Origin of the sequence: Victivallis lenta, from assembly GCF_009695545.1 — a bacterium.
Taxonomy (GTDB): Bacteria; Verrucomicrobiota; Lentisphaeria; order Victivallales; family Victivallaceae; genus Victivallis; species Victivallis lenta.
The window spans coordinates 115,344-173,014 of the sequence record NZ_VUNS01000008.1 but is presented as its reverse complement, the minus strand read 5'-3'; the positions used below and the strand labels follow the sequence as shown (position 1 = coordinate 173,014).

Annotated in this window: 48 protein-coding genes and 3 tRNA genes (2 of these 51 cut by a window edge); 46 read left to right on the top strand and 5 right to left on the bottom strand. The window is 61.2% G+C overall.

Features of this window, described 5'->3' with window-relative positions; all coding sequences use genetic code 11:
* Both FYJ85_RS09635 and FYJ85_RS09630 read right to left on the bottom strand, forming a co-directional pair.
* A protein-coding gene (locus tag FYJ85_RS09635; RefSeq protein WP_154418159.1) for an MFS transporter crosses the window boundary here: on the bottom strand, positions 1 to 1,060 show its 5' portion. 32 nt of this gene lie to the left of the window's left edge; the window shows 1,060 of its 1,092 coding nt (coding positions 1-1,060); its start codon is at positions 1,058 to 1,060; its stop codon lies beyond the left edge, outside the window.
* Positions 1,061 to 1,325: 265 nt separating this feature from the next.
* Positions 1,326 to 2,135: a hypothetical protein gene (locus FYJ85_RS09630; RefSeq protein WP_154418157.1), complete on the bottom strand. Its 810-nt coding sequence runs from the start codon at positions 2,133 to 2,135 to the stop codon at positions 1,326 to 1,328.
* Between the two features lie 315 nt (positions 2,136 to 2,450).
* Between FYJ85_RS09630 and FYJ85_RS09625 the strand changes: the two genes are divergently transcribed.
* Together FYJ85_RS09625 and FYJ85_RS09620 are read left to right on the top strand one after the other, a co-directional pair.
* Positions 2,451 to 2,987, top strand: coding sequence for a hypothetical protein (locus FYJ85_RS09625; RefSeq protein WP_154418155.1), 537 nt, complete (start codon positions 2,451 to 2,453; stop codon positions 2,985 to 2,987).
* Positions 2,984 to 4,336: a GH1 family beta-glucosidase gene (locus FYJ85_RS09620; protein ID WP_154418153.1), complete on the top strand. Its 1,353-nt coding sequence runs from the start codon at positions 2,984 to 2,986 to the stop codon at positions 4,334 to 4,336. The genes FYJ85_RS09625 and FYJ85_RS09620 overlap by 4 nt, the downstream gene beginning before the upstream one ends.
* A gap of 68 nt (positions 4,337 to 4,404) precedes the next feature.
* Here the strand turns inward: FYJ85_RS09620 and FYJ85_RS09615 are convergent, their stop codons facing one another.
* Positions 4,405 to 8,889 carry a hypothetical protein gene (locus FYJ85_RS09615; RefSeq protein ID WP_154418151.1) on the bottom strand — a complete coding sequence of 1,495 codons (4,485 nt, stop codon included), beginning with the start codon at positions 8,887 to 8,889 and terminating at the stop codon, positions 4,405 to 4,407.
* 21 nt (positions 8,890 to 8,910) lie between these two features.
* Complete coding sequence (locus FYJ85_RS24190; protein ID WP_106054128.1) at positions 8,911 to 9,603, bottom strand: type II secretion system protein; 693 nt, start codon at positions 9,601 to 9,603, stop codon at positions 8,911 to 8,913.
* 602 nt (positions 9,604 to 10,205) lie between these two features.
* On the opposite strand from FYJ85_RS24190, the gene FYJ85_RS09605 reads away from it, so the two are divergent.
* The 17 genes from FYJ85_RS09605 (at position 10,206) to FYJ85_RS09525 (ending at position 29,981) form a co-directional block, all read left to right on the top strand.
* Entirely contained in the window at positions 10,206 to 11,306 is a 1,101-nt protein-coding gene (locus FYJ85_RS09605; protein ID WP_206213076.1) for a glycosyltransferase, read from the top strand.
* Between the two features lie 2,012 nt (positions 11,307 to 13,318).
* Positions 13,319 to 13,921, top strand: coding sequence for a V-type ATP synthase subunit E family protein (locus FYJ85_RS09600; protein WP_106054130.1), 603 nt, complete (start codon positions 13,319 to 13,321; stop codon positions 13,919 to 13,921).
* Between the two features lie 28 nt (positions 13,922 to 13,949).
* A complete protein-coding gene (locus FYJ85_RS09595; protein ID WP_106054131.1) occupies positions 13,950 to 14,504 on the top strand; it encodes a DUF2764 family protein in 555 nt (184 codons plus the stop codon).
* A gap of 31 nt (positions 14,505 to 14,535) precedes the next feature.
* Positions 14,536 to 16,290 (top strand): V-type ATP synthase subunit A, encoded by a 1,755-nt coding sequence (locus FYJ85_RS09590; RefSeq protein WP_154418149.1) that lies wholly within the window; start codon positions 14,536 to 14,538, stop codon positions 16,288 to 16,290.
* Positions 16,283 to 17,584: a V-type ATP synthase subunit B gene (locus tag FYJ85_RS09585; protein ID WP_106054133.1), complete on the top strand. Its 1,302-nt coding sequence runs from the start codon at positions 16,283 to 16,285 to the stop codon at positions 17,582 to 17,584. The genes FYJ85_RS09590 and FYJ85_RS09585 overlap by 8 nt, the downstream gene beginning before the upstream one ends.
* 16 nt (positions 17,585 to 17,600) lie before the next feature.
* Positions 17,601 to 18,221, top strand: coding sequence for a V-type ATP synthase subunit D (locus tag FYJ85_RS09580; protein ID WP_154418147.1), 621 nt, complete (start codon positions 17,601 to 17,603; stop codon positions 18,219 to 18,221).
* 210 nt (positions 18,222 to 18,431) lie between these two features.
* Entirely contained in the window at positions 18,432 to 19,511 is a 1,080-nt protein-coding gene (locus tag FYJ85_RS09575) for a 3-deoxy-7-phosphoheptulonate synthase (RefSeq protein ID WP_106054135.1), read from the top strand.
* A gap of 12 nt (positions 19,512 to 19,523) precedes the next feature.
* Complete coding sequence (locus tag FYJ85_RS09570) at positions 19,524 to 21,002, top strand: rhamnulokinase (protein ID WP_154418145.1); 1,479 nt, start codon at positions 19,524 to 19,526, stop codon at positions 21,000 to 21,002.
* Positions 21,003 to 22,799, top strand: coding sequence for an ABC transporter substrate-binding protein (locus tag FYJ85_RS09565; RefSeq protein WP_154418143.1), 1,797 nt, complete (start codon positions 21,003 to 21,005; stop codon positions 22,797 to 22,799).
* A gap of 195 nt (positions 22,800 to 22,994) precedes the next feature.
* A complete protein-coding gene (locus FYJ85_RS09560) occupies positions 22,995 to 23,510 on the top strand; it encodes a hypothetical protein (RefSeq protein ID WP_154418141.1) in 516 nt (171 codons plus the stop codon).
* A gap of 21 nt (positions 23,511 to 23,531) precedes the next feature.
* Positions 23,532 to 24,242, top strand: a complete 711-nt coding sequence (locus FYJ85_RS09555; protein ID WP_154418139.1) for a 16S rRNA (uracil(1498)-N(3))-methyltransferase — start codon at positions 23,532 to 23,534, stop codon at positions 24,240 to 24,242.
* A 277-nt stretch (positions 24,243 to 24,519) separates the two neighbouring features.
* Complete coding sequence (locus FYJ85_RS09550; protein ID WP_154418137.1) at positions 24,520 to 25,626, top strand: glycoside hydrolase family 5 protein; 1,107 nt, start codon at positions 24,520 to 24,522, stop codon at positions 25,624 to 25,626.
* Positions 25,627 to 25,704: 78 nt separating this feature from the next.
* On the top strand, positions 25,705 to 26,028 hold the full coding sequence (locus FYJ85_RS09545) for a hypothetical protein (RefSeq protein WP_154418135.1): 324 nt from the start codon (positions 25,705 to 25,707) through the stop codon (positions 26,026 to 26,028).
* A 193-nt stretch (positions 26,029 to 26,221) separates the two neighbouring features.
* Entirely contained in the window at positions 26,222 to 27,139 is a 918-nt protein-coding gene (locus FYJ85_RS09540) for a PTS sugar transporter subunit IIA (RefSeq protein WP_106054143.1), read from the top strand.
* Positions 27,140 to 27,152: 13 nt separating this feature from the next.
* Positions 27,153 to 28,535, top strand: coding sequence for an ArsB/NhaD family transporter (locus FYJ85_RS09535; RefSeq protein WP_154418134.1), 1,383 nt, complete (start codon positions 27,153 to 27,155; stop codon positions 28,533 to 28,535).
* A 76-nt stretch (positions 28,536 to 28,611) separates the two neighbouring features.
* Positions 28,612 to 29,292: an RsmE family RNA methyltransferase gene (locus FYJ85_RS09530; protein ID WP_106054145.1), complete on the top strand. Its 681-nt coding sequence runs from the start codon at positions 28,612 to 28,614 to the stop codon at positions 29,290 to 29,292.
* A gap of 2 nt (positions 29,293 to 29,294) precedes the next feature.
* Positions 29,295 to 29,981, top strand: a complete 687-nt coding sequence (locus tag FYJ85_RS09525) for a LysM peptidoglycan-binding domain-containing protein (protein ID WP_206213075.1) — start codon at positions 29,295 to 29,297, stop codon at positions 29,979 to 29,981.
* An 83-nt stretch (positions 29,982 to 30,064) separates the two neighbouring features.
* Here the strand turns inward: FYJ85_RS09525 and FYJ85_RS09520 are convergent, their stop codons facing one another.
* Complete coding sequence (locus FYJ85_RS09520; protein ID WP_154418130.1) at positions 30,065 to 30,418, bottom strand: VOC family protein; 354 nt, start codon at positions 30,416 to 30,418, stop codon at positions 30,065 to 30,067.
* A 143-nt stretch (positions 30,419 to 30,561) separates the two neighbouring features.
* On the opposite strand from FYJ85_RS09520, the gene purB reads away from it, so the two are divergent.
* The 27 genes from purB to rplL all read left to right on the top strand — a co-directional run.
* Positions 30,562 to 32,001, top strand: a complete 1,440-nt coding sequence (gene purB / locus FYJ85_RS09515; protein WP_206213074.1) for an adenylosuccinate lyase — start codon at positions 30,562 to 30,564, stop codon at positions 31,999 to 32,001.
* A gap of 47 nt (positions 32,002 to 32,048) precedes the next feature.
* Positions 32,049 to 33,419, top strand: a complete 1,371-nt coding sequence (uxaC, locus tag FYJ85_RS09510; protein ID WP_106054149.1) for a glucuronate isomerase — start codon at positions 32,049 to 32,051, stop codon at positions 33,417 to 33,419.
* 85 nt (positions 33,420 to 33,504) lie between these two features.
* Positions 33,505 to 34,548, top strand: a complete 1,044-nt coding sequence (gene purM, locus FYJ85_RS09505; protein ID WP_158704108.1) for a phosphoribosylformylglycinamidine cyclo-ligase — start codon at positions 33,505 to 33,507, stop codon at positions 34,546 to 34,548.
* Between the two features lie 51 nt (positions 34,549 to 34,599).
* Positions 34,600 to 36,546, top strand: coding sequence for an AI-2E family transporter (locus FYJ85_RS09500; protein ID WP_106054151.1), 1,947 nt, complete (start codon positions 34,600 to 34,602; stop codon positions 36,544 to 36,546).
* Positions 36,543 to 38,471, top strand: a complete 1,929-nt coding sequence (locus FYJ85_RS09495; protein ID WP_106054152.1) for an esterase/lipase family protein — start codon at positions 36,543 to 36,545, stop codon at positions 38,469 to 38,471. Before FYJ85_RS09500 ends, FYJ85_RS09495 begins: the two co-directional genes overlap by 4 nt.
* Positions 38,443 to 39,519 carry an Lnb N-terminal periplasmic domain-containing protein gene (locus FYJ85_RS09490; protein ID WP_154418128.1) on the top strand — a complete coding sequence of 359 codons (1,077 nt, stop codon included), beginning with the start codon at positions 38,443 to 38,445 and terminating at the stop codon, positions 39,517 to 39,519. Before FYJ85_RS09495 ends, FYJ85_RS09490 begins: the two co-directional genes overlap by 29 nt.
* A gap of 276 nt (positions 39,520 to 39,795) precedes the next feature.
* Complete coding sequence (locus FYJ85_RS23660) at positions 39,796 to 40,407, top strand: DUF1559 family PulG-like putative transporter (protein ID WP_154418126.1); 612 nt, start codon at positions 39,796 to 39,798, stop codon at positions 40,405 to 40,407.
* Between the two features lie 88 nt (positions 40,408 to 40,495).
* Complete coding sequence (locus FYJ85_RS09480) at positions 40,496 to 42,295, top strand: O-antigen ligase family protein (protein WP_154418124.1); 1,800 nt, start codon at positions 40,496 to 40,498, stop codon at positions 42,293 to 42,295.
* Positions 42,292 to 44,190, top strand: a complete 1,899-nt coding sequence (locus FYJ85_RS09475; RefSeq protein ID WP_154418122.1) for a hypothetical protein — start codon at positions 42,292 to 42,294, stop codon at positions 44,188 to 44,190. Before FYJ85_RS09480 ends, FYJ85_RS09475 begins: the two co-directional genes overlap by 4 nt.
* 48 nt (positions 44,191 to 44,238) lie before the next feature.
* On the top strand, positions 44,239 to 45,369 hold the full coding sequence (proB, locus tag FYJ85_RS09470; RefSeq protein WP_154418120.1) for a glutamate 5-kinase: 1,131 nt from the start codon (positions 44,239 to 44,241) through the stop codon (positions 45,367 to 45,369).
* The gene (gene miaB / locus FYJ85_RS09465) at positions 45,366 to 46,712 is read left to right on the top strand and encodes a tRNA (N6-isopentenyl adenosine(37)-C2)-methylthiotransferase MiaB (protein WP_106054159.1); all 1,347 of its coding nucleotides are present in this window, start codon (positions 45,366 to 45,368) and stop codon (positions 46,710 to 46,712) included. The genes proB and miaB overlap by 4 nt, the downstream gene beginning before the upstream one ends.
* 376 nt (positions 46,713 to 47,088) lie before the next feature.
* Positions 47,089 to 47,499, top strand: a complete 411-nt coding sequence (locus FYJ85_RS09460; RefSeq protein WP_154418118.1) for a hypothetical protein — start codon at positions 47,089 to 47,091, stop codon at positions 47,497 to 47,499.
* Complete coding sequence (locus FYJ85_RS09455; RefSeq protein ID WP_154418117.1) at positions 47,496 to 48,632, top strand: glycosyltransferase family 2 protein; 1,137 nt, start codon at positions 47,496 to 47,498, stop codon at positions 48,630 to 48,632. The genes FYJ85_RS09460 and FYJ85_RS09455 overlap by 4 nt, the downstream gene beginning before the upstream one ends.
* A 114-nt stretch (positions 48,633 to 48,746) precedes the next feature.
* A complete protein-coding gene (gene ftsA / locus FYJ85_RS09450; protein WP_154418116.1) occupies positions 48,747 to 50,024 on the top strand; it encodes a cell division protein FtsA in 1,278 nt (425 codons plus the stop codon).
* Positions 50,025 to 50,028: 4 nt separating this feature from the next.
* Complete coding sequence (locus FYJ85_RS09445) at positions 50,029 to 51,225, top strand: cell division protein FtsZ (protein WP_154418115.1); 1,197 nt, start codon at positions 50,029 to 50,031, stop codon at positions 51,223 to 51,225.
* Positions 51,222 to 52,985 carry a hypothetical protein gene (locus FYJ85_RS09440; protein WP_154418114.1) on the top strand — a complete coding sequence of 588 codons (1,764 nt, stop codon included), beginning with the start codon at positions 51,222 to 51,224 and terminating at the stop codon, positions 52,983 to 52,985. Before FYJ85_RS09445 ends, FYJ85_RS09440 begins: the two co-directional genes overlap by 4 nt.
* A 146-nt stretch (positions 52,986 to 53,131) precedes the next feature.
* Positions 53,132 to 53,216 (top strand) — tRNA-Leu (locus tag FYJ85_RS09435).
* 106 nt (positions 53,217 to 53,322) lie between these two features.
* Positions 53,323 to 53,398 (top strand) — tRNA-Thr (locus FYJ85_RS09430).
* Positions 53,399 to 53,467: 69 nt separating this feature from the next.
* Entirely contained in the window at positions 53,468 to 54,664 is a 1,197-nt protein-coding gene (gene tuf, locus FYJ85_RS09425; RefSeq protein ID WP_106054165.1) for an elongation factor Tu, read from the top strand.
* 75 nt (positions 54,665 to 54,739) lie between these two features.
* Positions 54,740 to 54,889 carry a 50S ribosomal protein L33 gene (rpmG, locus tag FYJ85_RS09420; RefSeq protein ID WP_106054166.1) on the top strand — a complete coding sequence of 50 codons (150 nt, stop codon included), beginning with the start codon at positions 54,740 to 54,742 and terminating at the stop codon, positions 54,887 to 54,889.
* 21 nt (positions 54,890 to 54,910) lie between these two features.
* Positions 54,911 to 54,987 (top strand) — tRNA-Trp (locus FYJ85_RS09415).
* A gap of 36 nt (positions 54,988 to 55,023) precedes the next feature.
* Positions 55,024 to 55,266 (top strand): preprotein translocase subunit SecE, encoded by a 243-nt coding sequence (secE, locus tag FYJ85_RS09410; RefSeq protein WP_206213073.1) that lies wholly within the window; start codon positions 55,024 to 55,026, stop codon positions 55,264 to 55,266.
* Between the two features lie 12 nt (positions 55,267 to 55,278).
* Complete coding sequence (gene nusG / locus FYJ85_RS09405; protein ID WP_106054167.1) at positions 55,279 to 55,863, top strand: transcription termination/antitermination protein NusG; 585 nt, start codon at positions 55,279 to 55,281, stop codon at positions 55,861 to 55,863.
* Between the two features lie 97 nt (positions 55,864 to 55,960).
* Positions 55,961 to 56,389 carry a 50S ribosomal protein L11 gene (rplK, locus tag FYJ85_RS09400; protein ID WP_106054168.1) on the top strand — a complete coding sequence of 143 codons (429 nt, stop codon included), beginning with the start codon at positions 55,961 to 55,963 and terminating at the stop codon, positions 56,387 to 56,389.
* Positions 56,382 to 57,089: a 50S ribosomal protein L1 gene (gene rplA, locus FYJ85_RS09395; RefSeq protein ID WP_154418113.1), complete on the top strand. Its 708-nt coding sequence runs from the start codon at positions 56,382 to 56,384 to the stop codon at positions 57,087 to 57,089. Before rplK ends, rplA begins: the two co-directional genes overlap by 8 nt.
* The gene (rplJ, locus tag FYJ85_RS09390) at positions 57,086 to 57,607 is read left to right on the top strand and encodes a 50S ribosomal protein L10 (protein WP_106054170.1); all 522 of its coding nucleotides are present in this window, start codon (positions 57,086 to 57,088) and stop codon (positions 57,605 to 57,607) included. The genes rplA and rplJ overlap by 4 nt, the downstream gene beginning before the upstream one ends.
* Positions 57,608 to 57,636: 29 nt before the next feature.
* Positions 57,637 to 57,671, top strand: the start of a protein-coding gene (gene rplL, locus FYJ85_RS09385; protein WP_106054171.1) for a 50S ribosomal protein L7/L12. Its footprint extends 355 nt past the window's final position; 35 of the gene's 390 nt are visible here — the first part of the coding sequence; its start codon is at positions 57,637 to 57,639; its stop codon lies off the right edge, out of view.

Sequence of the window (57,671 nt, the reverse complement as noted above, 5' to 3'; positions counted from 1 at the left end):
GATAGGCGGAGTCGCCGCCGAGTTCCAGATATTTCCGGTAGACCACCCACAGGAAAGCGATTCCGAGGAACGAGAAGAGGGCTCCCGCGTACCAGACGTAATGATACCGGTGCCCGGTCAGGTCCAGCATCCCGCCGACGACCGTTGAGACGAACACCCAGCTCAGGGAGACGGCGATCGCCATCGCGGAGTTGAACTGCGCGAACAGTTCCCGCGGAAACAGCCTCTGCGCGTAGGAGGCGATCAGCGTGAAGTAGCTGCCGGTCACGACGCCGTGAAGGATCATGATGATCGCAAAGGAGACGGTTCCCCGGATGAAGAAAATGCCGCAGATCGCCACGATGCCGTACAGGACCATCGAAACGAGTCCCATCCGGATCGGATGGAACCGGTCGGCCAGCATTCCGAGAAAATAGCTCAGGCACAATGAGATCAGGTAAGTGATCGCCAGGTATTTGCCGACCGCGTCCATATCGACGCCGATGCTTTTCGCGTAGAAGATCGTATAGGCGTTGAAAGGAATGTTGGCCAGCCCGCAGGTGACATAGGCCAGGATCACCCAGCGGTAGAAGGGGTGCCCGAAACATTCGACGAAATAGTTCTTCGCGGCGGCGGAGAAGCCGCCCGCCTTTTCCTCTTCCGGCTCGACCGGCGGATATGTTCCCTCTTTGACCTTCAGGCAGACGGTCACGAACCCCGCGGCATAGATGACGGCCAGACCCAGGAAAATCAGGAAGAAGTTCTGCTCGGCGATTCCGAACAGGAAATAGTTGAAGAGGATTCCGGCAATCAGGCTCACGCCGCGGAACAGCCCGAAGAAGCGCCCGAGGAAATTGCGCGGCACCACGTCGTTGACCAAAGCGACGAAAATGCCGTTGGCCAGCGTCGTCCCGAAATCCAGCATGAACCAGAAGATGCAGAAAACGGTCAGCGCCGCCGCCAGCACGGCGTTATCGAAACCGACGACCGATATATTCTCCGGGACACTGACTCCGTGCCCGATAAAATACCGGATGGCATTGAAGGTCAGAAAATCGCTCAGGGCGAAAAACGCCGTCACCTCGGCGCGCTCCTCCTGCAGAGCCGCAACGGCAGCCTGTCCCCCGTTTTTGCTTCAGACGTTGTCCCTGAGTAACCTGATCCGCTCAGGATCGCCGCCCAGCTCACCGATTCGGGGAGAGAACGCTATATAAAGAAGCCTCCCCCCATAGCGGAGGGAGGCTGTCTTGAATGCTTGTCTTACTGACGGCAGGGCTACCACCGGACCAGCTCATCGGTGAATATCCATGCCAGTATGACTCGGCACTTTATAACGTCTACAAAATTTATTCTACATTTATCCCTGACGTTAAAGTTATGATTAGAGTATAGTTTTCTTGCTCTTCCAGATCACCTAATCTGGCTGAATAACCGTAATTGCTGTGCAAAATAAAGTTTGGATATATCGATGTGCAGTCGGATGTGGAAAGTGTTTGATGCATTCTTCCGTAAGAGTTTTCATCCTGATTTTCTTCTAAATAATTCAAATCGTTGAACAGCTCATAAGAAATACCGTTAAGGGCGGCCCCCATGCATAATCCGAAGCCGGTATGTATAACCTGAAGGTCTCCTTGGGGGTGCCCGGGATCAATTGTGGCATTGGGTACTGCACCATCCATGATTCTCCACTTGGCTCCATCACCATTGTCTTCGGTCAATCCAAACTTCAAAAAAGCCCGGTCCGTAACGATTCCCTCTCTTAAATAAACCGTGTCATTTCGATGTAAATTACCTTTTAGCTCCCACACGCCCAAAAAATCAATGATCACAGTCTGGGTCGCAATGGAACCATCTGTAAAAGTGGCTGGCCCCTCAATACGAAAGATCGGTTGTCCGACGATTTCGATCAGTTTACCCAAAATCGCTTCTCTAAGCGAACCATCTCTGATGGATGAATTATATTCTATGCCGATGTCAAAGAAATCCGGTTGCTGGATTTCAATTGTCCCTGGAGGATTCGAAGAGGAAGATGAGGCTATCATGTCGTCCCCCGATACATCTGCAATGAGGTTCATCGACAGCAAAAGTGCCATTGCAAGCATCATTGCAGGAGCGATTGTGTGCAAAGCTGATTTCATAATCTTCTCCATCGCCATTTGGTACCTCCGGTTTTGTAATTGCCGAAAACATGTTTGCATACCTTACAGGTTCAGATTATTTAAAAATAGACCCTCCTTTCATGTTGACATTCATCTCTCTCAATACTAAACTAGCTCAACCCGCCACTTAATACAAACACATTATTAACTATTTCATGTTTAAAACATAATAAGAAAACCTCTCTCCATAGCGGAGGGAAGCTGTCTTGAATGTTGTTTTACTGACGGCTGGCGGTCGGAGACGCCTCCCGCGCCTACCGCGAACTGGACCGTTCGCTGCGGACCATCGTCCACGTCCGGCCCGGAATCTTCGTGATCCGCGATGAGAATTCGGCTCCTGAACCGCATACCTTCGAATACAATATGCACGCGGTCCGGCCCGGTTCGGTCGACGCCGGAAATCAGGCCGTCACCATCCGGATGGACAAGGCGTTCCTGAAGGTGCTGTTCTTCGCCGACGTTCCCTGGAAATTCCGTTCGTTCGACAAATTCCCGGTGCCGATCAACAATGCGCGCGGACATAAGGATGTGGAGAAGCTCTGGCCCGAGCAGTGGCACTGCGTCGCCTCCGCTCCCGCCGCGGCGAAGAGCATGGACCTGATTTCAGTCCTGCTGCCCGGGCGGACCGGCGAAGAGGCGAAGCAGCCGAAGGTCGAAAAACTTGACAGCGCCACTGCGCATGGCGTGAAAATCACTCATCCCGACGGCTCCGGCGCCATCGTCGGCTTCTCGAAGGTTGACGGCGAAAGCGAGCTGGCGGGCCTGCGGAGCACAAAGCGCGTCTTCGCGGCAAAATTCGACGCCGGCGGCAAAACCGTCGCGTCGCTCGGCCTGGAGCAGGAGCGATGAAGCATTTCCTCTGGGGAACCGCCACTGCCGCCTATCAGATCGAAGGCGGCGTCAGCGAGGGCGGCAGGGGGTGGTCCGTCTGGGACGCTTTCTGCCGGATTCCGGGCCGCGTGAAGGGAATGGCCGACGGCGACGTCGGCTGCGACAGCTTTCACCGCTTTGCCGAAGATGTGAAGATGATGAAGCTTCTCGGCGTCAACGCCTACCGTTTTTCCATCAGCTGGCCGCGCATTCAGCCGACCGGACGCGGGGAGGCGAATCCGGCCGGAATCGCTTACTACGACCGGCTGATCGATCTTCTGCTGGAAAACGGCATCACGCCCTTCGTCACGCTTTATCATTGGGATCTGCCGCTCGATCTGCAAATGGCGCATGACGGCTGGCTGAATCCTGAAATCGTCCGCGACTTCTCCCGCTACGCGAAGATCTGTTTCGACGCCTTCGGGGACCGCGTGAAGCATTGGATCACCTTCAACGAGCCCTGGTGCGTTGCGCGGCTCGGGCACGGCAGCGGCTGTTTTCCGCCCGGGCGCGTCAGCGATTCCGAACCCTATTCGGCCGGGCATCACATGCTGCTCGCCCATGCGCATGCGGCAAGGCTCTTCCGCGAAGGAAGCGGCGGCGGCGTTATCGGGATCGCCAACAACTGCGACTTCCGGGAGCCTCTGACCGATTCGCCCGAAGACCGGGAGGCGGCTCAGCGCAGCCTCGAATTCTTTTACGGCTGGTTCACCGATCCGGTGGTTTTCGGCGACTACCCGCGCTGCATGCGCGAACGGGTCGGCTCCCGGCTGCCGGAATTCACAACTTCGGAACAGGCACTGCTGAAGGGCAGCTGCGACTTTCTCGGGCTCAATCATTATACGACGCTCTACGCCTCCGCGACGCCGCCCGCCGAACAGAGCGCCGACGGCAACGGCGGCATGAATGCGGATCAGGAGGTTTACCTCTCAGCCGACCCCGCATGGGAGCAGAACGACATGCCGTGGAACATCGTTCCGTGGGGATTCCGCAAACTGCTCAACTGGATCGCCGCCCGCTATCCGGGCTACGCCGTTTACGTCACCGAAAACGGCTGCACCTGCGCGGAGCCGGATGCCGCCGCCGCGCTGAACGATGAACAGCGCTGCCGATTCCTCCGGGATTATACCGCTGCGATGCAAACGGCGATCGACGAGGACGGAGTCGATGTCCGGGGATACTTCTGCTGGACGCTCATGGACAACTTTGAATGGGTCCACGGGTACGGCAAGCGCCTGGGACTGATCCGCGTGAGCCCGGACAACCTCGAACGGGTTCCCAAAGCGTCGTTTTACGCCTACCGGGAGATCATCCGGAACAGCCGGTGACGAAAAACGCCCGGCCGTTTTTTCCCGCAGAACAGGGAAACGGCCGGGCGCTCTTTTTTCGCAACGGTTCAGAATTCGACGATGAATTCGTTTTCCCCCTCAAGCAGCGGCAGGGCGAAGCCGGAGGCGGCTTTCCCGGCTTCGACCGGCGTTCCGTTCCGCAGGATGCGCTTCGGCGGCGCCGCGCTTTCGACGACGAGCCTGCTTTGCGGCACGGCCTTCAGTTCGACGGCCAGCCGTTTTGCCGCGGGATCATATTCGGCCCGGGCGATATCGAGTTCCCGGCATTCGGAGAAGGCCGGAGCCGCGTATTTGCGCCAGAGCGTGCAGCCGAAGTGGAACGGCGCGCAGATGCCGGGCCAGTCCTGTCTGAGTCCGGGGCCGCGCAGCTCTGCGACTTTCGCCGCGGATTTTTCGAGCGCCGCCAGGTCCTCTCCGTACATTGCGAACGGCTGCAGGTAAGCCGACCGCATGAGGAAATTCTTTTCATCGGTCAGCAGCGGCAGGGCCGTTTCGCGCAGATAGGTCCGGATTTCCGGCAGCGCCCGGCTGCGGTAGAGCCGGTAGAGGACGCCGGGCGACCCCTGCGAGAAGTCGAAGAGGTCCATGGCGGTCACGAAATTTTCGGTCGGGAACCGCATGGTCTTGACGCCGTCCTCGCCGAAACCGGTCACAAGGCCGATTGCGGCCGTGTCGACCTCCGGCATCGCTTCGGCCATGTACGCCTTGAAGTTCAGCCGCATGAGCGTCGGCAGCATGCGCTTGGCGGCGCGGTAGAGGGCGTGCGCCTCGGTCTCCGTATCCCCGGCCAGTGCCGCGAGACGGGCGAAGTAGAGCATTCCGGCGTATTCTCCGTTCAGCATGTCGATCCAGGCGCCGACGCCGAATTCGCGACAGCTGCCGGCGTGAAACGCATAATCGTCGATAAAGAGATTCTGGCGCATGACCTCCTTGAAAAAGTTCCAGTTGCCGCGGACCAGCCCGGCGTGGCCGTAGACGTCGGCGAGCTGCTGCCCGACCCAGACCGCGACCGAACACGCTTCGTTCGCGTCTCCGTAGATGACCTTTGACCCCATTCCGGGCGCATAGGCCGTGTTGTTCGGGTAGAAGCTGTTGAAGCTGATCGGGTACTCGAGCCCGCTGAACGGTTCCTTGCGGTGCCGCGCGAAGTTCTTGTACTGGTAGAGCTCGATCGGCTCGATGAAGCGGCGGCGGCAGCGCTCCTCGAGCTTCTGCCGGTTCTCGTCGTTGAGCAGGAGCCCGCCCTGCAGCGCGGTCGTCATGCCGAAATTCCAGGCGAAGAGATCGATGTTTCCGGTCGGCAGGCCGCCGGCCGGTTTCGCCGGAGTCCATGCCGTGACCGGGACGCCCCCGCCGCAGGAGTAGCGGACGCCGGAGCGGAAGATGTCGTTCCACTCGCGCCCGAGCGGGCCGGAATCCCGGATGCCGGTGATGGTCAGGTCTTCCGGCGGCGGCAGCGGCAGCGAGTAGCGGATCGTCGCGCTGTTGCGCCTGCCGACGGTCGGCCCGAGCCGTGTGTTGAGCTTGAAATCCGTCACCTCATCCGTTTCGACCAGCTTGCCCTGCCGGAGCGCGAAGGCGGCGAGCGGCGGCAGCGTCGCAAACGGTTCGAGCGGCGTATGCCAGGCGTCTTCGACCGGCCGGAACCGGAAGCGGTTCACGATCTCGACCCGGTTGTTCCGCGTGTCGAGCGAAAAGACCTCGTCGCAGCCGACCGGCAGATTCAGCGCCATGTTGACTCCCTGCGCGATCTGCCGGAGGGCGGCGTCCGGGAGTTCCTTCGACCAGCCGGCGGTCTCCGGGGCGGTGATTCCCCACGGCCAGCCGGCCGCGACGATGCCGACCGGCCGGTTCTCCTCACCGCCGATGCGGATGCCCTCAAGCACGCTGCCGCGGACCTGGGCCTGCAGGCTGCCGGGCTGTTCCGCGAAGACCAGCAGCAGCGGGTTGCCGGCTTTCTCCCGGAACAGGAGCAGCCACGGCGCGTTCCACCTGCCGTCGCGCTTCAGCTCGAAGAAATCGGGCGTCCGGCGCAAATCGGCGATGCGGATTCCCACCGGCGTGCTCCATGCCGCGTAATCGGCCGTATTTTCCTGTGCCAGCATGATTTCGGTTTGCGGGAACGTGTAGCGGATAAACGGCGCGAGCAGCGTCATCTGAAGCTCGCGCGCCTGTCCGTTCGAGGATATGCGGCAGGTTTTGCCGACCCAGTCGACGGCGCTGACCGCGATTTCGGGCGTTCCGGCGTTCTCCGCGACGGTCAGGTACGGGCGCGAGCCGAACCGGGCGCCGCCGCGCAGGTTGCCGACCCGGACGGTAAAGCGGTTCGGCTCTCCCCAGCGCACCGCGTTTTGCGGGATGGCGTAGGCGCGCGGCGTCATCCAGTGGTACGGCACCTTTTCGCCGGTTTCCCCGATCGGAACGCCGTTGAGCGAGGCGCTGTCGATGTCGTCGATGCCGGCCTTGACCTCGAACTTCAGGATTTTTCCCTTCCAGGCCGGGTCCATGACCAGATCGGCCGTATATTCGACTTCGCCGACGCCGGTCCACTCCTCGCACGGATCGATCTCCCCGGAGGAGGGCGGGAATTGGATGTTGCCCTTCACGGCTTTGCGGCTCCAGTTCGCAAACGGGACCGACAGTTTGCCGTCCGCGTCGAAGCGGTAGCTCTGCGCGCCGTTCGCCACGGTCAGGTCGCGGCCGATGCTGTCGCAGGAGAGTCCTTCGCCGATGAGCCAGCCGAACCGGCCCATATTGTCGCGCGACATGCCGGGGCGGTAATGCCGGCTGCCCGGGTCGATTCCGGCGGCGGCGAGAACGGATTCGACGTATTTCACCTCCTCCGCCCTGCGTCGGGACGTCACTTCGTCTTCACGTGCGGCAAGCGCGGCGAGCGCCGGAGCGTTGCCGAGCGCGGCGGCGCGCAGGAAGAGCTTGTCGTAAAAGAGCTCTCCCGGCAGCAGCGCGCCGCCGATGCCCGCTGCGAACTGCAGAACATTGCCGTCTTCGGCCAGAAACGGCGAACCGTCCTCGAAGGCGAGAAGCGTTTTGCCGCTTTGAAGGGCGCTTTTGAAGTAACGCCCGAAGTCGCCGCCGGCCGGCGCCTGCCCGGCGAACAGCGGATGCTCCGCCGCCGGTTTGACCTTGGAGCGCGGCGCGAACCCGGCAAGCGGCAGAGGCTCGAGGGCGAGCGGCAGTTTCCCCGCCAGTTCCGGATCGGCGGGACGGCCGTAGACGATCAGCCGTTTGCCGTTTCCCAGCGCCCGGAGAAGCGGCTCCGGATTTCCGGCTGCGGCACGCGAGTAGACGAGCACGTCGGCTTCCTCCGGCGAGGAAGCGAGTTCGACGATCCCCTCGGCGCCGGCGAGCAGGCGGCTGCGGAATCCGGCGGTCGGCACTTCGTCGTCGATGACGCCCGGCGAAACCCGGCTCTGCACACGGCCCGACAGGTCGTCATTGTCGAAATCGAACCAGACTTTGACCGGGGTGACGCCGGGGACCGCGCGGGACTCCGGCTTTTTCGGGAACGGAACCACGAGGAAATCGGCGCCGGCGCCGGAGAGCTCGTCGGCGCTGACGATGCGGACATTTTCGATCTCGACCTCCGCCGTGCTGCCGGCCGGATTGCCGGAACCGTTCAGGACGAACTTCAGCTGCTTCAGGTTCCAGAGCGCGTCGCCGAGGCTGAAATCGGTGTCGAGTCCGAGGACGACGCTCTTGAATTCATCGTTGCGCACCTCGATTCCCGGCGCGTTGATGTTGTCCCACCTGCCGTTCCGGTCGACCACGAGGCAGGCGGTCAGGTGCGCGCCGCCGTTCGCGGCTTTTCCGCGCACGCGGAAGGCGAGTTTCTGCTGGGCGGCGGCCCGGCGGTCGAGTCCGGCCAGGGCGATCACGTAATTGTTTTTGGCCGTATTGGTCAGCGAAATGGTGCAGCCGCCGCTGCCGTTGTCCGTCACTTTTCCTTCGCCGACTCCGGCGACGGGCAGCAGCCGGAACCGCAGTTCGCCCGGTTTGGCCGGCGCCGGTGCCGGCTTCTCCGTTGCCGCCTCGGAAATATTGAAATTGCGGATGATGACCATGCTTTTCTTCCCCTTCGGTTCGCCGGTCGAACGCAGGACGAATTTCAGTTGGCGCAGCGTTCCGGGGGCGTTATTGCCCTGAAATTCCTTGAAATCGAGTTGGAACGGTTTTTCTTCGCCGGAGAGGAGCGGGAGCGTCCGCCCCTCATGGGCCATCCACTTGCCGCCGCGCTCGATCAGGACGAACGGAGTCAGGACGGCCTTGCCGTTCCCTTCGGCTCCTTTCAGGGTGAAATTCATCTGCTTGCCTTCGGCCGGAACGGCTTCCGGGTTGCACATCACGGTGGCGTAGTTGTTGACGCCGTCGGCGTTCACGAGCTCGATCGAAAAACCGTCCGGAGACGGAATGACCCGGGCATCTCCCCTGCTGCCGGCCGACAGGAGCTCCCAGTTTGCAGCGCCGGCTGCGGCGCAGGCGGCCAGGCCGCAGAGAATCAGAAATCGTTTCATGCTTTTCCCTTCCTGTTTCCGTCAGAGAACCCAGATTTCATTGTCGTCATCCGGAAAGTATTCGCCGTTGTTCCACTTGAAAATTTTCCAGATATACTTCTTCGGCTGGGCGACCTCGCCTTTGCCGATCAACTGAACATGACCGTCGACAAACGAAATATTGCGTGCCGAATCCTTGTTGTGACGGTTGGCGGCGATGTTTTTCGCCGAAGCCAGATCGGTGGTCGAAACGTAGTTGTCGAAGTTCGGATGGATCGCCGTGTCGTATTGGAGGACGGTGATGGTCGGGCGCTTGATCTGTCCGGTCTTGAGCTGACAGTTCCAGGTCCAGGCCATGCGGTTCATGCCGTAATGGGTTGTGGTGCCGTTCGGCGTCTCCCGGGCCCGAAGTTCGGTCGGACAGGCGAAGATTCCGGTAACGGCATCCTTGTTTTCGTTTGTTACGTTGACCGGTTTGTGGACCAGTCCCGCCTTGTAAAGCTGGTCGAACCACATCTCATTCGTATTCGGATTCCAGACGCGGGGCAGGAAGTCCTGCGAAACATTCGCATACATTGCGGTATTGAGCGCCAGTTGCTTGACGTTGCCCGTGCATTTGATGCTCTGCGCCTTTTCGCGGGCCTGATTCAGGGCCGGAAGCAGCATCGACGCGAGAATCGCGATGATCGCAATAACGACCAGAAGTTCGATCAAGGTGAATCTACTCTTTTTCATGTTTCCTTCCTCCGTCACATAATAATTAATAAGTGAAGCGGAGGCGGATTCATTGCCGCCCGGCAAAAAGCGCGGCAGGGGGGAACCGCCGTATGATGACATATCCGCCGCATGAGCGTAAGAAATGGGGCGCGGAGGGAGTATCTTCCCCCGTGAAGCTCCGAATAAAACATGCAGTCATTGCGAACAGGATACAACCGGAACATTGCAGCCGCCGGAGGCCGGAAAAGCAGGAGAGTCGCCATCACCCGGATTTTGCCGAAAAACAACAACCGTTTAAGCAGGAGGGCATTAAAGCAACAACTTCTGGTGCATGTGCACGACATACTAATTATTATACGCGGTTGTGATTTTCTCTTCCGAATTCGCCGATTACCCTTTGTAGTTAATTATGGGAATAAAACCATACTTATGTCAACCGTGCAGATTATTTTTTTCGTTTTTTTCTTTCCATTCCGGCAAATACGGCGGAAATCTCTGCTTCTGCCGGTGAATTCCCCCGCTTTTCGCTTCGGATTGTTTGTAAAACGACGTCTTTTCATGTATAGTGAATGCGAATTCGCATGGATCATTTCGATAACAGGGAAACGGGCCGGATAGCAGTGGATCGGGAAAATGGACAGAAGACGGCGCTGCTGCATTACTGGCTGGTGGCCATGCGTGGCGGCGAGCGGGTATTCGAGCAGCTCTGCCGCCTTTTTCCGGAGGCGGATATTTATACGCACGCCTGCTGCCGCGACCGGCTGTCGGCGGAGATCACGCGCCATCCGATCCGCGAGTCGATGATTGCGCGGCTCCCCGGAGGACGTCGTTTCTGCCAATGCTGCCTTCCGCTGATGCCGGCGGCCCAGAAACGATGGGATTTTTCGGAATACGAATTGCTGTTCAGCAGCGAATCGGGTCCGGTGAAGGGGGTCCGCAAGCCGGCCGGCTGCCGCCACATCTGCTACTGCCATACGCCGATGCGCTATGTCTGGGACCTCTATGACGAATATTACCGGAACGCCTCGCTGCCGGGGCGGCTGGCGATGCGGCTGTTCCGCGACCGGCTGCGGCGGTACGACCTTGAATCGGCCGAATGCGTGGATCGCTTCATCGCGAATTCCCGTTTTGTGGCCGAGCGGATCAGGCGGATTTACGGGCGTGACGCGGAGGTGGTTCATCCTCCGGCGGATATCGGCTTCTTCGGGGCTGCGCCGGAGATGGAGCGCGGTTATTTCCTGCTGGCCGGGCAGTTGACCGCCTACAAACGGCCGGAGCTTGCGGTCCGTGCTTTTTCGCGGCTTGACGACCGGCTGATTGTGGCCGGTTCCGGCGAGGAGCTGCCGAGGCTGCGGGCGATAGCCGGGAAAAACGTCGAATTCGTCGTGGCGCCGGACGATGAGACATTGCGGAAGCTGTACGCAGGGGCCCGGGCGCTGGTGTTTCCGGGGATCGAGGATTTCGGGATTGTGCCGGTTGAAGCGCAAGCGGCCGGCTGCCCGGTCATCGCGTTCCGTGCCGGGGGCGCGCTTGAGAGCGTTGTGGAAGGCCGGACGGGACTGTTTTTTGACGAGCAGAGCGAAGCGTCGCTGCTCGGAGCGGTTGAGGAGTTCAAGGGGCGCTGTTTCCTGCCGGCGGAGTTGCGAAGAAACGCGGCGCGCTTTTCGGGTGAGATCTTCCGCGATAAAATCTCCCGCATCGTGGCGGAGACGCTGAAGTAAACGTGCCCGCGCCGGTTAAGGCGGCGGCACCCTGCCGGTCTGGGGTCCGGGGGCGAAGCGCCCCGGCCGCCGGAGGCAGCCTGCGGGCGGAACGACGCTGAAGTTGGCCGAAGAGATGATGAAGTGAAGGTCAAGGCGGCGGAGCCGCCGCCGGCACCGGCACCCTGCCGGTCTGGGGTCCGGGGGCGAAGCGCCCCGGCCGCCGGAGGCAGTCTGCGGGCGGAACGACCAGCTCACAAACCGAATCGAAGATTCGGACGGGGAGCCCGCACGGTCTGTTGCGCGAATGCGCATAAAGACCGCGCCCCGGAAGGGGCGCGCTCCTCCCTGTCTGCAACATTGACGGTTCGCATTTTAACAATGTTCGCGGCTCCGGTCAATTCTTGTTAGCCGGGATTGCAACGCGATAGACCCTTTGACCGCTCCGCGGCGTTCGCCGCGCCGCTCACACCGGGCAAAGCACCGCAACTTTGTTGCGGATTTTTGCGCAGGGGCTTCGCCCGGGTCAACCTGAGGCGCCGCCTCAGACTCCGCCAAGGGGCTCCGCGCCCCTTGGAACCTCGCCAGGGCCAAAAGGCCCTGAACCCGGTCGCGCAGGCGCTCCCCACAGGCGTGTTGTGACACCAAGGGTTCGCATTGTAACAATGTTCGCGGCTCCGGTCAATCATGGTTGCCCGGAATTACAAGGCGGCTTCGCCGCCGCCGGCACCGGCACCCTGCCGGTCTGGGGTCCGGGGGCGAAGCGCCCCGGCCGCCGGAGGCAGCCTGCGGGCGTACCGACCAGCTCACAAACCGAATCAAAGATTCGGACGGGGAGCCCGCACGGTCTGTTGCGCGAATGCGCATAAAGACCGCGCCCCGAAAGGGGCGCGCTCCCCCCCTGTCTGCAACATTGACGGCTCGCATTTTAACAATGTTTGCGGCTCCGGTCAATCCTTGTTAGCCGGGATTGCAACGCGATAGACCCTTTGACCGCTCCGCTCACACCGGGCAAAGCATCGCAACTTTGTTGCGGATTTTTGCGCAGGGGCTTCGCCCGGGTCAACCTGAGGCGCCGCCTCAGACTCCGCCAAGGGGCTCCGCGCCCCTTGGAACCTCGCCAGGGCCAAAAGGCCCTGAACCCGGTCGCGCAGGCGCTCCCCACAGGCGTGTTGTGACACCAAGGGTTCGCATTGTAACAATGTTCGCGGCTCCGGTCAATCATGGTTGCCCGGAATTACAAGGCGGCTTCGCCGCCGCCGGCACCGGCACCCTGCCGGTCTGGGGTCCGGGGGCGAAGCGCCCCGGCCGCCGGAGGCAGCCTGCGGGCGGAACGACCAGCTCACAAACCGAATCGAAGATTCGGACGGGGAGCCCGCACGGTCTGTTGCGCGAATGCGCATAAAGACCGCGCCCCGGAAGGGGCGCGCTCCCCCCTGTCTGCAACATTGACGGCTCGCATTTTAACAATGTTCGCGGCTCCGGTCAATCCTTGTTAGCCGGGATTGCAACGCGATAGACCCTTTGACCGCTCCGCGGCGTCCGCCGCGCCGCTCACACCGGGCGAAGCACCGCAACTTCGTTGCGGATTTTTGCGCAGGGGCTTCGCCCGGGTCAACCTGAGGCGCCGCCTCGGACTCCGCCAAGGGGCTCCGTGCCCCTTGGAACCTCGCCAGGGCCGAATGGCCCTGAACCCGGTCGCTTCGCTCCCTGCCGGGTGCGTTGTGGCATCAGAAGTGCGCATTTTAACATTGTGAGCGGTCCCCTGAACACAGTTTCCCGGTTCCGGGTCTTTGGGCCCGTCGCCCGAAAGCTTCGGGTGCTTTTCGGGAACTGTACTGACACATGCCGCGCTTTTATGTTACAGCGGCACATGCCGCGCTTTTTGCCGCTTTGTCGGAGATTCGCGGGAAAAAACGGTTATTTCCGCTATTTTCGGAACTCCTTATTTGAAAAAAGATTGTTTCGGAACTACATTACCAAGCGAATATTTGCGACAAAAACAACTGTATTTATAAGCGGGGGCAACCAAGATGGCGGAAAAACTCCAGAGTCTGCTCGATAAAATCAATGAAAAAGGCGTGAAGGAGGCGGAAGCAACTGCCGCCGGGATTATCGCCGAAGCGAAAAAAGAGGCCGAAGCGATCCGGGCGAAGGCGAAGGCCGACGCCGAGGCGGCGGTCAGGCAGGCCGAAGAACAGGCCGAAGGCATCGAAAAACGGGCCGAGGCGGCAGTCCGCCAGGCCGCGCGCGACATCATCCTCGAGCTCCGGCAGGAGCTTGAAAAACGTATGACCCGCGCCGTCTCCGCCGCCGCCGACCAGGCGCTGACTCCCGAATTCATGGCTTCCCTCATCAAGGAGTTCGCTGCGAAATTCGCAACCGATCCGAACGGCCGGATCACCGTTCTTACCGCCGTCAAGGACGTTCCGGCACTCGACAAGGCCATGAAAGCCTCTCTGGCCGCCGGATTCCGGAATGCGCCGCAGGTGTTCGGCGACTCCGGGATCAAGGGCGGTTTCGAGGTCAGTTTCAAGGACGGCGAAGTTTATTTCGATTTCACCAGCGAAGCGGTGACCGAGCTTGTCGCGGACTACATCGGCCCCCGGCTGGCGTCGATCCTGAAGGGCGAATAACAGTTCAAGCGAAACGGGACGGCGAACCATGTACTACTTTCTTTCCGCTTCTCTGCCGGGCCTGGCCCTGGGCAGGGACCCCGGCATGAGCGTTGCCGATTTCGACGAGCTCTGCGCCGGTCAGATGACCCCCGGGGCGCTGGCCCGGTTGAAGCAGGGCTCGCTCCGGGTCGGCAGGGAGCCCGGCTCCGCCGCCGGACTTCCGCCCGTCTATGCCGCCTATGCCCGGTTCGAACAGTATCTGCGGACCCGCATCGCCGAGCGCCGCGCCGGCAGGGATGAAGAGCGGGCCGTCCATCTCCCGGACCCCGAACTCTATTTCGGCGAAGTCGATGCCGCCATGGGGGCGCTGGCCGCGGTTTCCGACCCGGTCGAGCGGGAAAAGGCCGTCGACCGCATCCGCTGGCGCATGCTCGACGACCTCGAAGCGGGGCATGAATTCGATTTTGACGGGCTTTGCGTCTACCGGCTCCGGCTCGAGATTCTGAATCGGTACCGCGGCCGCAGCGTGGAAAAGGGACGGTCGAACTTCAACGCGGCAGTCGACCGCATCGCAGGCGGAGCCGCCTCCGGCAACGAGTAATAACATCCATTTGAGTCAGGAGTTTCAATAAATGGCAGAGGGTAAGAAGAACACTGAAAAGGTGGTCGCGGTCAATGGGAATATGATCACCATTGAATTCACCGACCGCGTCATGCAGAATGAAGTGGCGTTCGCCCGCGTCGGCGACGACGCCGACACCAAGCTCAAAAGCGAAGTCATCCGCGTCCGCGGCAACCGCGCCGACCTGCAGGTATTCGAGAGCACGAACGGCCTCAAGGTCGGTGACGAAGTCGAATTCACCGGCGAACTGCTTTCGGTCGAGCTCGGTCCCGGCCTTCTGACCCAGGTTTATGACGGGCTGCAGAATCCGCTGCCGCTGCTGGCGGAGAAGTCCGGCTTCTTCCTGCAGCGCGGCGTCTATCTGCGCGCGCTCGACCGTACGGTGAAGTGGGCGTATACGCCGGTCGCCGCTGCCGGCGACAAGGTCCGTCCGGGCGACCGCGTCGGTTTCGTGCCGGAAGGCATCATCAGGCATTATATCATGGTTCCGCTCGCCTGGAAGGGCGAATGGACGCTCGAATCAGTCACGCCCGCCGGTGAATACACGATCGACGACGTAATGGCCGTCGCCGTAAATGAACAGGGCGAGAAGCGGAATATCACGATGACCCAGCAGTGGCCGGTCAAGATTCCGATTTCCGACTATGCGGAAAAGCTGCTGCCGGAGAAGACGCTCGTGACCCAGCAGCGGACCATCGACACCTTTTTCCCGGTTGCGGTCGGCGGAACCTTCTGTACGCCGGGGCCGTTCGGCGCCGGGAAGACGGTTCTGCAGCACGCGATCAGCCGCTATGCCGAAGCCGACGTGGTCATCATCGCGGCATGCGGCGAGCGGGCGGGCGAAGTCGTCGAGATCCTGCGCGAGTTCCCGGAGCTCGAGGACCCGCGCACCGGCCAGCCGCTCATCAACCGTTCGATCATCATCTGCAACACGAGCTCAATGCCGGTGGCCGCGCGTGAAGCGTCGGTTTATACGGCGGTGACGCTCGCCGAATATTACCGCCAGATGGGGCTCAATACCCTTCTGCTGGCTGACTCGACCTCGCGCTGGGCGCAGGCGCTCCGCGAAATGTCCGGCCGCCTTGAGGAGATTCCGGGCGAGGAGGCGTTTCCGGCCTATCTCGAGTCGCTGATCGCCGGTTTCTACGAACGTGCCGGGCTTGTGAAGCTGCGGACCGGTGAACTCGGGTCGGTCACCATCGGCGGCGCGGTTTCTCCGGCCGGCGGCAACTTCGAAGAGCCGGTGACGCAGGCGACGCTGAAGGTGGTCGGCGCATTCCTCGGGCTTTCGCGCGAGCGTTCCGACGCGCGCCGCTACCCGGCGATCCACCCGCTCGACAGCTGGAGCAAATACAAAAGCGTGGTCGACCAGAAGGAGGTTGAATTCGCGCGCGGCATTCTGCGGCAGGGCGCCGAGGTCAACCAGATGATGAAGGTCATCGGTGAGGAGGGAACGAGCCTGAACGACTTCGTCGTCTATCTGAAGAGCGAATTCCTCGACTACGTCTATCTGCAGCAGAACACCTTCGACGACGTCGACGGCGCCACCAGCGCGGAACGCCAGCGATACATGTTCGACCGGATCTACAAGGTTCTCTCCGGCGCTTTCTCGCTGCCGGACAAAGATACCGCCCGCAGCTATTTCCTGAACCTGCGCCAGATGTTCATGGACCTCAACTATCTCGCCATGGACACGCAGGAGTTCAAGGATCAGGAAGCTGCCATCGAAGCCAAAATCGCGGAACGGAGCACGGTAAATGCGTAAAGTCTATCACAAAATCATCCATATCGCCGGCAACGTGATCACCGTCGAAGCCGACGACGTCAGCTACAACGAGCTCGCCGAAGTCACCAGCGCGCGCGGCGTCTCCCTCGCGCAGGTCATCCGCCTCGCGGACGGCAAGGTTTCTCTGCAGGTGTTCGCGGGCAGCCGCGGCATCAGCACGGGCGACCAGGTGCGTTTCCTCGGGCGGCAGATGCAGGTTTCGAGTTCGGATGCGCTGCTCGGGCGCGTGTTCACCGGCCGCGGCGCGCCGCGCGACGGCAAGCCGGACGTCACCTCCGACATGGTCGACATCGGCGGACCGTCGGTGAATCCGGCCAAGCGCATCATTCCGCGCAACATGATCCGCACGAACATTCCGATGATCGACGTGTTCAACACGTTGGTCGAGTCGCAGAAGCTGCCGATCTTCTCGATTGCGGGCGAACCGTACAACGAGCTGCTTGCGCGCATTGCGCTGCAGGCGGAGGTCGACGTGATCGTGCTCGGCGGCATGGGGCTCAAGTACGATGACTATCTGAAGTTCAAGAATACGCTCGATGAGCACGGGGCGCTCTCCCGCACGGTCATGTTTGTCCACACCGCGTCGGACCCGATCGTGGAATGCCTGATGGTGCCGGACATGGCGCTCGCCGTGGCCGAGCAGTACGCGCTCGAGGGCAAGCGGGTCCTCGCGCTGCTGACCGACATGACGAACTTTGCGGATGCGCTGAAGGAAATCGCGATTACGATGGAGCAGATTCCGGCGACCCGCGGTTATCCGGGCGACCTCTACAGCCAGCTGGCGAGCCGCTACGAGAAGGCGGTCGACTTCGATTCGGCCGGTTCGATCACGATTCTCGCCGTAACCACCATGCCGGGCGACGACGTGACCCATCCGGTGCCGGACAACACCGGTTACATCACCGAGGGACAGTTCTATCTGCGCAACGGCCGCATCGAGCCGTTCGGTTCGCTGTCACGCCTGAAGCAGCAGGTCAACGGCAAGACCCGGCCGGACCACCGCGCGATCATGGATTCGATGATCCGGCTCTATTCGGACTACAAGAGCACGCTCGAAAAGCAGTCGATGGGTTTCCAGATGTCGGCGTGGGACAAGAAACTCCTGAAGTACGGCAGGCTGTTCGAGAAGAATATGATGGATCTGACGGTCAATATTTCGCTCGAAGACGCGCTCGATCTCGGCTGGAAGATTCTGGCCGACTGTTTCGACCGGAACGAAGTCGGCATCAAGACCGACCTCGTCGACCAGTACTGGCCCGAGGCGAAGAAATAAGCCCGGAGGGCAAGCGATGGCCAAGATCAAATTCACGAAAACCGAGCTCAAGAGCCAGCAGGACGCGCTGAAGCAGTTCGTCCGTTTCCTGCCGACGCTGCAGCTGAAGAAGCAGCAGCTCCAGATGGAGGTGCGGCTCAGTACCGAGGAGCTCGAACGGAATCTCGCGGAGCAGAAGGAGCTGGTCGACCGCATGAGCAGCTTCCTTGAGCTTTTCAGCAGCGATGCGGAAGTCGCTTTCTTCGAGGGCCTGGTCCGGGTGCGCCGTGTGCTCACCGGCGAGGAGAATATCGCGGGCATTGCGATTCCGACCTTCGACCGGGTCGAGTTCGAGCCGGCCGACTGGGATCTGTTCGATACGGAGTGGTATGTCGATGACGCGGTGCAGGCGCTGAAGGATGCGGTTTCGCTGCGCGAGGCGTACAAGGTGCTCGAAGAGCAGCACCGGCTGCTGTCGGCGGAGCTGCGCAGCACGTCGCAGCGCGTGAACCTCTTCGAGAAGGTCAAGATTCCGGAGTGCAAAGAGAATATCCGCCGGATCCGGATCATGCTCGGCGACCTCGACACGAGTGCCGTGGCGCGGTCGAAAATCGCCAAGAAGAAATCTCAGGAAGCGGCGGAACAGGCCGCTTCCTGATTCCGGGAACGGTTTCCCGTTCCTGCGGCAATGCGCTCTTTCAAATCGGCGGATCCGTTTGAAAGAGCGCTGTTGCGTTGAATAGCCCGGAGGGAATCCTTCCGGAACAGCCGCCGGTGCGGCTTGCAATACGCCGGAAAGACAGTATATTATTTCTTTCATGTGAGGCATGATGGAAGAATTGACACGAGTGCCTCAGGGAACTGTATCATGAAGAGCAGCAACAATATCAATATCGCAAGCCGCAGCGTGCTTTCGAGTCCGGGCGCAATCCGCTCCGAACTGCCGCTGTCGCTGGACGCGGTGATGAAGGTCATGGATTCGCGGCAGGAGATCTGCGATATCCTGGACGGAAAATCGAAGCGTCTCATGATGATCGTCGGACCGTGCTCGATCCACAATCCGGATTCCGCGATCGAATATGCCGAGCGGCTCCGCGCGCTCAGCGAAGAGGTGAAGGAACGGATACTGATCGTCATGCGGGTCTATTTCGAGAAGCCGCGGACGACGCTCGGCTGGAAGGGGCTGATCTACGATCCCGATCTGAATGCGAGCTACAACATCGAGAAGGGTATTTTCATCGCGCGCCGTCTCATGCTGAAGATCGTCGATCTCGGGCTGCCGGTTGCGACCGAGATGCTGGACCCGATCATCGCGCAGTACATCGCCGACGCGGTCTCCTGGGCCGCGATCGGCGCGCGCACGACCGAGGCGCAGACCCACCGCCAGCTCGGCAGCGGCCTCTCGATGCCGGTCGGTTTCAAGAATGCGACGGACGGTTCGTTCCAGATTGCGATCGACGCGATTTCGACGGCGCGCAGCGAGCACAGCTTCATCGGTGTGCTGGAGGACGGCCACGTCGGAGTTTTCCGCACGCGCGGGAACCCGTACGCGCATATCGTGCTGCGCGGCGGCGGCGGCCCGAACTACGGGGCTGAGCATATCGCGTTTCTGAAGGTCGCGATGAAAAAGGCGAAAATTCCGCCCGCGATCATCGTGGACTGCAGCCATGCGAATTCGGGCAAGGATTACCGCAAGCAGGGGATCGTCCTCAGGGACGTGCTCAGCCAGATCGCCGACGGCGAAACCGCGCTGGCCGGCGTCATGCTCGAGAGCAATCTCCAGCCCGGGGCACAGAAGATCAAGCCGGGCGAAAAGCCGGACCCGTGCATCTCGATCACCGACGGCTGTGTCGGCTGGGAAGAAACCGAGGAGCTGATCCGCATGAGCTACGACCGGCTCGGGGAGATTTACGGCAGGGACGCCTTCAAAACAAATACCGAAGAATAGGAGAGGAACTTGATGAGCAGCTTTCTGGCATTTGATCTGGGGGCCTCGAGCGGGCGGGCGATGATCGGCAGACTGGAGAACGGCAGGCTTTCTCTGACCGAGGTGCATCGCTTCGCAAACGGCCCGACGGAGAAGGACGGCGCGATTTACTGGGATTATCCGCAGCTTTGCCTGGAGCTTAAAAACGGGTTGCGCAAGGCGCTTGCGGTCGAGCCGGAGCTCGACGGCATCGGCATCGACACCTGGGGCGTCGACTATGTCTTTTTCGATAAGGCGACCGGAAAGATGCGGCGCTGGCCGTATCACTATCGCGATGTGCGCACGGATTCGCCGGAGACCGACGTCTGGAACAAGATTTCGAAACAGGAGCTTTATGAGCGGACCGGCATCCAGTGCATGCTTCTGAACACGGTCTACCAGCTTGCGGCGCATCACCGGATGCATCCGGAGGATTTCAAAGACAGCTTCTTCCTGACCATGCCGGATGCGCTGGCCTACTATCTCGGCGGCGAACGCACGAGCGAGTACACCGAATGCTCGACGACGAATCTGCTCGATCCGGTCGGGAAAGAGTGGGACTGGGAGATCATCGACCGGCTCGGCCTGCCGCGCGATGTGTTTCCGGAGATCGTCAAGCCGTGCACCTTCTCCGGCACGTTGTCGGAGGAGCTGCAGAAGGAGCTCGGCTGCGGACCGGTTCCGATCATCAAGGTCGGTTCGCACGACACGGCCAGCGCGGTGGCGGCGGTCCCGGCGCCCGAAAGCGGCAGCTGGGCCTACATCAGCGCAGGAACCTGGGCGCTGCTCGGCGCCGAAATTGAAAAACCGTTCCGCAACGCGGATTCCGAGAAGAACAGTTTCACGAACGAAGGCGGGCTTGACGGCAAGATCCGCTTCCTGTCGAATATCATGGGCAGCTGGCTCTTCCAGGAGACGCGCCGGGTCTGGAACGAAACGAAGCCGACGCCGGTTTCCTTCGCCGAGATGGAACAGATGGCGCTCAGCTCCGAGCCCTGCAGATTCCTGATCAACCCGAACGACGCTTCGTTCGTCACGCCGGGCGACATGCCGCAGCGCATTATCGATTTCTGCGAGCGGACCGGGCAGGGGAAGATCACGAACGACGGCGAAGTCGTGCGGGCGATTTACGATTCGCTGGCGCTCTATTTCCGCACGAAGCTCAATGTGCTGGCACAGCTGCTTGGAACCCGGTATCAGTGCCTGAACGTGGTCGGCGGCGGCACGAAGGACGGGCTGCTGATGCAGCTGACCGCCGATGCGCTGAATTTCCCGGTCGTGGCGGGGCCGGTCGAGGCGACTGCGATCGGGAATTTGCTTGCGCAGGCGATGGCGGCCGGCAAAGTCGGTTCGCTGGCCGAAGCGCGCCGGGTCGTGAACAGCTCGTTCGAGGTCAAGACCTACGTGCCGGATGCAGCGCGTCATGCGTTTTACAACAGCCAGATCGAGCGGTTCGAAAAGCTCGCGAAGTAAGTGGGCAGCAGGACTACCAGCATCGGAAGAGCGCTCCGCCTGACGGCGGCGGCGCTCTTTTTGCTGTGTTCGGCGGCAGCCGGCGGCGAAACGCCGCTGAGGACGCTCTATTCCTCCGGCGGCAGCCGGGTCAAGACACTCGACCCGGCGCAGGCGGACGATCTGTCGAGCCGGAATATGGTCGCCGGCATTTACGACACGCTGCTCGAATACGATTATGCGGCACGCCCGTACAAACTCGTCCCCTCCATGCTGGCCGGGATGCCGAAGGCGAATGCGGCGCTCGACGTCTACTCGTTCCGGCTGCGGGACGACCTGCGGTTTGCGGCGGACCGCTGTTTTGACGGTTTGCCGGAGGAGGTGCGGCGGATCACCGCCAGGGATGTGCTTTATTCGATTCTGCGCATCGCCGACCGCCGGAACCACAGCCCGGTTTACTGGCTTTTTCGCGGCAAAATCCGGGGGCTCGATGCGTTTCATGAAGCGGATGCGCCCGATTACGATGCCGGAATCGAAGGCTTCCGCATTCTCGACGACCTGAATTTCGAGATTCACCTGACCAAGCCCGACCCGCGTTTTCTGTATATGCTGGCAATTCCGAATGCGGCGGTCGTGTCGCGGCGGGCGGCGGAATTCTACGGGGAGTCGCTCGCGCGCCATCCGGTCGGCTCCGGTCCGTTCGTGCTGACCAGCTGGATCAACGATTACAAGCTCCAGCTCGACCGGAATCCGGACTACCGGGTTCAGTACTATCCGGAAGCCGAGAATCCGGCTGACCGGAGCCGTCCGCTGCCGCTGGCCGACCGGGTGGTCTTCTACCTGGTCAAGCAGCCGATGTCCTCTTATTTGCTGTTTCTGCAGGGACGGCTCGATCTGAATGCGCTCGACAAGGACAACCTCGACCTTGTTGCAGGCGGGGGAAAAACGCTTTCCCCGGCGCTGGCGGCGCGCGGGATCAGGCTGCTGCGGACTCCGGAATTCGAGGTGCGCTATGTCGGATTCAACTTTTCGGACCCGCTGCTCGGGAAGAACCTCGAGCTCCGGCGCGCAATCAGCCTCGCCTACAATGTTCAGCGGCGCGTCGAGCATACGAATTACCAGTTGATTCCGGCGCAGGGACCGATTCCGCCCGGCGTGGCCGGATTCGACGAGGCGTTCCGGAATCCGTGGTGTGCGGATGACCCGGAGCTTGCGAAGCTGCATCTGGAAAAGGCCGGGTTCAAGGACGGGATCGACCCCGCCACCGGAAAACCGCTCCGTTTCAGCTTCGACCAGACCGGCAACAGTTCGGCCTACCGGCAGCTCGGCGAGCTGACGGCGGCGGATCTCGGCGCGATCGGCATCGAGGTCGAACCGGTGCTGAACAACAATCCTCGTTTCTACGAAAAGCTGCGTCAGGGGAAGCTCCAGCTGTTTCGGCTGTCGTGGGTCGGGGATTATCCGGATGCGGAGAACTTTCTGCAGCTCTTTTACAGCAAGAACATCGGCGGCTGCAACCGGGTCGGCTTCAGCGACCCGGAGTTCGACCGGATGTTCGAAGAGATTCTGCCGATGCCGGATTCTCCGGAGCGGACCAGGCGTTACAAGCAGATGGTCCGTTATCTGGCCGACCGGGTGCCGTGGGTTTTCGAGGGGTTCCCGATCGCGTATCAGCTGAATCATGCGTGGCTGGAGAATTATCACCCGCACGATTTCGTCTTTTTCAAATGGAAATATCTGTCGGTCGACCCGGCGAAACGGGACCGTCTCCGGAGTACATTCAAACCGCTCAGTTTCGCGGAGCTGAACATGCAATAGAAAGAGGTGGCATGTTATGCCGTCGAAACAGGAACAGTGCCTTTCTCGACAAGCACGGCATGGAGTGTCGGGCCTGGTTTTTTCAGAGAACCGGGCTCCCGAAAAGTACCCGAAACTTCTGGGCGGCGAGCCCGGAAGATCTGGGACCGGTGGTCGAAGATGAAGCAACTTTTTGAGGAATATAAGAGGTGTCAGATGTATGGTTTTCTGAAGAAAAAATGGTTGTGGCTGCTGTTTGCAGTCGTGTTCGCCCTCGGCGGGGTGTCGCTCTGGTATCTGGGTCAAGACAGTGACGAGGCGCAGGTTCGCCGGACACTGCGGCAGCTCTGCCGGATTTCGTCCAAGTACGAGAATGAGAAGGCGGCGGTCGGAGTGATGAAGATCAACGGTACGGACAAGGTGTTTGCGCCGGAGTGCCGGATCGATTTCCGGCACGAGATGTTCGGCGGCATTTACACGCCGGCCGAAATCACTTCGACGATGGCGCGGGTGCGCTCGATGTTCCGCAGCTGCGTCGTGGATATGCGCGATGTCGCGATCACGGTCGAACCGCCGGACAGGGCGTCGGCGGTATTCACGGGCACGCTGGACGGGCGGCTGAACGACGGCAAGACGGTCAACGAGGTGCGCGATCTCTACTGTACGCTCGAAAAGCGGGAGGACCGCTGGCTGATCACGAGCATATCGGTCCGGGACGTGCTGGAAAAATAAGGCTGTACCCGGGAGAATCCGTTGAATCTTCTGCTGCTGGAACCCTCCGACTTCATTTCCGGCTCCGTCGTGCGTATTTCGGGACGGCGTCTGCGCCAGCTTGCCGACGTGATCCGCGCCGAGCCCGGCAAGCGCTGCAAGGCCGGCCTGCTGAACGGTCTGACCGGCACGGCGGAGCTTTTGTCGATCACGCCGGAAACGGCGGAGCTCTCCGTCGCCTGGAACGGGGAGCCGCCGCCGAAGCTGGCCGTCACTCTGATCGCGGCGCTGCCGCGCCCCAAGACATTTCTGAAAGTCCTGCACACGGCGACGGTCATGGGGACGGAACGGATGATTTTCATCGAGAGCTGGAAGGTCGATAAGAGTTACTGGTCGACGCCGCTGATCGGGCCGGAAAGCGTCCGGGAAAATCTGCTGCTGGCGCTGGAACAGGCCGGGGATACGGTATTGCCGGCGGTTGAATTCCGGCGCCGGTTCAAGCCGTTCGTCGAGGACGAGCTGCCCGGCGTTGCGGCCGGGACGACGGCGATAGCGGGTCACCCGGCAGCCGAGGCGTCACTTCCCCGTCACTTATCCGGCAAAATCACGCTTGTCGTTGGTCCTGAGGGAGGATTCACGGAGTATGAGATCGGTTTGCTGGCCGCGAACGGAGTGACGCCGATGAGTTTCGGCCGCCGGATCATGCGGACGGAATTCGCCGTCACGGCGCTGCTGGCCCGCATCGCGCCCTGAACCGGAGAATGCAGGCGGCACATCCGGCATTGTCCGGTTCTGCTCCGGACCCGGTTGGGATTTTGCCGTGCAACGGGACTTTGAGGGCGTATCGGCATCTCCTCCGCAGCCGGCAATTTGCGGGGGCGCCGCATTCCGCCGGCCGGAACTCCCGGGATTTTCCGGGCGGCGCCTTGCTTTTTTCCGGCCGGGGCGCTATCTTATACCAATTCATTCACCATCATGAATCTGCGATGGTTCTTCCGGAATCGAAGGAAAAAATGAGGATGCTGCGTTCATGAGATTTTTATGGGGACTTCCGGCTTTTTTCGCCGTTTTCGCCCTGTTTGCCGGGGAGCCGTGTTTCCGGGTGGAGTTTTTCTCCGAATCCGACGGGGCGCCGCCGCTCCTTTCCGGCAGCTGTCCCGTTTTGCAGCCGGTGGTCCCGGCGGGGCGGCCGTGGCGCTTTTTCGCGTCGGAAACGGCGGAGCGGCCGCTGGTGCGGAGCAGGGTTGTCCCGACCGATGCGGAGAGCGGTCGTTACGCAGTCCTGCGTTATCCGGCTGGCTGTGTCCGGCTGCATTACTGGGACGGCGACGTGTACGGCGAAGTCGGCCAACTGGTGTTCCTGCTGCCGGAAAGTGAAAAATCCGAAGAGCCGCTGCCGTCGTCGCCTTACCGGCTTGACGGACCGTTTATCCGCTCAGCTTTCGGTCAGCTGGTCAATTTTTTTCCGGAGGAGCCGCCGGTTCTGCCGGAGAATTTCAAGTCGGAGTATACGGCGCGGGTGACCGACTCTCCGCTGCGGCGCGGCTGTTCGATGCCGGAGGAGTTCGGCGTGGACGAAGCCCGTGCCGCCGCCGCTGCCGGCGCCAACCTGCTCCGCTTCCGCGCCGGGACGCGGCCGGAGCGGCAGCTGGATGCCGCGCGGGAGGCCGGGCTGAAAGCCGTGGTCGACTGCGCCGCGCTCTCTCCCGCTTCTCTGGCGGAGCTGGCCCGGAATGTGAAGGAGCATCCGGCGCTGGCCGGGCTCGATCTCGGCGGCGGTCCGGCCGGATACGAACGCGCTCTGGCTGTGCGGCAGGCTGGCGGGACGGTGCCGCTTCTGGTTTCGGCGGATGTGTTCGGCTCCCCCGAAGCATTCGACGGTTTTTCCGCGCTGCCGCTGCCGGATATCGTCTATGCGGTCGATATTCGCGGGAGCGGCGGAAGGCCGCCGGAGGAACGGCTCGCGTCGCTCATCGGCTTCCAGCGGCGCAACGGCGCCCGGATTTTCGTCCGGACCTTCGAGAGTGACGTCCCGGGCCGTTTCATCGATGCGGCTGAAAAGCGCGGCTGGGACTGGTGCACGCCGTACCCCGCCGAACTTCCGTACACCAACTATTTTCGCCGCAACCGTCCCTGAGCATCGCCGCTTTTTCGCCGTCCGGATCGGTATCCCGCTTGTATTTTGAGGCGGAAGGGTGTATGTTAAAAGGCTATTATGAGAGCGAATGCATGCTTTTTCAGTTTCTGCGCCCTCCTGCTCGTTTTGTGCGTGTCGGGCTGGTGCGCGGCGTTTCAGCCGCCCGTTTTCTGCCTGGAGCAGGGCGGCCCGGTGTTCTCCGCCCTCACCGGCAGCCATGATACGGATCTGCCGCCTGCCGTGATTTCGTTCAAGGCGGAGCAGTTGTTCGTTCCGGCTCCGCCGCTGCTTCTGCAGGAGCAGCCGTTTTTTTTCCGGCAGAACTTCCATTTGCCGGAATCGTCCTTCGAGTCAGTTCCGGTCCGGATTCATTCCGGCATCATTCCCCATCTGCGCTGCTGATTTTATCGGCCGTTCCGGTTTTCTGCTTGAAAATCAACGGCTCCGGTGTTAATTTATTTCAGGAGTGAGGAATTTGAAAATTTCAGGACAGTCGAACTTTATTGCGATTGTCCGCTTCCCGCACCGTCGGGAGGATGAAGGGAAACGCCTCCGTGCGGAACGGATCCGCGCGGATGAATGAGGAGATGATGCCATGAATGACGCTCCGTTCAATGTTGCCTGGAACGTGGTGAGCCGCATGTCGGCCGCGGATCCGGCCGAACTGTTCCGGAAGCTGGCCTCGCACGCAGCCAAGCTCGAACCGCTGCGCAAGCTCGACCTGACTTCCAGCGCGATCCTCGATATGATCTGGGAACGCGAAAACCAGAGCCCCACCACGCTCGGCTGCGGCCTGATCCTGCCGCATGCCCGGGTGGGCAAACTCGAATCTCTGTGCGCGGTCTGCACCACGCTGGAGCATCCGCTCGATTGCGAGACGCCGGACGATGTGCCGGTTGTCTTCGGCTGTATGCTGCTGATTCCGGAGGAACGGCCGATGGAGGGGCTGCGCTTCATGGCCGACCTCGCCGCCGTCATGCACAATCCGGTCTGGCGGGACCGGCTGCGCTCCTGCGAGTCCAGTGACGAGATGGTCCGGCTGTTCCGGGAGATCCGCAAGCAGCGGCCGCCGGCGGTCATCGCTTCCGACATCATGGGACCGCCCCGGCTCGCGCTCTCCCCCGAGATGCCGCTGCAGGAGGCGACCCGGCTGATGGCGGATCACCGCGCCGCGGCGGTTCCGGTGCTCGACGGCGACAAACTGGTCGGCGAGATCGTCGCCGACGACCTGTTCAAGCTCGGCATTCCGGATTTCTTTTCGCAGCTGAAGAGCGTCGGTTTCATCCGCTACTTCGACCCGTTCGAAGAGTATTTCGCCGTCGAGATCGCCTCGAAGGTGTCGGATGTCATGAATACGGAATTCAAGGCGTTTCCCGAGACCGCCACGCTGATCGAAATCGTCTTTGCGATATCGGTGCAGAAGTGTCCGCTGATCTACATCGTCGGCGAACGCAACAAGCTGCTGGGCGTGATCGACCGCACGCTGCTTTTGAAACGAATCATCAATCTCTGAGGAGCAGTTCATCATGTTTGCATCCAATTTATTCTTCGGTGCGGCGGAGGCTGCCTCCGAACTTGCCGGAAGCGCCGCAGGCAGCACCCATATGTGGATCGGGGTGGCCATTTTCGCAGCCGCCTACCTTTTCATCGCGTCCGAGAAAGTCGACAAGACGATCGCGGCCATGCTCGGCGCCGGGCTGATGATCGCTCTCGGCGTAGCCGGTTTCAACGACATGCTCGGGAAGATCGATTTGAATGTGCTCGGGCTGCTGATCGGCATGATGGTCATCGTCAACATCATGGCGACGACCGGCGTTTTCGAATACCTGGCGGTGAAGATCGCCCGGCAGACCAAGGGCAACGGCGTGCTGGTCGTCATGGAGTTCCTGCTGGCGACCGCCTTCATTTCGGCCTTCATGGACAATGTGACGACCGTCATCCTGATGGCGCCGGTGACGATTCTCATTACGCAGCTTCTGCGGCTGCCGACCGTGCCGATCCTGATCATGGAGGCGATCTTCTCGAACATCGGCGGCACGGCGACGCTGATCGGCGACCCGCCGAACATCCTGATCGGCGCGAGCTGCAACCTTTCGTTCAACGATTTCCTGATCAACCTGACCCCGGTCGTCCTGATCGTGATGGCCGTGACGCTCGGCGTGGTGCTGCTTCAGATGCGCAAGAACCTGAGGACGGCGCCGAGCGCCGTGGCGCAGGTCCGCCTGACCGAGCCGAAGCTTGCGATTCTCGAACCGGCCCGGCTCTCCCGCTCGATGTGGGTGTTCGCCTTCGTCCTGCTCGGCTTTTTCACCAGCCGCCTGACCGGACTTGAACCCGGCATCATCGCGATCTGCGGCGCCTTCGTCATGGCGCTGGTCTGCAAAATCGAACTTTCGCACATGCTCGAAAAGGTCGAGTGGAACACGATCCTCTTTTTCAGCGGACTCTTCATGATGGTCGGCGCGCTCGAGATCGACGGCGTATTCAACAGTCTCGGCCAGTGGATGATCCATATGACCGACGGCAATTTCGCCCTGACCATGATGATCATTCTCTGGGGGAGCGCGATCCTGTCGGCGGTTATCGACAACATCCCGCTGGTGATTTCGATGATTCCGCTGATTCAGTCGATCGTCCCGATATTCGCCGGGCAGATGGGCATTGCCGGTTCGGAGGAGCTGATTACCGCGCAGATCCGGGAGCCGCTGTTCTGGGCGCTTGCGCTCGGCGCCTGCCTCGGCGGCAACGGAACGCTGATCGGCGCCTCGGCCAACGTCGTGGTCTGTCAGATCGCGCGCAAGAACCGTTATCCGGTCACCTTCTGGCAATTCACCCGTTACGGGTTCCCGCTGATGATTCTTTCGGTGGCGATCTGCTCGGTCTATCTGTATTTCAGATATATTTTCTGACCGTTCACAACGGGAGAGTCTTGCTTTTTTCTCCTTCCGGCTGTAAAGTAATCGGCCGGAAGGTTTTTTGTTGGCCATGCATACATTTTTTACAGAACTGTCGGGAAATCCGGGGGAGGCCGTCGCGTTGAATCCGCGGGAACGCGACCACCTTTTCAAGACGCTGCGGGCGCGTCCCGGCGACGAGGTCGAGCTGTTCGACGGCCGGGGCTGCCGCATGACGGGTATCGTCCGTGAGGAGAGATGCATCGAACTTCTGGAAACGGAGCGCTGTCCGGAGCCGGAGAAGAAGCTTCATTTGTTCTGCGCGGTTCCGCGCAAGGCGAAGTTCGATGTGCTGCTGAAACAGGCGGCGGAGCTCGGCGTCTGGTCGGTCCGCCTCATTGAATGTGCCCGGTCGGTGGCGAAGCCGGAGGGCAGCGACCGCTGGCAGCTTCTGCTGCAGGAGGGGTGCAAGCAGTCGAAGAACCCGTTTCTGCCCCGCATCGTGCCTCCGGTTCCGCTGGCGGCCGCGCTGGAGGAGGTCCGGCGCGGCGGGGTGAGCGCTTTCTTCGGCGCCGTCCGTTCCGCGGAGCGGGCGGTCGCGGCGGACGGCGACTTCGCCTGGTTCGTCGGCCCCGAAGGCGGTTTTACGGAAGAAGAGGAATCGGCGATGCGGGAGGCCGGCGTGCGCGGGCTGAATCTCGGCCCCTATGTGCTGCGGCTCGAAACCGCCGCGGTCTGCGGCCTCGCCGTGCTGAGACAATGGATGAGGTGAACATGAAAACGACGGTCCTGCCGCTCCTGCTGCCGCTTCTGATCTTCGCCGGACTGTTTCCGGCGGGCTGCAGCCCCTCCGAACCGGAGAAGCATCCGCTTTATCTGAAGGCGGCTCAACTGCGTTCCGAGGGGAATCCGGTGGAGGCGGAGGGATATCTCCGGCGTTATCTCGAGCGGGTTCCGGACTCCGCGCCGGGTCATCTGGCGCTGGCCAGCCTTTACGACGAAACGCTCGGCAACCCGACCTCCGCGCTTTACCACTACGAAGAGTATCTGCGCCTGGTGCCGGAGGATGCGGCGGACCGGGCCACGGTCGAGCATTACCGGCAGCTGGTTCGCGCCAAACTGCTGAAAGAGCTCTCCGGCGAGCCGCTGCCGGTGGTGCCGGTCGCAGTGCTTGCGGCGGAGAACCGTCAGCTGCGCCGGACGAACGACCAGCTGAAGCGTTACATCCAGAACCAGAACCGGAAGATTGCGGAGCTGCTGAACGGCGCTCCGGCCTCCGTGCCGTCGCCGTCCGTATCCTCCGGCCCCCGCACCTACACCGTGCGTCAGGGGGATACGCCGGGCAAAATCGCGCAGCGGTTTTACGGAACCGCCTCGAAATACCCGAAGATCATGGAAGCGAACCACCTGACCGGCAGCGGAAATCTGCGCGTCGGCCAGCAGTTGATCATCCCGGAATAACGGTTCGGAATCTCATGCCGCACACCCATGCGCCGCGCGACTCGGAGGAGGCGCTTCGCCTTGCCATCGAGTTCCGCGGCCTGTTATTCCTGAAAAACGAGAAACGGATTTCCTTCCGGATCGGTTCCCCGGCGGTACTCGATGATGCCGATGCGGATCGGGTCTTTTTCGAGCGGATAACCGCAGTCGTCGAGCCGGCAGGCGAACGCTTCGAGGTCGGGGACGGCGAAGGAGAAGGTCGAAGCGGCCGAGGCGTGTTCGAGATAACCGGCCGCGCTTTTTTCGAGGGTCAGGGCCAATTCCTCCGTCAGATGGAAGACCACGGCGAACGTGCTGTCGAGGACCGGTTCGCCGAGCTGGAGAAGGTCGCGGTAGAAGATTCGGCACGCATCAAGATCGTTTACCTTGAGGATCAGGCCGAAACGAGTTGCATTCATAGATAATTTACCATTTCTTTCCTTGCCAAAACGGCATTTGTGACTTAAATTATAATAAGCTTTGTTTCGAGTGAAGTCAACTCCGATTTTATAAATAAGCGTGATTTTCAGTTTGAAGCCGCATGGTGAAGGGAGAAGTGTTCGTGAATCACAATGTCTATTCCAGTCCGCTGACCGACCGTTACGCCGGTGCAGAAATGAGCTACATCTGGTCGCCGCAGTTCAAGCATTCAACCTGGCGGCGGCTCTGGCTCGAGCTTGCGAAGTGCGAGCAGAAGCTCGGACTGGCCATTACGGACGGGCAGATCAAACAGATGTCCGAACACCTTGAGGATATCGATTTCGACCGCGTCGCGGCGAAGGAGAAGGAACTGCGGCACGACGTCATGAGCCATATCCATGTGTTCGGCGAATCCTGCCCCGATGCGATGCCGATCATCCATCTCGGGGCGACGAGCTGCTTCGTGACCGACAACACCGAGCTCATCCAGATGCGCGAGGGGATGAAGGTCCTGCGCGGCAAGCTCCTGAAGCTCATGGATCAGCTGGCCGCCTTCTGCGAGCGCAACAAGGCGCTGCCGACGCTCGGCTTCACGCACTACCAGCCGGCGCAGCTGACCACGGTCGGCAAGCGTTTCAGCCTCTACCTTCAGGATTTCATGCTCGACTTCGAGCGGCTGGAGCGCGAGATCGAGGAGCTGCCGTTCCGCAGCGTGAAAGGCACGACCGGGACGCAGGCGAGCTTCCTCGAGCTCTTCGACGGCGACCATGCGAAGTGCCGGGAGCTTGAGAAGTCGGTCGCGGCCGCAATGGGGTTCGACCGGGTGATCGCGGTCTCCGGGCAGACCTACACGCGCAAGATCGACTATTTCGTCATGTCGATCCTCTCCGGCATTGCCCAGTCGGCGGCCAAGATGGCGACCGACATCCGGCTGCTCGCGAACCTGAAAGAAGTCGAGGAACCGTTTGAAAAGAAGCAGATCGGTTCCTCCGCCATGGCTTACAAGCGCAATCCGATGCGCAGCGAGCGGGTCTGTTCTCTGGCGCGTTATGTCATGAACCTGCCCGGTAATGCCGCGATGACCGAATCAACCCAGTGGTTCGAGCGGACGCTGGACGACTCCGCGAACCGCCGCATCATTCTCGGCGAAGGGTTCCTGACGGTCGACATCATCCTGTCGCTGCTCATCAACATCACCGACGGCCTCCAGCTCTGGCCGAACGTGATCAGAAAGCACATCCAGGCCGAACTGCCGTTCATGGCGACCGAAAATCTGCTGATGGCCGCCGTGAAGAAGGGAGGCAACCGGCAGGAGCTGCACGAGGTGATCCGGACCCATTCGATGGCGGCGGCGCGCCGGGTCAAGGAGGAGGGGGCCGACAACGACCTGCTCGAACGGCTGAAAAGCGATCCGGCGTTCAACTGCATCCGGGACGAGTTCGATTCGCTGCTCGACCCGGCGACCTTCGTCGGCCGCGCGCCGCAGCAGGTGCAGGAGTTCCTCGCGGAGGAGATCCGGCCGATTCTGGAGCGGTACGGGAAAGAGCTTTCCGCCGCCGCCGCCGACTCGGTCAATGTGTGATTTTCATTCTGTGGCAGAATCGTGAATAAATAAGGAGATGGAGAATCATGGCTTTTCTGGATGCCGATTACCTGATTTCGAATGAGACCGGCAAGCGCATTTTTGCATCGATCAAGGATCTTCCGGTCGTCGACCCGCACAACCACGCGAATCTGAAGGAGATTGCGGAAAACGACAACTACCGGGACGCCTGGCAGCTGTTCGCCGCAACCGACCATTACGTCTGGGAGATGCTCCGCAAGCGCGGCGTGCCCGAAGACCTGATCACCGGCTGCGCCGAACCGAAGGCGAAATTCCTGGCCATGGCCGCGGTTTTTCCGGAGCTGGCGGGGAATCCGGTCTATGAGTGGGTCCATCTCGACCTGAAGAACTACTTCGGCATCGCCGAACAGCTTTCCGAAGCGACCGGCGAGAAGATCTGGAACGAGGTCAATGCGAAGCTGGCCACCGACGCCTTCCGGCCGCAGGCGCTGCTGACCGGGCCGCTGAATGTCGAAGTCATGAGCTCGACCGACGACCTGATCGATACGCTCGAGTATCACAAGCAGGTCAACGAGGCGGTCGGCCGGGTGCTGGTGCGCCCGACCTGGCGTCCGGACAAGGCGATGAAAATCTTCGCACCCGGCTGGCGCGACTACATCCGTCAGGTCGAAGCGCGGTTCGGCATGAAGGTCGAGAGCTTCGACGATATGCTTGCGGCGATGAAGCTGTCGCACGCGCACTTTGCCGCGAACGGCTGCCGGGCGAGCGATCACGGGCTCGAGTATCCGGTTTACGCCGACTGCACGTTCGGCAATGTGGACGAGACGTTCCGGAAGGCGCTGGCCGGCAAGGAGCTGACCCAGGCCGAGATCGACTGCTACATGGGGACCTTCATGGCCGAAGCCGCCGCACTGAATGCGGAGACCGGCTGGGTGACCCAGCTTCATATCGGCGCGGTGCGCGATGTCCGTTACTCGCTTTACGAAAAGCTCGGCCCCGACGTCGGCGGCGATGTGTCGAGCCATTTCATCGACTACACGCCGTCGCTGGTCCGCTTCCTGAACCGTTTCGACGGGCGGCTGAAGGTCGTGCTCTACTGCATGGACGCGATCCATCAGATGACGCTTGCTACGCTGACCCGCGCTTTCGGAGCGACGGTTTCGCTCGGTGCGGCCTGGTGGCTGAACGACACGCCGATCGGCATGCGCCGGCAGCTCGAATATGTCGGTTCGATCGACGTGCTGGCGAATTACGCCGGCATGGTTTCGGATTCGCGCAAGCTGCTGAGCTACGGTTCGCGCTTCGAAATGTTCCGCCGCGTACTCGCGGATGTTCTCGGCGGCATGGTCGAGCGCGGCCAGATGCCGGAAGAGATCGCCATGTCTCTCGCGGAGCGGATCTCCTATTCCGGCGTCAAGCGCTTCTGGAACTTGTAATCGGGCCGTTTGGCATGTATATTCCCGAAATGTAAAAAAGGGATTTTTACAATACGTTTTTTTTAATACTTCCGAGGAAATTCATATGAGCGAAAAGGTGAAGAGCGATTTATACAAGGCTGCCGGCGTGGATATCGACCTGGCGACGTCACTACTGGACCAGGTCAAGAAGAAGTTCGCCGAAGCGCGGCGGCCCGAGATGCTCGCTCCGGTCGGCGGTTTCGGCGGTCTCTTCCAGCTCGATCTCTCGAAGTACAAAGAGCCGGTTCTGGTCGCCAGCATCGACGGTGTCGGTACGAAGCTCATGATCGCCATGATGATGGAGAAGTACGACACGGTCGGCCACGATATCGTGAACCACTGCATCAACGACATTTCCGTGCAGGGCGCCGAACCGCTCTATTTCCTCGACTATATCGGGATCGGCAAGCTCCGCAGCCCGCTCTACGAGCATGTGCTGACCGGAATCGCCGATGCCTGCAAGGCGGCGAACTGCGCGGTCCTCGGCGGCGAAACCGCCGAAATGCCCGGCATGTACGGCAATGATTTCGACCTGGTCGGCGTCATCACCGGCGTGGTCGAGAAGTCGAAGATGATCACCGGCGAGAAGATTCGTCCGGGCTACGTTGCGATCGGTTTCGGTTCGAACGGACTGCACACCAACGGCTTCAGTCTGGCTCGCAACATCTTTTTCTCGCAGTGCGGTTATACGGTCAAGACCTATCTGGAAGAGCTTGGCGAGACGGTCGGCGAAGCGCTGCTGAAGCCGCACATCTGCTACTACCCGGCGATCCGGGCGGCGCAGGATGCGGATCTGCCGCTCCACGGCATCGCGCACATCACCGGCGGCGGACTCTACGACAACGTTCCGCGCATTCTGCCGGACGATGTGTCGGTGGTGTTCCGCACCGATGTTCTGCCGATTCCGCCGGTATTCAAGGTGCTGGTCGAGAAGGGGCATGTCGACCCGGTCGAAGCGTACCGCGTGTTCAACATGGGCGTCGGCATGGTCTGGTTCGTTCCGCCGAAGGCGGTGGACCAGGCGCTTGAGATCGCGCGCGGCAAGGGTTTTACCGCCGGGGTGATCGGGGAAGTCGTTCCCGGCCACCGCGACGTGCGGATTCATTGATGGCCTGCGGCCGGCGGCGCCGGTTTCGCATCCACCGCGGAGAGCGGAAAGATGGTTGATTTCTCGAAAATTCCGGGGTCGTTGAAGTTCGGCGTTCGCGTGGAGCGTTCGCTGCGCCGGAATTTTGCCCGTGCCGTCGCCTTTTTCGGCGGCGAGGGCGCCGAGGAGGTCAGCCGCGAGGAGCTCGCCTGCCGCCGCATGGTGCTTTCGCTGGTCCGCACGGTCATGGAGAGCGACGGGCCGATGACGGAGCGGAAGGCCGATGCGTTCCGGCGGCTGCTGGCGGATGAGTTTTCTCCGGTCAAGATCGAACGGGTGATCGCCGAAATGCGACAGAGCCCGCTTGTCACGGCCGATGAGGCCGCGCCGTTGTTCCGGGAGTATTCCGAAGAGGAACGCGAGCGGCTGATCCGGTCGCTTCTGATTCTGGCCGCGAGCAACGACAGCCTGCCGGAGAGCGCCGGACTGATTGAGGAATTGGGCCGGAAGCTTGGCTTCTCCGGGAAGGAGATGGCGGAGATGCGCGGGGAAGTCGTCGAGTCGCAGCTGCGCCGGGCGCGGATTCTGCGTTCCGGCGCAGGCGTGCTGGTGGCGCTGATCGTGATCGCCGTTTTTATCCTGACCGCGACGCTGCTCCGGTCCGTGATTTTCGGATTGATCGCCGCCTATGTCATGCTGCCGCTCGAGAAATACTTCGAGCGGCGGCTGCGGCAGCGCAAGGGAGTCGGCTACCTGCTGTTCCGGGCGGGCGATTTTCTGTTTTCGCCGCTTCAGCGGCTTGCCGAGGGGATTCAGCGCCGCCGCCGGACCGGTCCGCCTTCGCCCGGGGAGGAGGACAAACGGCGGGAGCACAAGCTCATCACGCAGGCGGTTGCGCTGACCTGCGGCGTCATGCTGATTTTCGCGATTCTGCTGCTGAGCGGGATTTCTGCCCTTACCAATCATTATTTTCAGAATCTGAAGGGGTGGACGCGTACTCATATCGTCGAGAGCGCCGAAACCGCGCTCGACGACATTCCCGCCGTCCGCGAGCCGCTGCCGGAACCGGCCGTTCCCGGCCCGGAGCCGGCGCTTCCGGCGGCCTCCGGCAACGGCATCTGGGATACCGGGGCCGGGAAGCTGATCGCGCAGGGGCAGGTCTACCTCGAACGGCTGCGCGAGCGTTTCGAGAATCTTCCGCTCGTCAAATGGGGGCTCGACCAGATCAGCCGGATTCTGCACGACGAATCGGCGCAGCGCGAGCTGGCCGGCTATCTGCTGCAGCGGACCGGCGGCCTTTTTTCCTTCACCGCCGGGGTGATCGGTACGATCGGCGTGATTCTGGCAGATCTGCTGCTGGCGATCTTCTTCTTCCTGCTGTTCCTGATGAAGCTGGCGGAGTTCTGCGGTCCCGGCGACGATCCGAGCCGGAAGCGGCAGAGCGAGTATCTGGTGCGGACCGTGTTCAACGGCAACTGGCTGCCGGGGGCGAGTCCGGAGACGATCGCCGAAGCGCAGCGCATCATCGGTGAAGTCATCAACAAGCTCCGGGTCTGGGTGCGCGGTTATCTGACTCTGATGGTGGTCGATGCGACGGTTTACACGACCTGCTTCTTTTTTCTCGGCGTTCCATACTTTCCGGTTCTCGGGCTGCTGGCCGGCTGCGGCATTCTGCTGCCGTATATCGGGCCGATCCTGTCCGCGCTGGTGACGGTGCTGATTACGCTGGCGGTCGGCGGCTCTTCGGTGAGCGGCGTGCAGCTGGCCGGGATCATCGCCGCCTACCTGATTTACAACGGGGTCATCGAGCAGTTCATCCTGTATCCGGCGGTGATCGGGGAATCGCTCGGGCTCACCACGCTTGAAACGATTATCGTCGTGCTGCTCGGCGCGATTTTCGCCGGGATTCCCGGCATGATTCTGGCGCTCCCGGCGGCGTCGGTGATCAAATACCTGGTCCCCCAGATCTACCACGCCTGGGGCGGCGCATCCGGAAGCCGGAAGGAGGTGGAGGAATGAACGTACGGAACCGGCTGCGTCCGGCGGCGCTCGCCGCCGCCGTCCTGCTGCTGGCCGGCTGTGCCGGCGAAATCGGCGTGACCCGGGTCGGCGCCGCGGGGCGGGCGGAATACGGCGCCCCGGTCACCGCCAAGGGGATCACGCAGGATACCTACAACCTGCTCGGCAACTTCCTGCTGGAAGAGACCTACGACGAGCGGCCGCTGGAGCTGATCGGGGAGCTCGAAAAGCTGTTCCGCTCGGAGCCGCGGCCCGAGTATCTGGCCGCATTGGCGGACTGTGCGCTGAATCTCGGGCTGCGTGAGAGAAGCGATCCCGACCTGGCGGTGCGTTTTCATCTTTCGGCCGCGCTTTACAGTTACGGCTATCTGTCGGTGCTGGATCAGCCCGACTTGAAACCGTACAATGCCGAGCGATTGCTGATGATGCGGATCTACAATATCGCCATCGCGGAGATCTTCGATTATCTTCAGGAGCGCGGACTTCAGCTGAAGTCGTCGTTTTCGCTGAACACGGCCGGCGGCCAGCGCGTCACGTTCCTGCCGCCGCGTTACGAATTGCCGCTTGAACCGAAGAGTTTTTCGGAATTTCTGCTCTGCGCCGATTTCCGCACGAAAAATCTGACCCATGTGAGCCGGAGCTTCGGGATCGGCGCGCCCCTGATCTGTCAGGTCTCCGAAGAGGCGATCGACGCGGTGGAGGAAGACCGGACCCGGTTCGCCCAGCAGCAGACGCTGCCCGGCACGCTGATGATCAATTTCGACAACGAAGGCGGCGGCCAGCTGACGGCGCGGCTGTCGTTCCTCGACTCCCGGAACCGGGAGACGGTCAGGATCGGCAAATATTCGCTTCCGCTCGAACTTGATTTCTCGACTCCGCTGGCCTATATGGTGCGCAATCCGCTGCCGTTCGATTATCTGACTTATATGCTCAAGCCGGAGGAGACGCGGCAGATGCAGGGGCTTTATATGCTCGAACCGTTCCGTGACGACCGGATTCCGGTGGTGCTGGTGCACGGTCTCATGTCGAACATCCGCACCTGGATGCAGATGATCAACACCCTGCAGAGCGACCCGGTGCTGCGGAAGTATTATCAGTTCTGGGGGTTCACTTATTCGAGCGGGAATCCGGTGCTGTTTTCGGCCAGGATGCTCCGCGAGGACCTGCAGCTCGAAGCGGAACGGCTGAGCGCCTCGGGGCGGCCGACCACGATGTTTTCGCGCATGGTGCTGGTCGGCCATTCGATGGGCGGGCTGGTTGCCAAGACGATGGTCATGAATTCAGGCGAAGATCTGGTCGGGCGGTTGTTCGGGGAGCAGGCCGATGAAATTCTCCGGAACCTGAAACCGGAGCAGCGGGAGTTTCTGGATGAGATGTTCTCCTTCGAGGCGCTGCCGTTTGTGAAGCGCGTGGTTTTTCTCGCCGTGCCGCACCGCGGTTCGGATTATGCGCACAGCTGGATCGGCCGGATCGGTTCGCAGATGGTGGAGCTGCCGGTTTCGCTCGTGACGCGCGGGGACGGCATCATCAAGACCCTGATGAATCAGGGGGTTTTCATGCCGCACGACGCGAAGTTCGCGACCGGCATCGATAATCTCGACCCGAACAACGGGACCTTGAAGCTGCTGAGCAGCCTGCCGTTTGCGCCGGGCGTCGTTTACCATTCGATCATCGGCAACCGGGAAGAGGACGGCGTGCCGGGCGGCAGCGACGGAGTCGTGCCGTATCTTTCCAGCCATCTGGACGGCGCCGCGAGCGAGCTGGTGGTCAAATCCGGCCACAGCGTACAGGTCAACCCCCTGGCGATTCAGGAGCTGCGGCGGATTCTGATCGAACATCTGCGGCAGTTTCCGGAGCTGAAGGTCGAATTGCCGAAATTTCCGGGAAAAGTGGGGAATGAAGATGAAGAACTGTCCCGAAAGTAGGCCGGTTCCGGAAAGCGGAGCCCCGGTCTCTTGGTGGAAGCGGATTCGGGTGCTGTTCGGGAGATCGCGGCTCCACGCATTTCTGGTCTGGGGGCCGCTGTATCTTCTTCTGCTGGGGGCGTGGCTCTGGTGCGTCGGTGCGGTGTATTATGCGTTCCACTGGTCCGGTGCTTCCGTGGCTGTTTTCGCCGGGACGCTTCTGGCCTTCTGGCTGATCTCCGTGCGCCGGCGCCGTTTCCTGGCGGCGGTCGGGGCGGTCGAGCTGGCGGTGATCGGCGCTTTTCTGGCCATGACGCCGGAACGGATGTTTGCCGATGTGGTCTGGCAGAAGCCGTGGGGCCGCGCGCCGACCGTCGAGTTTGTCGGCAGCCGGGTGATGCTGCACAATGTCAGGGATTTTCATTACCGCAGCGTGGACGATTACGATATCCGTTACACCGATTTCTGCATCGATCCGTCCACCGTGCGGACGGTGGATGTCGCAGTGTCTCACTGGGACGGGCTGCAGGCGATTGCGCACACCATGCTCTCGTTCGGTTTTGCCGACGGGCGCTATCTGGCCGTTTCGATGGAGACGCGCCTGCCGGAAGGGGTGGAGCAGGGATTCCTTCCCGGCCTCTATCATCAGTATGAGATTCTGATGATTCTGGCGACGGAGGAGGATCTGTTCAAGCTGCGGACCGATTACCGCCATGAAGAGCTCTATCTCTACCGCACCAACGCGACTCCGGCGCAGGCGCGGGAGCTGCTGGACTATGTGATTCTGCGGGCCGACTCGCTCTCCCGGCATCCGGAGTTCTACAACAGCATCACGCGCAACTGCACGACGAGCCTGGGGCCGCTGCTGCGGGTGATCGACCCGACCTTCGAGGGGGATCTGCGTCTTCTCCTGAACGGCTATTCGGATGAACTGCTGTTCGAGCTCGGTTATTTGAAGCACCAGGAGGAGGAGACGTTTCCGGAACTGAAGAAGCGGCGGCTGGCGGACCTTTACGCCGCACTCCCGTCGGAGCTCGGTTATTCCGAACTGATCCGGACCAATTTATGAAGAAATGTAACGGAAACGGTTTCATGCTTCGACCGGTGAAAACCGGGAATTTTCCGGTCGGACGAAAGAAATGCGAGTTTGGGCGGTTAATTTTCGATTTCTTACCGTGGAACGCTGTTTTTCAGGAAAAAAATGAAAAAAAAACTGAAACACTCTTGCATATTTCACAATTCTTTGCTAAAATATATGTAACGAGCGAGAACTCGTCTTTCTAATTATTGGCGTTTCAAGGACGGGTTCGAGATCTGAAATAACATCTAAAGGAGATAAAAGGAAATGAAGAAAAGTCGTGGGTTTACCCTGATCGAACTCCTCGTCGTGATCGCGATCATCGCGATTCTGGCGGGCATGCTGCTGCCGGCTCTGAACCAGGCGCGCGAACGCGCCCGCCGTATTGCCTGCACCAGCAATCTGAAGCAGATCGGTCTGGCCCTTGCGCAGTATGCGGGCGATTTCGACAGCCGTCTTCCCGAGAAGGGAAATCCCAAGGGGAATACTGGGGATAATGGTTTTGAAGAGCTGCGCGCGTCCGGCGTTCTGACCGATTATGCCGTGTTCCTCTGCCCGTCTTCGACCACCAGCGCCCAGACCGGCACTGCCAAGCTCAACAGCGATACGATTGACTACGCCTACAGCCCGAACATGATGCTCGGCGACTCGGCCAAGTTCGGCCGTTCCGACTCCGGCGTCGCGGCCGACATGGCTGATAACGGCAGCGGCAGCACCAAGCGTAACGGCAATTCGCCGAACCACTCCGATTACGGCAACATCCTGTTCCTCGGCGGCAACGTCAATGGTTTCAGCACCGTCAAGTGGTATTCCAATGCCAATCGTGGTTACACCATCTCCATTGAGCCGAATGGCACGTGGGATGGCGCTACCAAGTAATTTTGTGATTCGCTCGTAATGAAAAGGGCGGGGTGTGCAACCCTGCCCTTTTTTGTGATTTCTGAGTGGTGGCGGAAGAATGACCCGATTGAAAGCTGAATCTCTGCCGGGCTGGAGCGCGGTGTTGCTGCTGTCGGCGCTGCTGCTGCAGTTTCCGCTTGCCTGGTGGAAGACGGCGGCGGTGACGGTGCCGCTCTTCGGCGAGGTTGCCGGAGTGGATTTTTCTGTCCTTGCATTGCTGGGGCTCGGGCCGGTGCTCTGTTTTCTGCCGACCCTGCTGCGCATGGGCGGCAGGGATCTCCTGTTCCGGCTTTTCCTGCTTCTGGCCGGAATCGGTATGGTGGTGCTCCTGCTCCAGCAGGTTTCTTTCGGCTGGAATTCCGGCCATTTTCTGAACGGTCTTTTTTATTTTGTCTTTCCGCTGGCGGGTCTGGTGCTGGCGCGGGAGATCCGGCGGCGGCTTCCCTGTTTTCTGCTGGTTCTGTTTCTGGCCTCCGCAGCGATCTCCCTGCGCGAACTGGCCGCCGGTTTACCGGCAACCGGTCTTGCGGGCAACTGGAACTGGAACTGGACTCTTCTGGTGATCTCCATCCCGTCGCTCGCGTTTTTTCTGCCGGCGCGTTTTCGCCTGGCCGTTGGTTTTCTGCTGGCTTTCGGACTTGCGGGGGGACAGTTCCTGCTGATTCCGCACTACGCTTCCCGCGGGACGCTGTTCAGCACGTTTTGCGCCGCGGTTCTGCTCGGCGGGGCGGCTCTGCTTCACCGGCATCGGCAATGGCGGATGCCGGTTGCCGTCGCGACGGTTCTCACGGCGGCGGTTCTGGGCTGTACGGTTTATCTCAGCTTGCGTTCGGGGTATCCGGCCGACCGGCTGCCGCAGGAAAACCGGCTGATGGTCTGGCAGGGAGCGATCGCTCTTGGCGAAGAACGTCTGCTGCTGGGAGTGGGACCTTCCCGGTTCGAGGGGGAGATCGCCCCTTATTTGCCGGTTTCCTATTTCGATTCGGATTTCGCGGCGGACCGGCATCCGCATCCGCATAACGAACTGCTTTTTTACTGGTGCGGCTTCGGGCTGTTCGGGATTGTCTGGGGCATTCTGACCCTTGCCGCCGGTTTCCGGGGAATGATCCGCCGCCGCCGGGGAGACGAACTGATTCTGCCGGTCGCCTGGTGCTGGGCTGTGCTGCTGCTGCACGGGCAGCTTGATGTGCTGCTGGCCACACCGCTGGCCGGCGGTCTTTTTGCACTGCTGACCGGGGTGTTGCTGGCGGTTGGCGTCAGGCGGGTCCGGGCCGTGCCTCCAGCCTGGAGCCGCTTTGCTCCGGCCGCGCTTCTGTGGGGAGGGGCGCTGGTTCTGTTCGGGGTGAATTTTGCCGGCGGATGGTATTGCCGCAGCGGAAAGCTCGCTCTGCTGGACGGGGACCCGGCGACGGCCCGGCGCGATCTGGAGCGCAGCGTGGAGATCCGGCCGACTGCGGAAAATCTGTATACGCTGTCGGGCGTGGAGCTTTTCGATTTTCAGGACCCGCGCCCGGCGGCGGCGACGCTTGCCGGAATTCCGGCGGAGTGCCGGCTCTCCTCCTATTCGCACAGCTTCGGGAGAATGGCGCGGGCATTGGCGGCCTCCGGGCAGCCGGAAGCCGCTCTGCCGTATTTCGAAGCGGAGCAGAAAAATTTTCCGCGCAGCGCGGTGAATCTCCGGCTCTGGCAGAGCGTGCTTGAACATCTGGGGCGCCGGGAAGAGGCCGGGCGCCTCGAAGAGCGCTGGCTTGAGCTGATGACCCGGAAAGGGCTGCGTCCGGAGGAGTTTCCGTATCTGCTCCGGAACCAGATATTGGATGACAGCCCGCTTGAACTGCGGACGTTTCTGGAGGAATTGCGGAAATGACTCTGAACGAATTGATTGCAGCCATGCAGGGCGCATGGTATGAGCCGGCGGCGGCGTTTCTGATTCTGCTGCTTGCCGCTTACGGGATCGGCTGCCTGCTGCTGGAGAAGCTTGGATGCCGGAAGGATGCGCATCCGGGGAGCGGGCTTCTTGCACTGGTCGCCGGACTCGATCTGCTGGCGGTCGTTTTCCGGCTGGGGGATTATGCCGTCATTCATCTTCCGGCCGGAGTTCTGTACGGGGCTGCGGCTGTTCCGGCCGTTTACGGCACCTGCCGCCTGGCGCGGAGAGCGGCTGGCTTCGGCCGGGAGGAGTGGGTCCTCTGGGGAGGCGTGCTGATTCTGGCCGGGATCACCGCCGCTCCGGCCTTCGTCCCGCCGTTTTCGTGGGATGAGCAGTCCTATCAGGTCGCATTGATGTACCGGTATCTGGAGCAGGGGTCCACGGCGGTGGTTGCGGACAACCCTTATTCGGCTTTGTCGTCGATGCCGCACTTCCTGATGCTCTGGGGCGTCCGGCTCGGCGGAGTGAATTTTCCGCGGCTGCTGGTGCTGGGCTGCTGCCTGATTGCGGTTCCGTGGATTTATCTGCTTTTGCTCCGCTTCGGCCGGAAGACGGCGCTGGTCCTCACCGCCGCGTTTCTGCTCTCCCCGCTGACCGGCGGCATGTGGCGCGAGGTTTACCTGGAGCCGTTCATCCTGCTGAATCTGCTGGCCGGGGCGCAGGCGGTCCGCGTGTTTCGCGGCCGGCTGCTGCCGCTGGCGCTGCTGACCGGTTTCTTTGCCGGCATGGCGGCGGCGGTGAAGCTGACCGGAGGCGCGGCCTCTCTCGCGCTGCTCTGCCTCTTCTTCTGCGTTCTGGCGTTCGACCGGGTGCCGCGCAGGCGGGCCGGTTTCGCCTTTGCCTGGTTTGCGGCGGCGGGATTGGCGGCGGCGGTTCCGTTTTACCTGCGGCCGCTGCTGGCGACCGGGAATCCGTTCTATCCGTTCGGGGCGGCATATATCGACCCGGCCGCTCCGGCCGCCGCCGTGGAGGTCTACCATTCTCTGCTGGGAACCAGCCGGTTCGGGCTGGCCGGCATCGGGAGTTTCTTCTCCTCGTGGATTATTGTCGCTTACCGGAGGGAGATTTATGACGGTTATGTGCTCGGCTGGCAATTCCCGGTGATGCTGGCAATCGGCGCGTTCGCCTGGTATTGGGCGGCGCGGCGTTTCCGCCGGAAGGGACTGGCGTTTCTCTGGGCGGCGGCCGGGGGCGTTCTCTTTTACCTGTACTGGTGCGTGAGTTCGCAGCAGGCGCGTTTTATCCTGCCGCTTTTCTTTCCGGTCCTGTTTCTGGCGGCCTCCGGTCTGGCCTGGCTGCCGGTGCGGTGGCGCAATGCGGCCCTGGCCGTCATTGCGGCGGCGACGCTTCTGTCGTTTCAGCCCGAGGTCTGGAAAAATTTCTATTACGCCTGGCGCTCCATGCCGGTCGCCCGGCAGGCGCCCGCCGACTTTCTGCGTTTTGCGGACCGGGAAAAGGAGTATGCGAATCTGCTCGACTATATCGGCCGCACGCTTCCGGAGGAGGCGAAGGTCATGCTGGTGTTCGACCGCCGGGGACTTTACATGCCGCGCCGCTGCGTGCTGGGCACCCCGTTCTTCCAGGAGGCGTTTTTCACGCCGGTTCCGGGATCGCCGGAAGAGGCGTACGGCGAGCTTGTGCGGGGCGGAGTCGATTACATCGTGATTCTGGTCGGCGGCGAATCTCCGCGCAACCCGGACCCGATTTCGGATTTCGACCGGGAGAACGAGCAGTTGACGCTGCATTTTCTCGAGCTCCTGAAAAGAGAAAAGCTTCTTTTCGTGCCGGTTCCGGGGAGCGGCCGCTACCGGCTGTTGAAAGTCGTGCGTTGAAGGTGTATATTACCCGCGATTTATCAACGATTTCAATCTGGAACAATCATGGATGAGAACAATCTTGCGGTGCGGCGGGAGCTCCTGAAGAGCGCCCGTCAGGTGGTGGTCAAGGCCGGAACGCGGCTGTTGACGAGTCAGGAGGCGATTGCCGAGCTGGTTTCCGGCATCGACGTTCTGCGGCGGGCGGGCAAACGGGTTCTGCTCGTGACCTCCGGCGCGGTCGGCATGGGGATGCGGGCCCTTGAGCTCAAGAGGCGTCCGAAGGAGCTGGCGCAGGTACAGGCGCTGGCGGCCATCGGCCAGAGCCGACTGATGGCGATCTATGACGCGGAGTGCCGCAAGCGAGGCTTCAAAACCGCGCAGCTGCTGCTGACGGCCGCCGATCTGCGGAACCGCGAGCGTTATTTGAATGTGATGAACTGCGTGAATGCGATCTGGGATGCCGGCGTATTGCCGATCGTGAATGAAAACGACTCGGTGTCGGTCAGCGAGCTGAAGTTCGGCGACAACGACACGCTGGCCGGCATGCTCGCCTCGATTACCGATTCCCGGCTGACGGTGATCCTGACCACCGAGCAGGGGTTGCGCGAACGCAATGAGGACGGCACGCTCGGGAAGCGGATTTCGGTGGTGAAGGAGCTTTCCGAATCGGTCCGTGCGATGGCCGGAGGCACCGACAATTCGGAGTTTTCGATCGGCGGGATGAGTTCGAAGCTGCACGCCGCCGAGATTGTGACCGCCGCGGGCGAGTATCTCTGGATCGCGGACGGCCGCGAGAAGGGGGCGCTCGAAAAGGTTCTGGCCGGGGAGGACATCGGCACGGTATTTCTGCCGCGGGCCCGCCGGATTCCGGGCCGCAAGCGCTGGATCAGTTTTTTCAGCCGGGTTTCCGGCTCTCTGCTGGTCGATGAGGGGGCGGCGAAGGCGGTCCGGGAGCAGGGGCGCAGTCTGCTGCCTTCGGGGGTGAAGTTTGTGTCGGGTGCGTTCAAGCGCGGGGACACGGTCGAGATTTCCGGTCCGGACGGCGTTCCGTTCGCGCGCGGGCTGGTCAACTTCGATGCGGCCGACTGCCTGCAGATCTGCGGCCGGGGGTCGGCGCAGGTCCACACGATTCTGGGGCCGAATGTGGATGAGGAAGTGATTCACCGCGACAACCTGACCTTGAATATCCCATGAAAATCCATATCAAAACTTACGGCTGCCAGATGAACGAGCGCGACTCCGAAGCGCTGGCCGGAATGCTGACCGAAGCCGGTCACGTGATGGTCGATTCGGAGGAGGCGGCGGATGTGCTGCTCTTCAACACCTGCAGCGTCCGCGAGCAGGCCGAACGCAAGGCGAAGGGCAAAATCGGTTATATGCGGAAGCTCAAGGCGCGAAAACCGGAGCTGGTGATCGGCGCGCTCGGCTGCATGGCGCAGCGGCTCGGGAACGAACTGCTGAACGAGCTGCCGCACCTTGATTTCGTGCTCGGCACCGGGCAGCTTCACACGCTTGTGCCGCTGATCGAGTCGATCCGTGCCGACCGGCGGCAGGTTGCGTCGATCACGGAATCGGCGGATGTGCTGACCGGGATGGGCAGTCATTACCGGCCGGAAGGGGACGGGATGAATTTCAAGGCTCAGATTGCGATCACGCGCGGCTGCAACCGCTTCTGCAGTTACTGCATTGTGCCGTATGTGCGGGGCCGGGAGATCAGCCGGGAGCCGGCGGATGTGGTTGCCGAGGCGCGCGAACTGGTTGCGGGCGGCGCGAAGGAGATCATGCTGCTCGGGCAGAATGTGGCGGCTTACGGGTGGGGCGGGAACGTGAATCCTCCGCCGGCGGGAGTTTCGCCGTTCGCGGAGCTGCTGGAAGAGCTCGACCGGATTCCGGGCCTGCTGAGGATTCGCTTCACTTCGCCGTATCCGACCTATTTCAACGACCGGCTGATTGCGGCGATTGCGCAAAGCCGGACGGTCTGTCACAATATTCACCTGCCGCTGCAATCCGGTTCGGACCGCATTCTGGCGGCGATGAACCGGCAGTATACGGCGGACGGCTACCGGGCGGTGGCCGCCGCGCTGCGGACGGCCATGCCGGATGTGACGTTTTCGACCGATGTGATCGTCGGTTTCCCGGGGGAGAGCGATGAGGATTTCCGCCTGACCCGGGAGCTGATGAATGAGATCGGGTTCGACAACAGCTTCATCTTCAAGTATTCGCCGCGTCCCGGGGCGAAGTCGGCGGCGCAGGAGGATTCGGTGCCGCAGGAGGTGAAGGAGGAGCGCAATGCGCTGCTGCTCGCCGATTTGAAGACGCGGGTCGAAGCGGCGTTGCGGCGGCAGGTCGGTTCGGTGCAGGAGGTGCTGGTGGAAGGGACGAGCCCGCGCAATCCGGAGCGTTGGAGCGGACGCACCGGGACGAATCGGGTGATCCATTTTCTGCCGGAGCCGGATTTGGAGGCGGGGACGCTGCGAAGGGTGAAAATCACGCGTGCCGGAAGCGTTTCGCTCTTCGGCGAGCTGGTGCAGGAGTAAGAGCTTATCCCTGAATAAGCTCTAAGGCGGCGAAGTTCACAAACCGAATCGGCGATTCGGATGGAATTCCCGGCCGGCCTGTTGCATGAACGTGCATAAGGATCGTGTTTTCGGAAGGGAACGCGCCATGCGGCGGATCTTCCTGGGGCTGTTGCGCTTTTCCGGGCAGACTCCGCGGAAGGCTTTCGCCCCTCTGGAATTCCTTCCGAAGCTCCAGGAAACCGGTCATGCAGGCGTTTCCTTTGCGGCAGTCGGCGTTGATGATATGCAATGTTTTTTGCAAAACACTTGCATCAATCGAGAAGAGAGATAAGATTGACCGCGGAGTCACGTCATTATCTGCAAATACCTGAACATCGTCTGCCCAGGAGATTTGATGATGAACGATAACAATACCGGTCCCGGAATCGCCGGAGAACCCGAACCGGCTGTACCGCCCGAGGCAGAACAGACGTCCGTTTCCCTGCCGTCGTTCATCGCGCCGTTTCCGCCGGTTCGCCCGCCCGCGGCTTTCGCGCATTACCGCCTTCCCGAAGGAAAAGACTCCGGCGCCTCTTTCGGGAAAATCTGGAAGCTGCTGCCTTCGGGCAATCCGTTCCGCCTTTTTCTTGCCTGGCTGCGCGACCTGCCGCGGCGCGGTGCGGCAGTGATTTTCCGGCGCCTGCTTTTCTTCGCCGTCGCTTTTCTGATCAGTCTCGGAAAAGCCGGGATTCTGCAGAGGCAGGTGCGGCGCAGGGGGGGACCGTTCGTCCGGTTCTTCCGCCTGCCGGAGGAGAAACGGCCTTGAAAGAGCGGGAACTTCAGAAGTATTTGCGCAAGTGCCGGTTGCTGCCGGTCGAACCCGGTCCGGTCGTTGCCGGATTCCGTTGCGCCGCGGTGATTCCGGCCTGCGACGAGCTGGAGGAGATCGGCAACACGCTGGCGTCGCTCGCGCCCGGCGCGGATGATATGGTGCTTCTTGTCGTGAATCATCCGGCCGACGCGCCGTCGCGGGTCAAGGCGGCATCGGGAGAACTGCTCCGGCTGCTGGCGTCCGGCGCGTTTTCCTGCCGCAACCTCTTCTGGATCGACGCCCCGGATCTGACCGGCGGCGTCGGCGAAGCGCGCAAGCTCGGCATGGACGCCGTCATCGCTTCGTGCCATGCGGAACAGGCGGAGCGCGTGATTCTGGCCTCTCTCGATGCGGATACGGTTGCGGAACCGGACTACTTTGATGCTGTCCGGGGCTGCTTTGAACGGAATCCTGCGGCATCGGCGCTGTCGATTCCGTTTTCGCACCGTCCCGGCGCGACGCCGGAGGAGGAACGGGCGATCCGCAGCTATGAGGCGTATCTGGAACGCTATGTCGACCGCCTGCGCCGGGCCGGTTCGCCGTATGCGTTCCTGACGGTCGGTTCGGCGTTTGCAGTGCGGGCGGCAGCCTATGTGCGCGCCGGCGGCATGCGGGTCCGCAAGGGGGGCGAGGATTTCTATTTCCTGCAGGCCGCCGCCAAAACCGGCCGGGTCGTCACAGGGGACCGGGTGCTGGTTCACCCGTCGCCGCGCCCGTCGGACCGGGTCCCGTTCGGAACCGGTCCGGCGGTGCGGAAGCTGATGGCCGGGGAGGCGCCCGCAGAAATTTCCGACGCCGCGTTTGCTTTTCTCGGCCGGCTGCTGGCCCGCGCTGCCGGTCCCGGCGGGCTTGAAGAGGCGGAACTCTTTCTGGACCAGATTGATTCATGTTCCGCCGACTTCCTGCGTCAGGAGGGTTTCCTGCTCATCTGGCCGAAGGTGCTGGCCAATACGCCGGATCGCCGTGACGCCCGTCTGGCCGCGTTTCACGGCTGGTTCGACGGGCTCAAGACGCTGCGCTATCTGCACCGGATCGACCGATTTTGCGGAAACGGAATTCCATCCGTTGCCGGAAAGAAGCGTATTTGAGGAGGGCCCCCGGCTTTGATGGGGAAAAATCTTCCGGGCGGCTGGTAATTTGCGGTAAACTCCTGTATATTTTAGGGAAGAGTTTTTTGCAATTCCACCAGTTACGGAGGAGTCATGTTTCATACCAGGGACATCGTCACCGCGATCGAAATCGGCACATCGAAGATCAATGTGCTGGTCGGTGAAGCCGGGCCGGACGGGCGCGTAAATGTGGTCGGGCGCGGTTCCGCCCCTTCCGCCGGTTCGGTGGTCAAGGGCGAGATTGAGGATATGGACCTCGCCTTCGAGCAGCTCGGCAACGCCATCGCGGATGCCGAGAGCGCTTCGGACGGGCTGCTGAACAGCACGAAGGTCGTGGTTGTCGCGGTGACCGGCTGCCGGATGGAGGCGTTTCAGGGCATCGGCTCGGTGGTGGTCAGGAATGACGAACACAAGGTGACCAACAAGGAGCGGATCGAGGCGCATGAAAACGCGCGGGTGCTCCACCTCGCCACCGGGCGCGAGATCATCAACAGCTCCGAATCCTATTTTACGATCGATGAGCGCCGGATTCGCAATCCGCTGAACCACACCGCGAGCAAGCTCGAGGCGTATGTCCATGTGGTGCATGCCGATGCGGCCCGGCTTGAGAATTTCCGCTCGATCGTTCGCGACTCCGGATTCGAGGAGGCGGCGATCGAAGTTGCTTTTTCGCCGCTGGCCGACGATTTCGGCATCCTCTCCGACGAGGAGCGGGAGCACGGCGTGCTGCTCGTCGACCTCGGCGCCGGAACTACCGAATTCGTGGTCGAATACAACTCCGGCGTGCAGGCTTCCGGCGTGCTTCAGATCGGTTTCGATCATGTCTGCAATGACCTTTCGCTCGGACTCGATTTGCACATCGACGTCTGCCGCAAGCTGATCGAGGAGAAGACGCTGCAGCGCGCCATGCAGGAGCGCCGCGAATATATGGAGTTTCCGAGTTCGACCGGCCGGGGGCGGAAGATTCCGCTGCCGTCGTTCGAAGTCATCATCGATGCTCGGCTGCGCGAGATTTTCGAGATCATCCGGTCGATGGCGGCGGCGCAGGGAGCGCTCGGCAGCCTCGACGCGGGCGGCGTCCTGACCGGGGGCGGCGCATTGTTCGAACGGACGGCGCCGATTTTCCGCGAGGTGTTCGACATGTCGTGCCGGATCGGGCAGCCGTTCGAGGCGGGCGGTGCTCTGACCGGGCTTGATACGCCGCGCTGCAGCACGATCTGGGGCGCGCTGAAAATCGCAGGGTATTACAACGAACTGAACGCGGGACAGAGCGGCCGCGGCATGGTCGGCAGCCTGATCGATGTGGTGGACGGCGTGCTGAACAAGACCCGGATGGGGTGGCAGAATTTCAAAGGCGCATTGCGGGGCTGAAACTATGGAACAGAAGAAAATCACCGTACTCGGAATCGGCGGAACCGGCTGCCGGATCGTCGGCATCCTGCGGGAGAATCCGCTTTCGGCTCCTTTGCGCCTCCTCGCCATAGACAGCGATTCCGCCGGTCTCGAGCGGTCGGGACTGCCGGAGGAGGCGCGGCTGCTGGCCGGAGCGCGCTGGCGTGCCGGCCGCGGCTGCGGCGGCAGCGTGCTCGACGGTCAGCGTGTCGTTGCGCATGAACGCAGCCGGATCGAAAAGCTGCTTGAGGGCGTGCCGTTTCTTCTGGTCATCGGCGGACTCGGCGGCGGAACCGCTTCCGGCGGAATGCCGGTCGTGCTCTCCGTCGCGCGCAAACTGGAGATCCCGACGCTGTTTTTCGTCTCGCTGCCGTTTACGCTTGAGGGACACAGCAAGCGGAAGATCGCCGAAGATACGGTGAAGGAGGAGCTGCTCGGCCTGGCCGACGCGGTGATCTGTCTGCCGAATGATCTGCTGTTTTCGGTGCTGGAGTCGACGACGCCGCTGTCGAATGCGTTCAAGCTGGCCGATCAGGAGTTGTCTCGGACGGTGCTGGCGCTGACCATGGTGCTGCTGCACGGAAATCTGCTGGCGGCCGATTTCGGCAATTTCATCACGCTCCTGCGCCGGAAAAAGAGCTTCTGCAGCATCGGTGTCGGCGTGGCGTCGGGCGAGATCGACGGAGAAAACCGCGGCGAGGCTGCGATGGAACGGCTGCTGCACTCTCCGCTGCTCGGCGGGGCGGATAAGCTCGGCGAAGCGGATGCGGTCATCTTCACGCTGCTCGGCGGCCCGGAGCTGTCGCTTGGCGAGACGAAGCAGCTGCTGGAGCTCGCCGGACGTCAGGTGAAGCCGGAGACGCGGCTGATCGTCGGCGCCGCGACCGGCGAGGAGTGGGCGGGCAAGCTCATGCTCTCCGCCGTGACGGTCAGGTTCGATGCGGAGAGCGAGGCGAGCGAGCTCCTGCGCAGCAGCTCCGAGCGGGCGCCGAAGCGCACCCGGAGCGCCGCCGCGCATGCGGCCGATGCGGATCAGTTGATCCTGCCGCTGGAACCGATCTCCAAAGGCGTGATGGAGCGCGGGCCGCAGGTGAAATGGGGGAATGACGATCTCGATGTCCCGACCTTCAAGAGGCGCAACATCACGATCGATAACGGAAAACGCGGGGTGGAACAGTGAGTGATCTGAAGCGTGCTCTTTCGAGGGCGAATCTGGGGCAGGCGGCGCTTCTGGCGGTTCCGTGGATCGTGCTTCAGCTGGGCGGATTCTGGGCGTTGTCCGATCCGCGTGCCGGCGCCGCCGGCGCCGCCGGAGTCGGCGCGATTGCAATGTTTGCGTTTCTGGCGCTGGCGGTCTGGTTCCGCTGGAGCCATGTGCAGCTGGCGAACATCGTGCAGAATCTGACGGATGCCGATGCCGAATACTACGGATTCTTTTCGTTTTTTCGGCTCTGGGGGGATCAGCTCGAGTTCATCCGGAGGCGGAACCCGGGCTATCTGAATGCGCTGCGGCTGAATTACATCGCATTGCCGCTGGCCTTCCTGGCCTGCGTGATGAATTTCTGGACCGCCGCGCTGCTGATGGTTCTGATCTGGCTGCTGACCGGGATGCTGGTCCGTTCGGCCGTGGTCCGCGTGGTGTCTCCGCAGGACTCCCTGGTTCCGTGGGCGATCCGCTGCAAAGTGATTCTGCTGCTGGTGCTTGCGATCGCCGCCTGGGGGGTCGTGCGATATGAAGCTTCACGTGCGGAGCGGATGTGCGATGCGAAGCTGGCGCAGTTGGAGACCGCGTCCGAGCCGGTGTCGGCGGCGGATCTGGCGAAGCGCTACCGGCTGAACGGGCAGAACGGAGCGGAACTGGTCGCTGCATGGAAGATGATTCCGGCGATTCCCGACGCTTTGGCGAGGCTGGCGGCCCCGGTGTGGATTGAGAACGTGCCGCCCGACGCCTATGTCGAAATGGAGAAATTCGTATTCAACCAGGACGCTCCCATGCGGAAGCTCACGGAGCTTGAACGCATTCCGACGGCCCGGCTCGGCTGTGATCTGGCAAAAGGGTTCGAAGGAGTCGGCGACACGCAGGAGCTGATCATGCGTTACCGGCAGCTTGAATGGCTGGAGCTGCTGCGGCTCCTCTCCGCCGCGAGTATCGGCAACGACCGGCAGGTCGGGGAAAGCTGGACCGGCTGGGGAAATCTCCGCCGTCAGCTGAGCGCGGAGCCCGCATTGATTTACAGCATGGTCGTCATGGGGATGGAGTCCCGCCGTCTTGATGCGCTTGAGCGGGTGGTCAATGAGTTCGGCATTCATTCGGATCGCGAGATGCGGCTGCTTGACGCCGACCTGGCTGCCTCGGAGAAAGAGCTGGCGGCGAATCTCGAGCAGGGGTTGCGCGGGGAGGTGGCGCTCTCCCTGATTTCAGGGCTCGACCCGATGGTCGAGTGGAGCCGTGCATCCGGCCGGTTCTCCGGGGTGAGCCGGTTGTTTCCGGCGTTCCAGTGGGCGCGGTTCCGCTGCAAGTTCTGGTATCTGGAGGGGATGGAGCGGTTCCGGAACGCGGTTTCGGAGCCGCAGCGGCTGGAGGCTGCTGCGGCGTGGCTCCGGGTGTTGCCGTTCGGCGCGGAGCCGGTCGTCAGCGTCCTTTCGGAGGTGAATGGCGAAATGGACAGGTATGTGGCCCTGCTGAGGAAGGTGCGCTCGGCGCGGGTCGCGCTTGCGCTGGACCGCAGCCGGAAAGCGCGGGGCGGCTTCCCGGAGACGCTCGCGGATGTGTCCGGCCTCTCCGCCGAGCTGCTGGCGGACCCTGCCGGCGGTCCGCTGGCGTACTCTGCGGACGGGTTTGAAGTGGAAGCCGTCGATTCCGCCGCCGGAAGCAGCCGGATGCAGAAGTTCGACGGAGCCGAAATCGGCGGCCGGAACGGATTCCGGCTCCGGAAATGAGGCTGATAGACGGTCTGAAATCAATCGAATGACGGATTTTTTCAAAAAAAATGTTTTTTCGATTTGCAAATGCAGTCAAATGGAATATATTAGGAAATGTGATTGGCACAGCTAAGATGAATGTGCCGATTGCAGCAGTTGATTGTGCTCGGGTGGCGGAATTGGCAGACGCGTATGGTTGAGGTCCATATGGAGCAATCCTTGGGGGTTCAAGTCCCCCCTCGAGTACCATTTTTCAACAGGTTCTGAACGGATCCGGATGCAGAGATATGAGCCGGCGTGGGGAAAGACATGCCGGTCTCTTTGTCGGAAGCGGGCAGATTTGGAATAGGGTAGTGCCCACATAGCTCAGTCGGTAGAGCACATCCTTGGTAAGGATGAGGTCAGCGGTTCAAGTCCGCTTGTGGGCTCCATTTTGTATCCAGCAGTTGTAGAAAAAGATTTTTCAGTGGAAAAACTCTAAACCTTTTCAGGAGGGAAAAATGGCTAAGGAAAAATTCGAAAGAACCAAGCCTCACGTCAACATCGGCACGATCGGCCACGTCGACCACGGCAAGACCACTCTGACCGCCGCGATCACCATGGTGCTGAACAAGAAGTTCGGCGGTGAAGTCCGTAAATATGACGAGATCGACAACGCCCCGGAAGAAAAAGAGCGCGGCATCACGATCAATACCTCCCATGTCGAGTATCAGACCGAGAAGCGTCACTACGCTCACGTTGACTGCCCGGGTCACGCTGACTATGTCAAGAACATGATCACCGGCGCGGCTCAGATGGACGGTGCGATTCTCGTGATCGCGGCGACCGACGGCCCGATGGCGCAGACCCGCGAGCACGTGCTGCTCGCCCGTCAGGTCGGTGTGCCGGCGATCGTCGTCTTCATGAACAAGGTCGACCAGCTTGACGACCCGGAACTGCTCGAGCTTGTCGAGATGGAAATCCGCGAGCTGCTCTCGAGCTACGACTTCCCGGGCGACGACACCCCGATCATCAAGGGTTCCGCTCTGAAGGCTGTTGAGGCCGAAGGCGATCTGAACAATCCGGCCTGCAACTGCATTCTCGAGCTCATGGATGCTGTCGACAGCTTCATTCCGGAGCCGCAGCGTGATGTTGACCAGCCGTTCCTGATGCCGATCGAAGACGTGTTCTCGATCGAAGGTCGCGGCACTGTGGTTACCGGCCGTATCGAGCGCGGCATCATCAAGCTCAATGACGAAGTTGAAATCATCGGCATCAAGCCGACCGTCAAGACCACCGTCACCGGTATCGAAATGTTCCGCAAGCTGCTCGACCAGGGTCAGGCCGGCGACAATGTCGGCTGCCTGCTCCGCGGCACCAAGAAGGAAGATGTCGAGCGCGGTCAGGTTCTGGCCAAGCCGGGCAGCGTGACCCCGCACACGAAGTTCAAGGGCGAGATCTACGTGCTGTCCAAGGAAGAAGGCGGCCGTCATACTCCGTTCTTCAACAACTACCGTCCGCAGTTCTACTTCCGTACGACCGACGTGACCGGTACGATCACCCTGAACGAAGGCACCGAAATGGTCATGCCGGGTGACAATACCTCCATCACGGTTGAGCTGATCGCTCCGATCGCCATGGAAAAGGGTCTGCGTTTCGCGATCCGTGAAGGCGGCCGCACGGTTGCCTCCGGCCGGGTTTCCGAAATCATCGAGTAATTTCGGCATCCGATATCTGCCCGGGCCGTCGGTTAACGGCGGCTCGGGAGTTTCATGTAACACGTAGGTAAAGTTATGCGTGAATTGGTTATTCTGGAATGCACGGAGTGCAAGCGTCGCAACTACACGACGAAGAAAGAGAAGCGCAATACGCCCGAGCGCCTGGAAAAGAAAAAATACTGCAAATTCGAGCGTAAGCATACGGTCCACAAAGAGACCCGCTAAGCAGGGATGGCTTTTACAGTCAGGAGAGTAGCTCAGTTGGCTAGAGCGGCGGTCTCCAAAACCGCAGGTCGTGAGTTCGAGCCTCACCTCTCCTGCCATTTTTTGTGAAACAGTCGAGAACCAGGGAAGTGAAGATGGAAAACGGTAAGAAGCGCACCGGTGCAGCCGCCGGGTTCGATATGGTTACAGGCAAAATCCGGCGCTTTATTTCGGAAACGATGGCCGAACTGGGCCGTTGCACCTGGCCGAACCGTCAACAGCTTTTTGAATCAACCGTGCTGGTCGTGGTGAATATTGCGATTCTGGCGTGCTTTGTGGCTGCGGTTGACTGGGTGGCTGCATGGGTGATCCGCGTGATCACGGTCGGAAAGTTTTAGGAAGAGAGCAAGATGAACGATTCAGTTGATACCGAACGCGACAATCGGGGCCAGTGGTTTGTGATTCATACCCTGTCCGGGCATGAGAACAAGGTTCGCGATACGATTTTGCGCCAGCTTCAGAACGGCGATCAGGTTCCGGTCTACGAAGCGTTCATTCCGACGGAAAAGGTTACGGAAGTTCGTCAGGGGAAGAAGACGACGATGACGCGCAAGCTCTTCCCCGGTTATATCTGGGTCCGGATGGATCTTTATGACGATCTGGGCATGGTTGATGAAAAGGCGTGGTATTTTGTGCGTAGCGTGCAGGGGGTTCTGGGTTTTCTCGGCGGCGCGAACAAGCCGACTCCGCTTTCGGATGCGGAAGTCGAGGATCTGCTGCGCCCGGTCCAGACCGGCGAGACTCTGGCCGCCCGGCCGAAGGTCGAATTTGAAATTGGTGAAATGGTTCGCATCAAAGACGGTGCGTTTGAGAATTTCGAGGGTGCGATTCAGGAAATCGACAACGAACGCGGCAAGCTGAAGCTGATGGTTTCGATTTTCGGTCGTTCCACTCCGGTCGAATTGGAGTTCTGGCAGGTCGAGCGCACCGTTTGACGGTGACTCGAACTTTTGTAACATGTCGTATGATTCACTGGTGGCGGGATACCTGCCGGTCCGGACCACCTTTTGAATCGGAAAAGGAAAAGTAATCATGGCAAAGAAGATTACAGGCTTGATCCGGTTGCAGATTCCGGCAGGCGCCGCTACGCCGGCGCCGCCGATCGGCCCCGCCCTCGGGCAGGCCGGCTGTAACATCATGGACTTCTGTAAGCAGTTCAATGCCGCCACTCAAGCTCAGAGCGGAATGGTTATTCCTGTCGTGATCACGGTCTATCAGGACCGGTCGTTCACGTTCATCTGCAAGTCGCCCCCGGCGGCCGTCCTCGTGAAGAAGGCGGCGGGAGTGGCTTCCGCGGCGAAGAAGCCGGGCTTTGAAAAGGCCGGCAAGATCACGCGTGCGCAGATCCGTGAAATCGTTCAGATCAAGAAGAATGACATCAACGCCCGTAGCGAGGAAGCGGCAATGCGCATCATCGAAGGAACCGCGCGCAGCATGGGAATTGAGGTGGTCGATGCGTAGAAGTAAGCTTTACAAGAAGCAGGTTGAGGTCGAAGGTTTCGATCCCCAGCAGCGCTATGGTGTGGCTGAGGCGATTGCGCTTCTGAAGAAGTTCCCGGGCGTCAAGTTTGATCAGACCGCTGAAGTCGCGTTCAAGCTCGGCGTCGATCCCCGGAAGTCCGATCAGACGGTCCGCGGTGCGGTTGCGCTCCCGGCCGGTACCGGCAAGAGTGTCCGCGTTGCCGTCGTCGCCGACGGCGCCGCAGCGGCGGAAGCCAAAGAGGCCGGTGCGGATTTTGTCGGGTTTGAGGACGTGGTTGAGAAGATCAAGGGCGGCTGGCAGGATTTCGATATCCTCATTGCGACGCCGGATGCGATGCGTCTCGTGCGTCCCCTCGGCCGTCAGCTTGGTCCGCGCGGCCTGATGCCGAACCCGAAGACCGGTACGGTTACCGATCAGGTCGGCAATGCGGTCCGCGAGGCGAAAGCCGGTCGTGCGGAATTCCGTGCCGACCGTGGCGCCTGTGTCCATGTTCCGTTCGGCAAATTGTCTTTCGACGAAAATGCGCTCAAGAGCAACTTTGACGTGATCGTCGATGCGCTCGTGAAGGCCAAGCCGCAGACCGCCAAGGGTGCCTATATCCTCTCCTGCACGATCACGGCGACGATGTCGCCCGGCGTCAAGATCAATACGAAAGAGTTGGGGAGAGGTAAGGAATGAGAAACGAAAAGCAGTTTCTGGTCAAGGAGATCAGTGAAAAGATCGGTTCCGCCGATTATGTCTACTTCGTCTCGTTCGCCGGCCTCAAGGTCAAAGAGCTGGAAGATCTGCGCAAGCAGCTGGCCGCTCAGTCCGCCTGCTGCCACGTGTTGAAGAACACGCTGATCAAGAAGGCTTGCGAGCTCTTGAACATCAACGGCGCGGATTCCATCGATTTCACCCAGGGCACCGCGATGGTGTTCGGCAAGGGTGACTGCAGCGCGGTGGCCAAGCTGTTGCTCGAATTCGGCAAGAAGAACGACAAGCTGGCGGCCAAAGGCGGCTATATGGAGGGTGAAGTCCTTTCCAGCGCCCAGGTCGGCAGTCTGGCCGAGCTGCCCTCGAAGCCTGTGCTTCAGGCGATGCTGCTCGGTGTGCTGCAGGCTCCGTCCCGGAACCTGGTCAGCGTTCTCAATGCCAAAGCGGCGAGCATCCTGAATGTGCTCAACGCCTACAAAGACAAAGTTGAAAATAAGTAAGCCAACGAACAATAATGGAGGCATTTAACATGTCGGAAGAAAACAAGATGGAAGAGTTCGTCTC

Excerpts from the sequence above, each read along its gene's own strand:
- FYJ85_RS09590 (WP_154418149.1), top strand. The coding sequence starts at position 14,536 with ATGGCAGAGGGTAAGAAGAACACTGAAAAGGTGGTCGCGGTCAATGGG.
- FYJ85_RS09600 (WP_106054130.1), top strand. The coding sequence starts at position 13,319 with ATGGCGGAAAAACTCCAGAGTCTGCTCGATAAAATCAATGAAAAAGGC.
- FYJ85_RS09530 (WP_106054145.1), top strand. The coding sequence starts at position 28,612 with ATGCATACATTTTTTACAGAACTGTCGGGAAATCCGGGGGAGGCCGTC.
- tuf (WP_106054165.1), top strand. The coding sequence starts at position 53,468 with ATGGCTAAGGAAAAATTCGAAAGAACCAAGCCTCACGTCAACATCGGC.
- uxaC (WP_106054149.1), top strand. The coding sequence starts at position 32,049 with ATGGCTTTTCTGGATGCCGATTACCTGATTTCGAATGAGACCGGCAAG.
- FYJ85_RS09595 (WP_106054131.1), top strand. The coding sequence starts at position 13,950 with ATGTACTACTTTCTTTCCGCTTCTCTGCCGGGCCTGGCCCTGGGCAGG.
- FYJ85_RS09620 (WP_154418153.1), top strand. The coding sequence starts at position 2,984 with ATGAAGCATTTCCTCTGGGGAACCGCCACTGCCGCCTATCAGATCGAA.
- rplK (WP_106054168.1), top strand. The coding sequence starts at position 55,961 with ATGGCAAAGAAGATTACAGGCTTGATCCGGTTGCAGATTCCGGCAGGC.
- FYJ85_RS09560 (WP_154418141.1), top strand. The coding sequence starts at position 22,995 with ATGTATGGTTTTCTGAAGAAAAAATGGTTGTGGCTGCTGTTTGCAGTC.
- rpmG (WP_106054166.1), top strand. The coding sequence starts at position 54,740 with ATGCGTGAATTGGTTATTCTGGAATGCACGGAGTGCAAGCGTCGCAAC.
- FYJ85_RS09580 (WP_154418147.1), top strand. The coding sequence starts at position 17,601 with ATGGCCAAGATCAAATTCACGAAAACCGAGCTCAAGAGCCAGCAGGAC.
- FYJ85_RS09575 (WP_106054135.1), top strand. The coding sequence starts at position 18,432 with ATGAAGAGCAGCAACAATATCAATATCGCAAGCCGCAGCGTGCTTTCG.
- purM (WP_158704108.1), top strand. The coding sequence starts at position 33,505 with ATGAGCGAAAAGGTGAAGAGCGATTTATACAAGGCTGCCGGCGTGGAT.
- ftsA (WP_154418116.1), top strand. The coding sequence starts at position 48,747 with ATGTTTCATACCAGGGACATCGTCACCGCGATCGAAATCGGCACATCG.
- FYJ85_RS09545 (WP_154418135.1), top strand. The coding sequence starts at position 25,705 with ATGAGAGCGAATGCATGCTTTTTCAGTTTCTGCGCCCTCCTGCTCGTT.
- FYJ85_RS09475 (WP_154418122.1), top strand. The coding sequence starts at position 42,292 with ATGACTCTGAACGAATTGATTGCAGCCATGCAGGGCGCATGGTATGAG.
- nusG (WP_106054167.1), top strand. The coding sequence starts at position 55,279 with ATGAACGATTCAGTTGATACCGAACGCGACAATCGGGGCCAGTGGTTT.
- FYJ85_RS09540 (WP_106054143.1), top strand. The coding sequence starts at position 26,222 with ATGAATGACGCTCCGTTCAATGTTGCCTGGAACGTGGTGAGCCGCATG.
- FYJ85_RS09490 (WP_154418128.1), top strand. The coding sequence starts at position 38,443 with ATGAAGATGAAGAACTGTCCCGAAAGTAGGCCGGTTCCGGAAAGCGGA.
- FYJ85_RS09535 (WP_154418134.1), top strand. The coding sequence starts at position 27,153 with ATGTTTGCATCCAATTTATTCTTCGGTGCGGCGGAGGCTGCCTCCGAA.
- FYJ85_RS09630 (WP_154418157.1), bottom strand. The coding sequence starts at position 2,135 with ATGGCGATGGAGAAGATTATGAAATCAGCTTTGCACACAATCGCTCCT.
- FYJ85_RS09585 (WP_106054133.1), top strand. The coding sequence starts at position 16,283 with ATGCGTAAAGTCTATCACAAAATCATCCATATCGCCGGCAACGTGATC.
- proB (WP_154418120.1), top strand. The coding sequence starts at position 44,239 with ATGGATGAGAACAATCTTGCGGTGCGGCGGGAGCTCCTGAAGAGCGCC.
- FYJ85_RS09445 (WP_154418115.1), top strand. The coding sequence starts at position 50,029 with ATGGAACAGAAGAAAATCACCGTACTCGGAATCGGCGGAACCGGCTGC.
- secE (WP_206213073.1), top strand. The coding sequence starts at position 55,024 with ATGGAAAACGGTAAGAAGCGCACCGGTGCAGCCGCCGGGTTCGATATG.
- FYJ85_RS09495 (WP_106054152.1), top strand. The coding sequence starts at position 36,543 with ATGAACGTACGGAACCGGCTGCGTCCGGCGGCGCTCGCCGCCGCCGTC.
- FYJ85_RS09570 (WP_154418145.1), top strand. The coding sequence starts at position 19,524 with ATGAGCAGCTTTCTGGCATTTGATCTGGGGGCCTCGAGCGGGCGGGCG.
- FYJ85_RS09500 (WP_106054151.1), top strand. The coding sequence starts at position 34,600 with ATGGTTGATTTCTCGAAAATTCCGGGGTCGTTGAAGTTCGGCGTTCGC.
- miaB (WP_106054159.1), top strand. The coding sequence starts at position 45,366 with ATGAAAATCCATATCAAAACTTACGGCTGCCAGATGAACGAGCGCGAC.
- FYJ85_RS24190 (WP_106054128.1), bottom strand. The coding sequence starts at position 9,603 with ATGAAAAAGAGTAGATTCACCTTGATCGAACTTCTGGTCGTTATTGCG.
- FYJ85_RS09615 (WP_154418151.1), bottom strand. The coding sequence starts at position 8,889 with ATGAAACGATTTCTGATTCTCTGCGGCCTGGCCGCCTGCGCCGCAGCC.
- FYJ85_RS09550 (WP_154418137.1), top strand. The coding sequence starts at position 24,520 with ATGAGATTTTTATGGGGACTTCCGGCTTTTTTCGCCGTTTTCGCCCTG.
- rplA (WP_154418113.1), top strand. The coding sequence starts at position 56,382 with ATGCGTAGAAGTAAGCTTTACAAGAAGCAGGTTGAGGTCGAAGGTTTC.
- FYJ85_RS09460 (WP_154418118.1), top strand. The coding sequence starts at position 47,089 with ATGATGAACGATAACAATACCGGTCCCGGAATCGCCGGAGAACCCGAA.
- FYJ85_RS09520 (WP_154418130.1), bottom strand. The coding sequence starts at position 30,418 with ATGAATGCAACTCGTTTCGGCCTGATCCTCAAGGTAAACGATCTTGAT.
- rplJ (WP_106054170.1), top strand. The coding sequence starts at position 57,086 with ATGAGAAACGAAAAGCAGTTTCTGGTCAAGGAGATCAGTGAAAAGATC.
- FYJ85_RS23660 (WP_154418126.1), top strand. The coding sequence starts at position 39,796 with ATGAAGAAAAGTCGTGGGTTTACCCTGATCGAACTCCTCGTCGTGATC.
- FYJ85_RS09525 (WP_206213075.1), top strand. The coding sequence starts at position 29,295 with ATGAAAACGACGGTCCTGCCGCTCCTGCTGCCGCTTCTGATCTTCGCC.